This window comes from Necropsobacter massiliensis (assembly GCF_000827595.2).
Lineage (GTDB): Bacteria > Pseudomonadota > Gammaproteobacteria > Enterobacterales > Pasteurellaceae > Necropsobacter > Necropsobacter massiliensis.
This window is the reverse complement of record NZ_LN776186.1, coordinates 57,672-101,977: the sequence shown is the minus strand read 5'-3', so window position 1 is coordinate 101,977 and position 44,306 is coordinate 57,672. Positions and strand designations below refer to the sequence as shown.

Below are 44,306 nucleotides of genomic sequence, written 5' to 3'. Positions count from 1 at the left end.
GTAAGCAGAGTTTTTGAAATGTAAGGCCTTTGAATAAGACAAAAGGCTGCCTCATCGCTAACTTTGCAACAGTGCCAAAAAACATCGCCTGTCAATATTTTGATTGGTTCGCGTAAGTTTACCGAAGGTTGGTCTAGCTGGCGTGTTTGTACAATGGGTTTACTGAATATGGGCAAAGGCGAAGGCAGCCAAATTATCCAGCTGTTTGGGCGTGGCGTGCGGCTCAAAGGCAGAGATTGGTCGCTTAAACGTTCGCTGCCGAATGAACGCCCCAAAAATCTGTTTTTAGACAAATTAGAAACACTCAATATTTTCGGTATTAACGCCGACTATATGGAAACTTTCCGTAATTATTTGGCAGCGGAAGATATTGTTACGCCAGATGAAATGCTGACGCTGGATTTTCCTGTACAAAAACGGCTGCCTGCAATAAAACTGAAAACCTTGAAACTAAAAGATGAAGTAAAAGGCAATCGCAAAATGTCGTTTAAACGCCAAGAAAAAGGCATTTATTTATTTGAAGTGCCAGAAAAATGGCAAGGTAAGCTAAAAGAAATTCATATTGCCTTAGATCGCTATCCAAAAGTGCAAAGTGTGGCTTCAAAAGGCACAGCAATCGCCAAAAGCCAGTTTGAGCAACGCCAAGAAGTCAAGCTCAATATGGCTTTGTTTGATTTTTTTGATTGGGATAAGATTTATCTTGCTGTTCAAGCAGTTAAACACGAAAAAACGTGGTACAACTTGCGTTTAGACAAAACAAAACTTCGCCAATTTGCCGAGCAAAATCATTGGTACACGCTGTATATGCCGAAAGCTGCGTTAAAAGTGGACAGCTTTTCGCACATTGCCTTGCAACAAGAAATTTTGATTGATTTGTTAAAAGAATACAGTAAACAGTTTTATGAGCGGCTAAAAGCGGCGTATGAAGGCGAGCATTATGAAGTGGTGGAAGTTACCGAAGAAAACGGTTCAATGCTGGAAAAATATCAGTTTGAGCTGCCTGATAATGACGATGGCAATGCGATTAAAACGAAGTTAGAACAGCTGGCAAAGGGTTTAAATTTATTGCAAAACGGTGTAGAGCCTGTGTTTGGTGGCGATAATGGCTTGCAAATGCTTTGTTTTGATGGACATTTGTTTGCGCCGATTTTTGCTTGTTTGGAACGCCAAGACTTGCCGTTTAATATTCAGCCATTGGCTGTAAACGCCGAAAGCGAATGGACGCTGCTTCATCATTTAATTGAAGCCAAAGACAACGGCAATTTGCATAAATGGACGCAAAGCAAAGATGTGTATTTATTGAGAAATGCCGCAAACAAAACCAAAGGTTTGGGCTTTGCATTGGCAGGCAATTTTTATCCTGATTTCTTGCTTTGGCTGGTGGATGGTAAAACGGGCGAACAGTGGCTATCTTTGATTGATCCGAAAGGCATTCGTAATATGGAACAATCTGATCCAAAATTTGGCTTGCACGAAGAGTTGCAACGTTTTGCCCAAAACTTGAACATCAGGCAGCCTGAATTATCCGCTTTTATTTTATCGGCAACGGCACAACGAGATTTACACAATTTCAGTGGCTGGACAGACGAAATGTTTAAAAACAAACATATTTTGTTTATGGACGAAAGTAAGGTTTATTTAAAACTGATGTTTGACATGATGTTAGGGGACAAATAATGCACATCACACCACATCAAGCAAAATATTTTGCAACTGAAATTCTCTGCCAAAGCGATTTGGGCGTGGAGCGTATTTCGCAAGGTTTATTTAATGCGAAAGTGGATTTAAATCCGCATCAAATTGACGCCGCACTCTTTGCCTTAAAAAATCCGCTTAATCGTGGCGTATTGTTGGCGGACGAAGTGGGTTTGGGGAAAACCGTAGAAGCAGGGCTTGTATTGTGTCAGCTTTGGGCGGAACGCAAACGTAAGCTGTTGGTAATTTGCCCTGCCATTTTGCGTAAGCAATGGGCGAATGAATTGGCGGATAAGTTTGGGCTGCCTTGCGTGATTTTGGAGAAATCGTTGCTCAAACGGGAATATGGCGATAATCTACCTGATTTTTTGCGTGAAAATTTGGGCAAGCGAATTGTGGTGATTTCTTATCAATATGCGACAAAACTGGCGGATAATTTTGCGGGTGAATTGTGGGATTGTGTGGTGATTGATGAAGCACACAAATTGCGTAATGCCCACCGCCAAAGCAATAAAATGGGACAAGCGTTAAAAATTGCCTTTAATGAACGCAAAAAATTGCTGCTCACGGCAACGCCGCTACAAAATAGTTTGATGGAACTCTACGGCTTATCGACGCTTTTAGACGAACATCTGTTTGGCGATGAAAAAGTGTTCCGCCGTAAGTTTGTCAGCCAAAGCAATAATTTGGGCGATTTGAAAGACCGCTTAAAAACGGTGGTGAAACGCACCTTGCGAGCGGACGTGTTGGAATATATCCGCTACACCAAGCGGCACACGATCACGCAAAATTTCTATCCAAGCGATGAAGAACAAACGCTTTATCAAGCGATTTCTGATTTTATCGGCAAAGAAGAAAGCATTGCCCTGCCAAAGCGGCAGCGGCATTTGATTGGTTTGATTTTGCGCAAACTGCTGGCTTCCAGCCCTTATGCGGTGGCGGATACGCTAAGCATTATTTTAAAACGGCTTTATGCTTTAAAAGAACAGCAAGCCGAAGCGGATTTGTTGGCAGAGTTAAAACACGTTGAAAGCGATTTTGACGGTGAATTAAGCGAAGATTTAGCCGAAGATGATGGCGAAGCACAAGCGGAACTCGCCTTTAATCACGCGCTTTTAAATGATGAAATTGCTCAAATTGAAGGCTTTCTTGCCCAAACCAACAGGCTAAAAAATGACAGCAAAGCGACCGCACTTTTAACAGCCTTGCAAACAGGTTTTGAAAAAATGACGACATTTGGTGCAGCACAAAAAGCGATTATTTTTACTGAAAGTGTGCGTACGCAAGCCTATTTGTATGATTTTTTGTGTGCCAATGGCTACCAAGACAAAATCGTGAGCTTTTCAGGCAGCAATAACCACGAACACGCCCGTCAAATTTATGCAAATTGGCTAGCGGATAAAAATAATGAAAGCAAAATCACAGGCTCGGCGCAGGTGGATAAACGCACGGCGTTAATTGATTACTTTAAAGACGAAGCGCAAATTATGCTTGCCACCGAAGCCGCCAGCGAAGGGGTAAACTTGCAATTTTGTTCGTTGTTGATCAACTATGATTTGCCGTGGAATCCGCAGCGGGTGGAACAACGCATTGGGCGTTGCCATCGTTACGGACAGCAGTTTGACGTGGTAGTGGTGAATTTCTTAAACCAACGCAACGAAGCGGATCAGCGTGTGTTGGAATTGCTGAGCGAAAAATTCCAACTGTTCGACGGCGTATTTGGCGCATCCGATGAAATTTTGGGGCGAATTGAAACAGGCTTGGATTTTGAAAAACGCATCGCCCATATTTACGACAGCTGCCGTACATCAAGCGAAATCAAGCAAGCCTTTGACCAGCTGCAACAAGAAATGGACGATGAAATCAAAGCGGCAATGGCTCAGGCAAAATCCCAATTATTGGATAATTTTGACGAAGATGTCCACGAACGCTTAAAAGGGCATCTTTTGGAAAGTCAAAAATTGCTTGATAAAACCAGCCGTTACTTTTGGGCTGCCAGCCGCTTTGCCCTGAAAAATTATGCTGATTTTGACGAGCAGCAAAAAGCCTTTTATCTCAGACAATCGCCGATTCGTGGAGTCGAATGCGGACGTTATTGCTTACAGAAAAAAGACGAGCAAACAGGCTTAGATTACCGTCTTAATCACGCTTTGGGCGAATGGTGCTTAACGCAATGTGTGCAAACAGACACACCTGTGGCAAGTTTACAATTTGATTACAGCAACCATCTCACCAAATTATCTGTACTTGCCAACAAGCAAGGTAAATCAGGCTGGCTTTGGTTGGATAAATTAGGTTTTTATGGTGAAAATCAAACACAAGAAATGCTGGTGTTCACCGCCAAAACTGACGATGGCGAATGGCTAGACGATGATTTTTGCCGCAAATTATTAAGCGTCGCTGCGGTTGAAAATGGCTTGAATCAAAAGTTACCCGAAGATTTAAAAGCCAATGCCGAACAAGCGATTAAGGGCAAAATGGGGGAACATAGCGAAATACAAACCGCACTTTTAAAAGCTGAAAGCGAACGGTTGGATAAATGGGCGGAGGACAAAAAGAAAGCTGTGCAAGAAGAAATTAAGGAAATGAAGCAAAAAATTCAGGAAGCAATACGAGATAGGAGAAACGCGACCAATTTGGAGCAACTCGCTGAATGTGAAAAAAATGTTCGTGACTTAGAGCGTAAGCAAAGCCTTTTACGAAAAAATATTGATCAGGTTGAGGACGATATTGAAAAACAGCGTGATGAAAATATAGATAAAATATTTGCTCAGCTAAAACAAAATAGCCGAGTTGAGCATTTGTTTAGGGTGAGATGGGAAATTATTTAGTGCGTTAAAAAACAAGCATTAAGTAACGCTGATAGCTACAACACTAAAATCTACACCTAACTGCACTAAAAAAATGACCGCACTTTTGAGGTACGGTCATCAATTAGGAGGAAAATAAATTAAATATCCAGATTAGCTCTCAGCGCATTGGCTTCGATAAATTCGCGGCGCGGTTCGACTTCATCGCCCATTAGCGTGGTAAACAGCTGGTCGGCAGCAACGGCGTCTTTAATGGTGACTTTCAACATAGTGCGAGCTTCCGGATCCATGGTGGTTTCCCATAGTTGTTCTGGATTCATTTCGCCCAGTCCTTTATAGCGCTGTACCATTAAACCGCGACGCGATTCTTTCACTAGCCAATCCACCGCCTGTTCAAATGAATTTACTGCATACTGGCGTTCACCACGCGCCACATAAGCGCCAGTTTCCAATAATCCATTCAGTTGATTGCCGAGTTTGATAATGCGCGCATATTCGTTGCCGTTGGCAAACTGGAAATTCAGCGCATAATCGGTATCGATACCGTGAGTGCGCACGGTCAATACCACTTCGTGCAAATGCCGTTCGCTGTTAAACAGGAGCTGATAACGGTAATGATTGCCGCCGCTTTCTTTTTCGGTCAGTTTTTCAACCAGAGATTTCGCCCAAAAATCCACCGCACTTTGCTGCTGCATAAGTTCGGTGCTAAGCAGCGGATGATAAATCAGTTCTTTCAGTACATTTTCCGGATAATGACGGGATAAACGGCTGATCATGCGCAATACTGCATTGTATTCCGCTACCAGTTTTTCCAACGCCGCGCCGTTCATCGCTGGTGCATTTTGGTTAATATGCAAAGAGGCGCCGTCCAGCGCAAGGTTCAGCTCATATTGCGCCATGGCTTCGTCGTCTTTGATATATTCTTCGTTTTTACCTTTTTTCACTTTATACAGCGGCGGTTGTGCGATATACACATGACCGCGTTCAATCAGTTCCGGCATTTGACGATAGAAGAAAGTGAGCAGCAAAGTACTGATATGCGCGCCGTCCACATCCGCATCGGTCATAATGACAATGCTGTGATAACGCAATTTATCCGGATTATATTCGTCACGCCCGATCCCGCAGCCCAGCGCAGTAATCAGCGTGCCCACTTCTTGCGAAGACAGCATTTTGTCAAAACGCGCCTTTTCTACGTTAAGAATTTTACCTTTTAACGGTAAAATCGCCTGATTTTTACGGTTGCGCCCTTGTTTTGCTGAACCGCCAGCAGAGTCCCCCTCCACCAGATACAGCTCAGACAGCGCCGGATCCCGTTCCTGACAGTCCGCCAATTTACCCGGCAGACCGGCAATATCCAATGCGCCTTTGCGGCGGGTCATTTCTCGCGCTTTACGTGCCGCTTCACGGGCGCGGGCGGCATCAACGATTTTACCGGCAATGATTTTTGCATCATTCGGATTTTCTTCCAAATATTCTTGTAAGCGCTCGTTCATTGCCGATTCCACCGCACCTTTCACTTCGGAAGAAACCAGTTTATCTTTGGTTTGCGAGGAAAATTTCGGATCCGGCACTTTTACTGAGATAATCGCCACCAAGCCTTCGCGCGCATCGTCACCGGAGGTTTCCACTTTGTCTTTATCGCTTTTGCCTTTTTTATTCAACCCGGCTTTATCCATATAAGCGTTCAGCGTGCGGGTCAGCGCACTGCGGAACCCCGCCAGATGCGTACCGCCGTCGCGCTGCGGAATATTGTTAGTAAAGCAATGAATGTTCTCCGCTTGATAACCTTCGTTCCATTGCAGCGCCACTTCCACGCCGACGCCGTCTTTTTCGGTGGAAAAATAAAACGGTTTTTGGTGAATCGGATTTTTGTTTTTATTCAGATATTCAACAAACGCTTGAATGCCGCCTTCATAGTGGAAATGATCTTGCTTGTCGCTACGCTTATCAAATAATTTGATAGAAACGCCGGAATTGAGGAAAGACAGTTCACGCAGACGTTTTGCCAAAATATCGTATTCAAATTCAATATTATTGAAAATTGTCGGACTTGGCCAGAAACGCACCGAGGTTCCGGTTTGTTGTGTCTCGCCGATAATCGCCAACGGCGCCTGCGGTTCGCCTAAATGATAGAACTGTTCATGTACATGTCCTTGACGGCGAATGGTCAGCTGCAATTTATCCGACAGCGCATTAACCACCGATACCCCGACACCATGCAAACCGCCGGACACTTTATAAGAATTATCGTCAAATTTACCGCCAGCATGCAGCACGGTCATAATTACCTGCGCCGCCGACACACCTTCCTCCGGATGAATATCCACCGGAATTCCGCGCCCGTCATCTTGCACCGAGACGGAATTATCGCCGTGAATGGTCACGATAATATCTTTACAGTAGCCTGCCAGCGCTTCATCAATGGCGTTATCCACCACTTCGAATACCATGTGATGTAAGCCTGTACCGTCGTCGGTATCGCCAATATACATACCGGGACGTTTACGTACCGCATCCAGCCCTTTCAGCACTTTAATGCTGTTGGCGCCGTAGTTTTCAGGAGTATTATCTGACATACAATTTCTCTGTTTTTATTAATAAAAATTGTGCGGATTATAGCAAATTTTTGTGTCATTGGCTAAGGTTAAAGTGCGGTTAAAATTTCGCTAGTTTTTAATAAGTATTCGGTGTGCAACTTAGGCTTTTCGCTTGTTTGCCCGCATCGCACAAAATGCCACAAAAATTAACCGCACTTTTTAATAAAAAAACAGCCGGCAATGGGCGCGGCTGTGTAAGATAAGGATTAATCGGTCGTCAGGCACCGATTAAGCGGTAAAGTGCGGTGTCTTTTCTGTCTAAATAATGGGTGGATTGAATCCGTCGAATCGTGCGTGAGCGACCGCGAATCAGCAAGGTTTCTGTGGTCGCCAGATTACCACGACGGTGAATGCCGCGTAATAAATCGCCGTTGGTAATTCCGGTGGCGGAAAATACTAAGTTGTCATCACGTACCAAATCTTCCAGCTTAAGCACTAGGTTAACTTCAATCCCCATTTCTTTACAGCGACGGATTTCATCGGCGGCAATCGCCTGATTGTCCGGTGAGCTGCCTTTGACCTGATGACGTGGAATCAAGCGTGCCTGCATTTCCCCGCCCAATGCGCGGATCGCCGCTGCCGCCACCACGCCTTCCGGTGCACCGCCGATACCGTACAGCATATCCGCCCCGCCGTCTGGTAAACAGCATAAAATTGACGCCGCCACATCGCCGTCGGGAATCGCCAACACTTTAACCCCAAGCCGTTGCATTTGTTTAATTATCTCGGCATGACGGGGTTTATCCAGCGTAATTACGGTCAACTGGGAAAGTAATTTGCCCATTTTGGAGGCAACGCGGCGCAGATTTTGTTCCAGCGGCAAATTTAAATCGATCATACCTTTGGCTTCCGGTCCGACAACCAGTTTTTCCATATACATATCCGGCGCGCGCAAAAAGGTATCCTTGCCGCCAGCCGCCAACACCGATAAGGCATTTGCCTGACCCATTGCGGTCATTCGGGTGCCTTCAATCGGATCAACCGCGATAGAAACCTCCGCGCCTTTTCCGCTGCCGATTTTTTCGCCGATATACAGCATCGGGGCTTCGTCGATTTCGCCTTCACCGATGACGATTTCGCCCGCCATTTCAATCTGATTCAGCATTAATCGCATTGCCTGCACGGCGGCATCATCCGCCGCGTTCTTATCACCGCGCCCCAGCCAAGCAAAGCCCGCTAATGCCGCCGCTTCTGTTACTCTTGAAAATTCAATGGCTAATGCTCTGTTCATTCTCTTATCCTTTTAAATGGTTAACCGACAAAAAATCCCGCCTATTCTAGCACCGCGCAAACGGTTGCTCTATCAAAAATAAAAAATTTCCGCGAATTTTTAAATCCGTTATAAAAAATATGTTATGGTAAGCAGAAATTTAATCCAAGGCTTTAACAATCATCCTGAACTAAGGTAAAATAGCGCCACATTCACAGAGACACTCAGAGGAAATTTACTATGTCACTAGAAATTTTAGATCAACTGGAAGAGAAAATTAAACAAGCAGTTGAAACCATTCAATTACTCCAGCTGGAAGTAGAAGAATTAAAAGAAAAAAACACTCAGGCGCAACAAGAATGCCACAATCTGCGCAATGAAAACGAACAGCTTAAAAGCGAACATAATAACTGGCAGGAACGTTTACGTTCTTTGTTAGGTCGTATCGATAACGTATAAAAACAATTTTACCCATTACAAATGCAAGGCTTAGGTGATAATCTAAGCCTTATTTTTTAGGAGTAAGTATGACAACGAAAATCTGTATTATCAGCGGCAGCACACTTGGCGGCGCGGAATATGTGGCAGAACGTCTACACGATGTGCTACAACAACAGGGTTTTTTTACTCAATTGATCCATGGTGCGCATCTCGACGACATCAGCGAGCGCGATATTTGGCTGATCGTTACCTCAACCCACGGCGCAGGCGAATTGCCCGATAACCTAAAACCATTGTTTAATCAAATAGCCGCTCAACGTCCGGATTTATCCGGTTTGCGTTTTGCCGTAGTCGGGCTAGGCAATTCCGATTACGATACCTTCTGTTATGCCGTAGATACGGTAGAGCGAAGTCTGAAACAACAAAGTGCGGTGCAAATTTGCTCTTCTTTAAAAATTGATGTTCTGCAAGTCGATGATCAGGAACAATATGCCGAAGACTGGCTGCCGAATTTTACCTCTCAACTGTAATAAAAAATCGGCGGCGGTGTAATTATGCGTTGCCGATTCAACACAAATTTCTTGTTTGCATAGTTCCGATCCCATTGTGGATAAGATTCGATAAAGCTGTAAAAAAACCTGTCATTATGCGCTTAATAAAAAGAATATGATCTGCGATTGTGGATAACTAGGGCTTTTATTCACAACAAATACGCCTGTACGAGAGCTGGATCTTCACATCTTAAAAAACGATCTAACTTTTTCATTTTACGGTAAAATTTTGCCTTACTCACAAGGATCGGCGATCCTAATTATAATCATAATAAGATCTTTATATATAAAAAAAGATCTTATATTAATAAGCGTTGGATCAAAATTGATCGTAGTGTGAGATCGTCACTGGTTTTAATTAAAAAGGATCCGAAATGTTATTTTATGCCCACGTGAATTTGGGGTAGAATAGCGCGCAGTTTAAAAAACAATGAGATTAATTACACAAAGGTGATTATGTTTTATACGGAAAGCTACGATGTGATCGTTATCGGCGGCGGTCATGCGGGAACGGAAGCGGCGTTAGCGCCGGCTAGAATGGGATTAAAAACGCTGTTGCTTACTCATAATGTTGATACTTTAGGGCAAATGTCTTGCAATCCGGCAATTGGCGGGATCGGCAAAGGACATTTAGTCAGAGAAATTGATGCCATGGGCGGCTTAATGGCAACAGCGGCGGATCAAGCGGGAATTCAGTTTCGTACCCTCAATGCCAGTAAAGGACCAGCAGTACGCGCCACACGGGCACAGGCGGATCGGGTATTGTATCGTCAAGCTGTAAGAATGGCGCTGGAAAACCAACAAAATCTGGATATTTTTCAGCAGGAAGTGACGGATATTCTCCTTGAGCAGGATCGTATCGCCGGGGTTGAAACCAAAATGGGACTGAAATTTCGATCCAAAGCGGTGATCCTCACTGCTGGCACATTTTTGGCCGGTAAGATCCATATCGGATTGGAAAATTATGCGGGCGGACGGGCGGGTGATCCTGCATCAGTGAATTTAGCCCATCGCCTGCGCGATCTGAATTTGCGCGTGGATCGTCTAAAAACCGGTACGCCGCCGCGTATTGATGCGCGCACCATCAACTTTGAAGTGTTGGCAAAACAATATGGTGATGAACAATTGCCGGTATTTTCCTTTATGGGATCGGTAGCGCAACATCCGCGTCAAATTCCTTGTTTTATCACCCACACAAATGAGCGCACTCATGATCTGATCCGCACTAATTTGGATCGCAGCCCGATGTATGCCGGGGTGATCGAAGGGATCGGTCCACGTTATTGTCCGTCTATCGAAGATAAAGTAATGCGTTTTTCCGATCGAAATTCTCATCAGATCTATCTGGAACCGGAAGGGCTTACCAGTCAGGAAATTTATCCGAACGGCATTTCCACCAGCTTACCTTTTGATGTACAAATGGGCATTGTCAATTCTATGAAAGGGCTAGAAAAAGCACGTATCGTGAAACCGGGCTACGCCATCGAATATGATTATTTTGATCCGCGTGATTTAAAACCGAGTTTAGAAACCAAAGCCATTAACGGCTTGTTTTTTGCTGGTCAGATTAACGGTACCACAGGCTATGAAGAAGCGGCGGCGCAAGGGCTGTTGGCGGGGATTAACGCCGGCTTGTGGGTGCAGGACAAAGACAGCTGGTTTCCGCGTCGCGATCAGGCTTATGTGGGCGTGCTGGTTGATGATCTTTGTACGCTGGGGACTAAAGAACCTTATCGTGTATTTACTTCTCGTGCCGAATATCGCTTATTACTGCGCGAGGATAACGCAGATATTCGCCTCACGCCGATTGCTCATGAACTCGGTTTAATTGATGAACGTCGCTGGGCACGTTTTAATCAAAAAATGGAAAATATTGAAAAGGAAACTCAGCGTTTGCGTCAGATTTGGTTGCATCCGCGTTCAGAGCATATACAAGAAGCCAATAATGTGTTGGGTAGCCCGTTAGTACGCGAGGCTAACGGCGAGGATTTGCTGCGTCGTCCGGAAATTAATTACCGTATTTTAACCGCACTTACTCCTTTCGCACCGCCTATGCAGGATAAGGAAGCGGTGGAACAGGTTGAAATTGCAATTAAATACCAAGGCTATATTGAGCATCAGCAGGAAGAAATCGAACGTCAGAAGCGTCACGAAAATACCGCTATTCCGTCCGATTTTGATTATGCTTCGGTCGCCGGTTTATCCAACGAGGTACGCATCAAACTACAGCAGCACCGTCCGGTATCTATCGGACAGGCAAGCCGTATTTCCGGAATTACCCCTGCCGCCATTTCAATTTTACTGGTTAACTTGAAAAAACAGGGAATGTTGAAACGAGGTGAATAATGACTGATTTGCAGCGACAATTAACCGACAGACTGAATTCTTTGCTAAAACAGACCGCACTTTGTATAACCGATCAGCAAAAAGCGCAGCTGGTGACATTGGTTTTGTTGCTGCACAAATGGAATAGAGCCTATAACCTCACCTCGGTGCGCGATCCGTCGGAAATGCTGGTTAAACATATTCTTGACAGTATTGTAGTTAGTCCTTATTTACAAGGACAGCGTTTTATTGATGTCGGCACCGGTCCGGGACTGCCCGGTTTGCCGCTGGCGATTATTAATCCGGATAAGCGATTTGTGTTGCTCGACAGTCTGGGTAAGCGCATCAGTTTTATCCGTAATGCGGTGCGCGAATTAGGCTTGAGCAATGTGGAACCGGTGTTAAGCCGGGTGGAACAATATCAGCCCGAGCAATTATTCGACGGCGTATTGAGCCGCGCCTTTGCGTCTTTAAAAGATATGACTGACTGGTGTCGGCATCTGCCAGCTGAAAACGGCATGTTTTATGCCTTGAAAGGTATTTATCAGCCTGATGAAGTACAACAGCTGGCGCCTTCATTGCATGTAAACAATGTAATAAAATTGAATATTCCTGATTTAATTGGGGAAAGAAATTTAATTTTGTTAAGTTTCGGTTAAGTTTTTGTTTTGTTTGTTTTTATTTTTTTATAAAAATGTGATGAATTTAACGCTTTTTGCGTAGTTTTAAGTTGAATACAGCTAAAACTCGCGTATAATTAATGGGATTTTTTTGATTAAATTAAGTCTATTTTCAGGCAAAGACAATAATAGTAATGTCGGCAATTATTAAACAGGCGAAAAGACAATATCAATTTGCTTTAGGCACAGAGTTACTGGTTTTACTGGTGATTTTTTCCGTTTTAATTGCACTGCAATGGAATATAGCGGTTTCTTTTGTATTAGGAGCAATATCAGTTTTTATTCCTCATTGTTTTTTTGTAGCATTGGTGTTTTTTAGCAAACAGCAATATAGCAATAAACTGAGCGCGTTTTATCGCGGTGAATTGATTAAATTCGTATTCACGATCATCTTAATTATCATTGCTTTTAAACTGTTTTTATTAATGAATTTTATCGCTTTTTTTGCGGGCTATTTGTTGGGGCTTGTCCTCAATAATTTGCTTCCGTTTTTGATAAGTAAATACGTTAGAATTTAGTTTTAAATATCAAAGGATTAACTATGGCTGAGCTCACTACTTCAGGGTATATCCAGCACCACTTGGAATTTCTTAAAACCGGGGATTCGTTCTGGAATATTCATATTGATACGCTTTTCTTTTCCGTTTTATCCGGTGTTATTTTCCTTTTCCTGTTTTATAAAGTTGCGACCAAGGCGACTTCCGGCGTACCGGGTAAGTTGCAATGTTTGGTTGAAATTTTAGTGGAATGGGTTGACGGTATTGTGAAAGAAAATTTTCATGGACCGCGCAATGTGATAGCACCTTTAGGCTTAACCATTTTCTGTTGGGTATTTATAATGAATACCATCGACCTTATTCCGGTAGATTTTCTGCCGCAAATCGGTAATTTATTCGGTATTCATTATTTAAGAGCGGTGCCGACGGCAGATATTAGCGCCACACTGGGTATGTCAATCTGTGTCTTTTTCTTAATTCTTTTTTATACCGTCAAGTCAAAAGGCGTAGGCGGCTTGGTTAAGGAATATACACTTCATCCGTTTAATCATTGGTTATTTATTCCGGTTAACTTTATTCTTGAGTCCGTTACCTTGCTTGCCAAACCGATTTCTCTGGCATTCCGTTTATTCGGTAATATGTATGCGGGTGAACTTATTTTTATTTTAATTGCGGTGATGTATAGCGCCAATATGGCAATTGCCGCACTGGGTATTCCGCTGCAACTGGCATGGGCGATTTTCCATATTCTGATCGTTACTTTACAGGCATTTATTTTTATGATGTTGACGATTGTTTATTTGAGTATCGCGTATAACAAGGCGGATCACTAACGGTCATTTAACGGTTTGTCGGTTTAAACGGCGACGGATTGTTGATGAAACTATTTACTAACTAACCCGGTCATCAGACCGAATTTTAAAAATCTAACGGAGAAAACTATGGAAACTGTAATTACAGCTACTATTATCGGTGCATCAATCCTACTTGCTTTCGCTGCATTAGGTACTGCGATTGGTTTTGCTATTTTAGGCGGCAAATTCTTAGAATCATCCGCGCGTCAGCCTGAATTGGCAAGTAGCTTGCAAACCAAGATGTTTATCGTTGCTGGTCTGCTTGATGCTATCGCGATGATTGCAGTAGGTATTTCGTTACTTTTCATTTTCGCAAACCCGTTTATCGGATTATTACAATAATTGTCGGCTTTGCTGATTACGGCAAGGATTACTCGTATAGAGTAAGGGTTAGACATTATTGAGGAGGGCGTTGTGAACTTAAATGCAACATTAATCGGCCAACTGATTGCGTTCGCACTATTTGTGTGGTTCTGCATGAAATTCGTATGGCCGCCGATTATTAAAGCGATCGAGGAGCGTCAAAGCTCGATTGCCAATGCCTTGGCATCGGCTGAAGCGGCTCGTAAAGAGCAAGCTGACAGCAAAGTCTTGGTGGAGCAGGAAATTAATCAGGCAAAACTTCAGGCGCAGGAAATTGTGGATTTGGCCAATAAACGCCGCAATGAAATTTTAGATGAAGTGAAAACCGAAGCTGAGGCGTTGAAAGCGAAAATCATTGCACAAGGGCATGCAGAAATTGAATCCGAACGTAAACGCGTACAGGAAGAATTGCGTGTCAAAGTGGCTTCGCTTGCTATTGCTGGCGCAGAGAAAATTGTGGGTCGTACGGTTGACGAAGCGGCAAACAATGACATTATTGATAAATTAGTTGCGGAACTATAAGAAGGTTGGGCTTATGTCAGAATTAACTACGATAGCTCGCCCTTATGCAAAAGCGGCATTTGATTTTGCGGCGGAACAATCCGCCACTGATAAAAGTGCGGTTGAAAAATGGACTGAAATGTTAAATTTTGCTGCGCAGGTATCAGAAGATGATGCCATGCAGGATTTACTCAGCAGTTCATTATCGGCAAAAAAACTGGCCGATATTGTCATTTCGATTTGCGGCGACCAACTTGATCAATATGGGCAAAATCTTATTCGGTTAATGGCTGAAAATAAGCGTTTAACGACACTTCCAGCGGTGTTTGAAGAATTTCAGCGTTATGCGAAGGAACATCAAGCCGAAGCGGAAGTGGATGTGGTTTCGGCGCAGCCGTTGAGTGCGGCGCAGCAACAGAAAATCACCGACGCAATGGAAAAAAGACTTGCCCGTAAAGTTAAATTAAATTGCAGCGTAGATAGCACGTTAATTGCAGGTGCTGTTATCCGTACAGATGATTTTGTAATTGACGGCAGTAGTCGCGGACAACTTGCCCGTCTTGCAAATGAGTTGCAATTATAAGAGGAATAAAAGATGCAACTAAATTCGACTGAAATTAGTGAATTGATTAAAAAACGTATTGCTCAGTTTGACGTGGTTAGCGAAGCGCGCAATACGGGAACCATTGTTTCCGTAAGCGACGGTATTATTCGTATCCATGGTTTAAGCGATGTAATGCAAGGTGAAATGATCGCTTTGCCGGGCAATAATCGTTATGCGATGGCGCTCAATCTGGAAAGAGATTCAGTGGGTGCGGTAGTCATGGGACCTTACGCGGATTTAGCGGAGGGTATGGAAGTTCAGTGTACCGGTCGTATTCTTGAAGTACCGGTCGGTCGCGGTTTGTTGGGCCGTGTGGTGAATACTTTAGGTCAACCGATCGACGGTAAAGGCGAAATTGAACATGACGGTTTTTCACCGGTTGAAGTGATTGCGCCGGGCGTTATTGATCGTAAATCCGTTGATCAACCGGTGCAAACCGGTTATAAAGCGGTTGACTCCATGGTGCCGATTGGTCGTGGTCAGCGTGAGTTGATTATCGGCGACCGTCAGACCGGTAAAACCGCACTGGCTATTGATGCGATTATCAACCAGCGTGATTCTGGGATTAAATGTATTTATGTGGCTATCGGTCAGAAAGCCTCAACTATCGCCAATGTGGTGCGTAAATTAGAAGAACATGGTGCATTAGCCAATACTATCGTAGTGGTAGCATCGGCTTCCGAATCTGCCGCATTGCAATATTTGGCACCGTATTCTGGTTGTGCTATGGGTGAATATTTCCGTGATCGCGGTGAAGATGCGTTAATCGTTTATGATGACTTGTCCAAACAAGCCGTGGCTTATCGTCAGATTTCATTATTATTACGTCGTCCGCCGGGTCGTGAGGCTTATCCGGGTGATGTATTCTATTTGCATTCCCGTTTGCTGGAACGTGCATCTCGGGTAAATGAAGAATATGTCGAACGCTTTACCGAAGGCAAAGTAAAAGGACAGACCGGTTCATTAACCGCATTGCCGATTATTGAAACACAAGCCGGTGACGTTTCTGCGTTCGTACCGACTAACGTAATTTCTATTACTGATGGTCAGATTTTCTTAGAAACCAGCTATTTTAACTCCGGTATTCGCCCGGCGGTTAACCCGGGGATTTCCGTTTCTCGTGTAGGTGGTGCGGCACAAACTAAAGTGGTGAAAAAATTAGCCGGCGGTATTCGTACCGCACTTGCGCAATATCGTGAGTTGGCGGCGTTTGCTCAGTTTGCCTCCGATCTGGATGATGCGACCCGTAAACAGTTGTCGCATGGTCAGAAGGTCACCGAATTGCTGAAGCAGAAACAATATGCACCGTTAAGCGTTGCGCAGCAGGCTTTGGTATTGTTCGCGGTGGAATTCGGTTACTTGGATGACGTAGAGCTGGATCGTATCGCGTCGTTCGAATCCGCATTATTGGAATATGCGAAAAACAACCACGCCGAATTTTTGGCGGAATTAACCAAAACCGGTAATTACAATGATGAAATCAAAGACACATTGAAAGGTATTTTGGATAAATTCAAAGCCAACAGTACGTGGTAGTCAAGGATTAACGGAGAAACGAAATGGCAGGTGCAAAAGAGATAAGAACCAAAATTTCCAGTGTGCAAAGTACACAAAAAATTACTAAGGCAATGGAAATGGTTGCTGCTTCGAAAATGCGTAAAACGCAGGATCGAATGTCTTCTTCACGTCCGTATTCTAATGCAATACGCAGCGTAATCAGCCATGTGTCAAAGGCCAATGTCGGTTATAAACATCCGTTTTTAGTGGAACGAGAAATTAAACGCGTCGGTATTCTGGTGGTCTCCACAGACCGGGGATTATGCGGCGGTTTAAACGTTAATTTATTTAAGACCGTGTTAAACGGAATGAAAGACTGGAAAGAACAGCGCATTGAAGCTGTTCTCGGTTTAATCGGTGCGAAAGGTATCGGTTATTTTCATTCTCTCGGTCTGGAAATTAAAGCGCAGCTTTCCGGAATGGGCGACAGCCCGTCCGTTGAAGAGCTGATCGGTATTGCGAACCGTATGTTTGAGGATTATAAAGCAGGCGAATTGGATGCTATCTATATTGCCTACAATAAATTCGTCAATACGATGTCGCAGAAATCGACGCTGCAAAAACTCGTTCCGTTGCCGGAATTAGATAACGATAATTTAGGCGAAGTAAAACAAACTTGGGATTATTTATATGAACCAGATCCGAAAGAACTGTTAGACAGTTTGCTGGTTCGTTATTTGGAATCTCAGGTTTATCAGGCGGTAGTTGAAAATCTGGCCTCTGAGCAAGCGGCTCGAATGGTGGCGATGAAAGCGGCGACTGACAATGCGGGTAATCTGATTAAAGAATTGCAGTTGGTGTATAACAAAGCTCGTCAAACAAGTATCACAAATGAATTAAATGAAATTGTAGCCGGTGCGGCGGCAATTTAATCAATATTAGAGGATCGGTAATGGCAACTGGAAAAATTGTACAAATCATCGGTGCGGTTATTGACGTTGAATTTCCACAAGATGCAGTACCAAAAGTATATGAAGCCCTTAAAGTTGAAACGGGCTTAGTCCTTGAAGTTCAACAACAATTAGGCGGTGGTGTCGTTCGTTGTATCGCAATGGGTTCATCGGACGGTTTAAAACGTGGATTAACGGTGGAAAATACCGGTAATCCGATTTCGGTTCCGGTCGGTGTGAAAACACTGGGCCGTATTATGAACGTACTCGGCGAACCGATTGATGAACAAGGCCCTATCGGTGCTGAAGAAAACTGGTCTATTCACCGTGCGGCGCCGGATTATGAAGATCAGTCCAACAGTACAGAATTATTGGAAACCGGAATTAAAGTTATTGACTTGATTTGCCCGTTTGCAAAAGGGGGTAAAGTCGGTCTGTTCGGTGGTGCCGGTGTAGGTAAAACCGTTAACATGATGGAATTAATTCGTAATATTGCGATTGAACACTCCGGTTATTCTGTATTTGCTGGTGTGGGTGAACGTACCCGTGAAGGTAACGACTTCTATCATGAAATGACGGAATCCAACGTATTGGATAAAGTATCGCTGGTTTACGGTCAAATGAATGAGCCGCCGGGCAACCGTCTGCGTGTAGCCTTAACCGGGTTGACTATGGCGGAAAAATTCCGTGATGAAGGTCGTGACGTATTATTCTTCGTGGATAATATTTATCGTTATACCCTTGCCGGTACCGAAGTTTCGGCATTGTTAGGTCGTATGCCGTCCGCAGTAGGTTATCAGCCAACATTGGCGGAAGAAATGGGGGTGCTGCAAGAGCGTATTACTTCCACTAAAACCGGATCCATCACTTCCGTCCAAGCGGTTTACGTACCGGCGGATGACTTAACCGACCCGTCTCCGGCAACAACCTTTGCTCACTTGGATTCTACCGTGGTATTGAGCCGTCAAATTGCATCGTTGGGTATTTATCCGGCTGTTGACCCGTTGGATTCCACCTCTCGCCAGTTGGACCCATTAGTCGTCGGTCAGGAACATTACGACGTAGCACGCGGTGTACAGGGTATTTTGCAGCGTTATAAAGAGTTGAAAGATATCATTGCTATTTTAGGTATGGATGAGCTTTCCGAAGAAGATAAACTGGTGGTGGCACGTGCGCGTAAAATCGAACGTTTCTTATCACAGCCGTTCTTCGTTGCCGAAGTATTTACCGGTTCGCCGGGCAAATATGTTTCACTGAAAGATACTATCCGCGGTTTCAAAGGTATTTTAGACGGCGAGTACGATCATATTCCGGAACAAGCGTTCTACATGGTCGGTTCAATTGAAGAAGTGCTAGAAAAAGCCAAAAATATGTAATCACTTCAAGACCTGATTAACAGAAAACTTGAAGGAGAATAACATGGCAACATTTAAATTAACAGTCGTAAGTGCGGAAGAGAATATTTTCAGCGGTGACGTGCAAAGTATTCAGGCAACCGGGAGTGAAGGCGAACTGGGTATTTTACCGGGTCATACGCCGTTGCTTACCGCGATTAAACCGGGTATTGTCAAGCTCACGCTGGAAAACGGCAGTCAAGATGTAATCTACGTTTCGGGCGGTTTTTTAGAAGTACAGCCGAATGTGGTAACCGTGCTTGCCGATGTGGCGATTCGCGGTAAAGAACTGGACGGCGATCGTATTCTGGAAGCCAAACGTCGGGCGGAACAAAATATTGTATCTGGCGCGAAAGACGCAAATTATGAATTACTGGCGTCCAAACTTTCCAAAGAATTGGCGAAATTACGCGCTTATGAATTAACGGAAAAATTAGTAAAAAACAAACGCTGATTTGACCGCACTTTTAAACAAAACCACCTTCGGGTGGTTTTTTATTTGCCGTTATGATTTAATTTCTTGCGAAAGTAATAGATTGTCAGCGAGGTATTTATGACGACATACAAAGCGGTATTCAGTGATATGGACGGGACGCTTTTAAACAGCCGGCATCAAATCGGCGCCGCGACGCTTGCTGCGATTCGGCGCATTATTGGTCAAGGTATTCCATTTATCCCCGTCTCTGCGCGCCCGCCTTATGCGATCACGCCGTATACTCAACAGCTGCAAACCGCTCAGCCAATTATTTGTTACAGCGGCGCGTTAATTCTGGATCAGGATTTGAACCCTTTGTACTCAGTAACTTTAGCCCCTCAGGACGTATTCGCATTGCAGCAGGCTTTAGCGAATGTTACTCATTTGTCAGTCAGTTATTATGCCGGTTTGGATTGGTTTACTGATAATCCCGCAAGTGATTGGATTAAGCAAGAAGCGAAAATTACCGGACTGTCGGCGAAGAGCAAACCGCATAATCTGCCTGCGGTACACAAAATACTCATAATGGGCGAGGCTGCCGAGATTGAGCCGCTGGAAAAACAACTACAATACCAGTTTCCGCAGTTGGCGGTTCATCGTTCTAAAGCTGAATATTTGGAAATTATGAATAAAGCCGCGACAAAAGCGAAAGCCGTTCAGTTTATGGAAGATTACCTTAATGTTTCAGCACAGGAAACGGTTGCTTTCGGGGATAATTTTAATGATCTGGATATGCTGCAATATGTCGGATTAAGCGTAGCAATGGGCAACGCACCGGAGGAAATTAAACGCGCAGCCAAGCAAACTACTGCAAGTAACGATGATGATGGCATTGCCATGGTGCTAAACCAAATTTTTACCTGAAAATGATTAAAAGTGCGGTGAAAATTTCAGATGTTTTGATGCTTATATCACAACGCTATAAAAACCAAAAATGACATGGGTGTATTAGCCTAAAATTTACTTTTTTGTGCTGCAATAATCCCTGTGGCTAACACCTTGTAGTAAAAATTAACAGCTTACTGTTTCCACCTATAACTATATTTAGCTATAAAAATCAGCACCTTAACGGTTAGTAAATTCGTCCGATATAAGGTGCTGAGCTACGGTTTTTTATCAGGTTTAATAATAAGAATGTTCGCCGCGTTGGTGTTCAGTTACGTCTTTAGCGCCTTTCAGCTCGCCCGGGAAGAGGCTGATTAATTGTTTTTCAACGCCGTCTTTTAGCGTGACGTCTACCATTGAGCAGCCGTTACAGCCGCCACCGAATTGCAAAATGGCGTTGCCATCTTCGGTAATTTCAATCAAGGTGATATGACCGCCGTGTCCCGCCAGTTGCGGATTAATTTGAGTCTGGATCACATATTCCACCCGTTCGATCAGCGGTGCATCGTCTGCCACTTTGCGCATTTTCGCATTCGGTGCTTTCAGTGTTAACTGAGCGCCAAGTTCTTCCGTAACATAGTCAATTTCCGCATCTTCCAGAAACGGCAGACTGATTTCATCCACAAAGGCGGAAAAGGTATCATATTTCATTTCAGTATCGCTAGCTTCCACCGAATTTGGTGGGCAATAAGACACACCGCATTCTGCACCTGGCGTTCCTGGGTTCACCACAAAAATACGAATGTTGGTGCCCTCTTCCTGCTGATCAAGCAGCTTGCGGAAATGGCTTTGCGCCGCCTCTGAAATAATAATCTGTTGCATAAGTCGTTCCTATCAATACTTGAGCTATATTGTCGGAAATGATACTCCCAGACGGACTTTTTTTCCACCTTTTCTTTTTTAGGCTCTGGCTAATCCCCATACCTGAATATGTTGCACTCCCGCCTGGCGCAAACATTTGGCGATTTCATTCAGTGTCGCGCCGGTTGTGATAACATCATCCACCAGTGCCACTGAGTGATAACCGAGCAGAGTAATATTGTCTTTTACCTGAAAGGCATTATTCAGATTTTTACGCCGCGCTTTGGCACTTAACCCGCGCTGGGTTGGGGTATGAATTATGCGGCGCAGAAGATCGTTGCGTTTTGGAATATTCAACCAACGTGCCAGATAATGCGCCAGCAGATCCGCCTGATTATATCCTCGCTGCCATTGGCGTAAATGGTGCAATGGCACAGGCAAAATCACATCCGGCCATGTAAGTTGGTGGTAACGCCTTGCCTCATACAAGGCGAGCAGCAGTAACTGCGCCAAGCTGCGATCTAGCCAAAACTGACGGTTAAACTTAAAGCGATGAATCAATGTCGATAACGGTTCTGCGTAGCGTCCGACAATGACCATGCGCTGCCAAGCCGGCTCATCACGCAGGCAATTACCGCAGCGCAGCGGATAATTGACGACCGCCGATCCGCAACAGCCGCAATAAGAAAAGCGACTGATCTGTTGATTACACCGACTGCACAAACCCTGTGTCGCAATAGCCAGCTTTCTGTGGCATTGCACGCAACAAAAACCAAACCAATTCATTGTTATTTTTCACCGCACTTTTTCGTTTTATACTGCAACAGTCTAAAACAAGCCGCCCAACGCTGCGGTTTTTTTATTTAATTTCACGATCTGGATCGTAATAATGCTAAAATCAGCGCTAAATTAATGAGATAAGGATATGACATGACGATTCCGAATTACCGCGACCAAATCAAACTGGTTTTTTTTGATATTGACGAAACCCTGTTCGTTAAAAATAAAGATCACCTGCCCGCCAGCATCATTCCCGCCATTGAAAAACTGCATGCCAACGGCGTTCAGGTCGGTATTGCGACCGGACGGGCGCGCTGCTGTTTTCCGGAGAAACTGAACCGCGTGATTGAGGCGCAAGGCATTGATATATTCGTCACCATGAACGGGCAATCCGCCGTTTATAAAGGTCAGGTGATTGAAAATCATCCGATTGCAACGGATAAAATTCAGCGGTTGGTCGATTTTTTTGAGCAACAGCAGGTGGATTATGCCTTTGTCAGCAATGAACAGGTTCGGGTTTCCGCAGTGACGCCGAAACTGCGTTCTGCGCTTGATGCCGTAACTTTGAATTATCGCGTGGATAAAGCGTATTTTAAGCACCATGATGTCTATCAAATGTTACCGTTTTATGACGAAAGCATGGATCAAACGGTTGCTGAGGCACAGATTTTAAACGGCTTGAAAACCGTACGCTGGCATGAAAATTCTGTCGATATTTTTGATGCGCAAGGTTCAAAGGCGCGCGGAATTGCAGCGGTAGTGCGGCATTTAGGTTTAAATATGAACAATGTGATGGCATTCGGTGATGGGCTGAATGATATCGAAATGCTCAGCGCCGTGGGCGTTGGCATTGCCATGGGGAATGCACACGAGCAATTGAAGCAGGTGGCTACGCATGTTACCGATCACATTGAGCAGGACGGCGTGTACAATTTTCTACAACGGGCGGGTTTAATTGCCTAAAATGGCGCAGCTGTGCGGTTTTTCCGTTCAATATTAATATTTTAAGTAGAAATCCTGGATCAAACGAATAAACTCGGGCTGATAGTGATGATTCTCATCATAAATTGTCAAACGCTCGTGTACCGTCGGCTGCGGCTGTTTAGCGAATGTCAGCAGCAAACGCTGCGGCATTTTGCCGGTTTTGGTTACCACTTCGCAGCGATGAAGGCAAAAAAGTGCGGTCTGTTTTTGTAACGTTTCGCCGGCTTCAAAGGGCAAAATAAAATGAATACGACCGTTGTCGTTCAGGCAGGCTGCCGCCAGATTTAGCCAGTCTGCATGACATTGATCCAGCATATAACGCGCTCGGCTGCGCTGTCCCGAACGACAATCGGAACCGGGTTGGAAATAGGGCGGATTTGCCGTAATAATGTCAAATTTTTCACCGCACTTAGCGGCAAAGTCGGCAATATCCTGATGATAGATGCTAATTCTGTCTGCCCAAGGCGAATGCCGCACATTCTCTTTTGCCTGTAAAAATGCCGCATCATCAATTTCCACTGCACTGATACGACAATGTGCAGCGGTTCGTTGTGCCAGCATCAGAGCGATTAATCCTGTTCCAGTGCCGAGATCCAACAGCGTTTTCGCATCCGACACATCAGCCCAAGCACCCAGCAATACGCCGTCGGTACCGACTTTCATCGCACAGCGATCATGATTGATATGAAACTGTTTAAAGGTAAAACCGTGATTTTTCGCCGTCATAAACTTCCTAAAAATTGACCGCACATTAGCCGACAAAGTGCGGTATAATCTGCCGCAATTTTAGCGTAATAGTAACAAGAAACATGACAATAGCACAATTTGAAGATTTTGATCTCGCGCCTGAATTATTAAAGGCCGTCCAGCAAAAAGGTTACACGCGCCCGACGGCTATTCAGGCACAAACCATTCCGGCGGCAATGGAAGCGCGCGATGTGTTGGGTTGCGCCCCTACCGGCACCGGCAAAACTGCCGCTTTTTTGCTGCCGGCGCTACAGCACTTACTGGATTATCCGCGCCGCAAGCCCGGCGCACCGCGAATTTTGGTTTTAACGCCGACTCGTGAACTGGCGGTGCAAGTCGCCGAACAGGCGCAAGCACTGGCGCAGTTTACGCATTTAGCTATTGCTACCATCACCGGCGGTGTGGCATATCATAATCACGGTGAAATTTTTAACAAAAATCAGGACATCGTAGTCGCCACACCGGGGCGTTTGTTGCAATATATTAAAGAAGAAAATTTCGACTGCCGCGCGGTGGAAATACTGATTTTTGATGAAGCGGATCGCATGCTGCAAATGGGATTTGGGCAGGATGCGGAAAAAATCGCCGCTGAAACGCGCTGGCGTAAACAAACTCTGCTGTTTTCCGCCACCTTAGAAGGCGAGTTGTTAACGGATTTTGCCGCCCGCCTGTTAAACGAACCGATACAAATTGATGCCGAACCAAGCCGTCGTGAACGTAAAAAAATTCAGCAATGGTATTATCATGCGGACAGCAATGAACACAAAATTAAATTGCTCGCCCGTTTTATCGAACAGGAACAAGTTAGCCGCGGCATCGTGTTTGTGCGTCGGCGCGAAACTGTGCGCGAACTTTCCGACACCCTGCGTAAACGCGGTATCCGCAGCACCTATCTGGAAGGTGAAATGGCGCAAACCCAGCGCACTAACGCCATTGATAAACTTAAAAGCGGTCTTGTCACCGTATTGATCGCAACCGATGTCGCCGCGCGAGGTATTGATATTGACGACATCAGCCATGTAATGAATTTCGATTTACCCTACAGCGCGGACACCTATTTGCACCGCATAGGACGTACCGCCCGCGCCGGCAAAAAAGGCACCGCGGTATCTTTTGTGGAAGCGCATGATTATAAATTGCTGGGCAAAATCAAGCGTTATACGGAAGAATTGCTGAAACCGCGCGTTATCGAAGGTTTACAACCGCGCACTAAAGCGCCGAAAGACGGCGAAATAAAAACCGTTAGCAAAAAACAAAAAGCGCGCCTCAAAGCCAAACAGGAAGAAAAGAAAAAAACCGAACAAAAGAAAAAAATCAAACTGCGCCATAAAGACCGTAAAAATATCGGCAAACGCCGAAAAAGCAATGCTGGTGATAATGGCTAGACGGAGAATTTGACCGTATAAACTTTAATTTTCATATCATCATGGGAAAGCATGTTGCAATAATATGATGTATTTATTAACTAAATTGAATAATATGTCATATTTTCATATCAGCTTTCCCGCTTTTTATATATAAAATAAAAATTTCATTTTCTATACCTTTTGAAGAACCCAATCTTTTTCTATAAAACGAAAAAATCTGCTCAATAACTAATCTACGTATGTTCTATATAAATAAAAGTTTGATCTCCGTAACAAAATAGAATAAAAATATTTGCGTGAGCATAAAATGAAATATATATTCTAATTGTAAGCCTTGTTATGGTTTTGAAGGTGTTATATTCGACATGAATAACTATCAGTTCATATAAGGAATTTCTATGCTTGCTTTTATTTCATTTGTAGGATTTACCGCGCTGGTTGCGATTCTCGCATGGTGGTATACCAGACGCGATGATTTAACGAACTCCGAGGGCTATTATTTGGCTGGACGTTCATTAACTGCGGTATTTATCGCTGGTTCCATGATGTTAACGAATCTTTCTACCGAACATTTAGTCGGATTGAATGGTTTGGCTTATCGTCAGGGTTTTATTGTTATGGCATGGGAAGTGATTGCCGCCATTACCATTGCGGTTTTTGCACTGTATTTTTTACCCAAATATTTAAAGCTCGGTATTGCGACTATTCCGGAGTTTCTGGAAAAACGTTTTGATAAAGGTACATTACTTATTACGTCTTTACTATTTCTCGGTTGCTATGTGATTTCTTTATTACCGATTGTGCTTTATACCGGTGCGTTAGCGCTGGAAAGTCTGTTTCAGGTTTCACATGTTTTTGGTGTGGATAAAACCACCGCACTTTGGATTATGGTGTGGGGAGTGGGTATTCTGGGCTCTATTTATGCAATTTTCGGCGGTTTGAAAGCTGTTGCCGTATCCGATACGATCAATGGTGTTGGATTATTAATCGGTGGTATTCTGGTGACGGTGCTGGGTTTGGCTTATGTTGGCGACGGTAATGCTTGGGTCGGTTTAACAGAGATCTACCATGCAAATCCGGATCATTTCAATTCTATTGGGGATGAAAATTCTGTCGTGCCGTTTTCTACCTTATTCACCGGTATGATAATTTCCAATTTGTTCTTCTGGTGTACTAACCAGTCCATTATTCAACGCGCTCTGGGTGCAAAAAATCTAAAAGAAGGACAGAAAGGCGTATTATTATGTGCATTTCTGAAGTTGTTGGGACCGCTATTGATTATTTTACCGGGAATTATTGCTTTCCATATTTTTCAGGGAAAATTGGATATTCCCGATCAGGCTTATCCGGATCTGGTACATTTAGTCTTACCTGATGCACTGGTTGGTTTCTTTGCCGCAGTTGTGGTTGGTGCCGTACTATCCACATTTAACAGTGCGTTAAATTCTTCCGTTACTTTGTTTTCGCGCAATGTATATAAAACTCAAATTAATCCTAATGCCAGCGATATTCGTTTAGTAAATGTCGGTAAAGTAGTAGGCATTATCCTTGCTGTCGTTTCAATGATTGTTGCACCGTTAGTTGCAAATGCACCGGATGGCTTGTATTTCTTAATTCAGGAATTACAAGGTATTTTCAATGCACCGATTTTAAGTGTTGTTGTAGTTGGTCTGTTAACCAAGCGTGTGCCGCCGATCGCTGCGAAATTCGGGCTGATTTTCGGTATGCTTGCCTACATCGTATGTTCGTTTATCATTAAAGTAGACATTCACTTCTTCCATTTAATTGCAATTTTATTCGTTATTAATGTGGTGGTCATGCTGATTATCGGTCGTATTAAACCAATGGAAACGGCGTACAGAGAAGAATACACAAAACAAGTAGATATTCATCCTTGGGCTTATGCTAAAGCAGTATCGCTAGTCGTAACCTTTTTGTCTGTTTCAATGTATATCTTTATGGCACACTACGTGCCGTCAGTGGTGTGGATTGGCTACTATTGCTTTGGGGCGGCAACGCTGCTTTATTTTCTGTATGTCTTTATTCGCCAACGAACCCAACAAATTCAATAAAAACCAAATGGTAAGGCAACACTCGCCTTACCATTTCACTTTTCTATTGTTGTTTTATAAAATTTTTTATAGCGATCGCTTATATACTTCACCCAGCAACTTACGTTGTTTACCGAACAATCTTTCCAACTGTGCTAAAAACAGCTCACCGGCAGCGATTGCGTCAATCAGTGCATTATGACAGATATACTCGGGCAGATTATAAGCCTGACGTATCGTAGATAAGCGATAATCGGTTTGAGTGCTATCGTTAAGCAATGAACGTTCAATTTTCAGCGTATCCAACCACAGCAACGGAAAACTTCGTAACCCATATCGGCTTGCCAGATAATGATACATAAAACGTTTTTCAATGGTACTGCCATGCGCAATAATAATTCGCCCTTGCATGCGGTAAAACAATTCATTCATCACATCATCCAGATTTTCAACACCATTTAACATCTGCGGTACGATATGATTGACTACCGCAGTATCCCCTTTTACTTGTTGGCGGGCAACAAACTGGTGCCATGAGCGGGAGAGATCCAGTTTGAGGTTATCAATCGGAACGGCTGCAACGCTGAGTATATTGTCCAGCATGGAATTCAGCCCCGTCGTTTCAAAATCGATCACTAAATAAGAAAGTGCGGTCAGATTTGTCTCTGTTTTCGGATAAGGCTGTTGAAACCATTCACGCCATTGCTCAGGATAATCAGTATTTGCTAACCTAGCGTAAAAAGCGCGACGTTGCTGTTCCAGTCGACTTAACGGGTGAAAGCGCTGACGGAGGCGGTTTATTACTTTAAAATTCATCTGATGATGCCTCGTTGAGAAAAACGCATTTCTGCGGCATCTTGAAACTGTGCGATTAAACGAAAGGCATCTTTTAGGTGATTACGTTCAAACACGTTCAACGCATGCGGATCGATGTGATTGTGTATCGCTTGTCCGCCGTGTAGCGCAGTTAGCTGATACTTAAAGCGCATATCACAGACAAATTGATAGGCACCTAGCACATTATCCATTGTCTGTTGATTAATCAGTCCTCGTTTATGACAGTTGGCGAAGCGCTGTTCCGTACTTAGCGTTTCGGTAATTCCCGCTGCCAGCGCATAAATTCGACCTAAATCCACCAGCAGACTGATCGCCCGTTTCTTTAGGTTTAGTTTATTTTTATGCTTGCCTTCTTTGGTTAATACAAAATTTCTGAAAATACTGAGCGGTGGTCGAACACGGATACTGTTTGCCACTAAGTAAGCTAAAAATCGCTTATTATCGGCAACTAAAGCGGTAAAGTGTTGTTGCAGTTCATTCACCAGTGCGATGTCTCCGTAAATTCCCCGCATATCCATCAAGACAGAAGCATTTAACAGGCTTTCCGATTCAGGTTCAATTACCCATTGTGAAAAGTAATTTTTCCATGTCGCTAATGATTGACACCAAACAGGATTTGATGCCATATAGTGACCGGAACAACGGGCGTAACCGCACTGGTTTAATCCATCGTTAACAAAACTGGCAAGACATGTGAAATAATGCCGTTCGTCTGTGCTGAGTTCGCGCTCGACAATTAGGGCATTATCTTGATCGGATAAAAGATGCATTTCATAACGCGCCTGTGATCCGGCTACGACCCAAGCATAACCGCAAGGAGCCGGACCCAGTTGGTGTTCCGCCATCATTAATAATTTGCGGGTAAATGCATCGGCAATCAGCGTCATTACTTTCATAATATCATTGTAAGCCGTCCCGTTTTCTACCAACGCACTAAATAGCCCTTTTTGCTGCGCGGCAACCTCCTCAAGCAGCGGTAACGTGTTGGCCTGAAAAATATGATTAATAATAAAGACCGATTGAATACTGTTATATTTAACCAAATCCGTGGCGGTTAAAATACCGCGAATTTGTCCGTCAATCATTACCGGCAGGCTGCGGATATTATGCTGCATCATCATAGAAACTGCATTGAGTACCAGTTCATTACCATTAATCACCGGTGGTTGCAACGTCATGATATGCGTTACCGGCGTATTAATATCGATGTGTTGGGCAACTACTTTTTTTGTCATATCTCGATCAGTAATAATGCCGATCAGCTGATTTTGTCGCATAATTAATGCTGAAGAACGGCGCTGCTCACACATTTTTAATGCAGCTTGTCGTATTGTTGCGTTATGCTCGACTAATGCGACTTTCGGATTTGCTACATCAATAACCCGTTTTATAAAAATATCGTTCTGATTTTTAATTAAATTATTTTTTGCAAAACTGTGTAAACGCGTTCCCGGATTAGTGGAAAAATAAGCGGCGTATTCGGGATATGCTTTTAATATGTCATTCAGCAAACGAAAAGGCACTTGATAAATCAGGCTGTTTTCCAGCGCGTAGGCTTGATATTTATCCTGCGCTTGATGATCAAAAATCCCGAATCCAAAACTATCGCCATTTTCCAGTCTTGCTCTCAATTGCCCCGATAACTGTCCGCACAGGTGGATTTGCTCTACTGCGCCAATACGTACAATGTATAAATATTCATTTTCGGACCGCACTTCGCCGACAATCGTTTCTCCCTTAGGCACATAACGTATTTCAATATTGTGAGCGATTTGCTTAATCAAGTTATCTGGCAGATGATTAAACGGTGGCACCTGAGCAATAAACAGTTCAATATTTGGAATTAAAGAGTTATCCATTATCACACCTAAGTTTTTTGATTGGATAGGATGTAAAGTATAATCGATAGCAGAAAGCCACCAAAGTGGTAACTTAGGTGGCTTTCGGTATCCTGTGCATTACATTAAATTAGTTTTTGCGATTTTTCCATAACCGGATTAACCGGGCATAACGTTCGGACACTGCGTCAATCAATTGTTGATCATTCAGTTTTCCTGCCAGCCAATCAATTGAAGGTTGCCCAAAAATAGTGCGACCGACGGCGAATCCTTTCACCAGCGGTGCATGTGCGGAAGCCTTGAATACGGCATCAAAGTGTTCTTCCGGCGCATCCAATCCGAGAATCAGAATACCGCGGCAATATTTATCGTTTTGTTCAATCACTGTGCTGATCTGAGTCCAAGCATGGCTGCTTACTCCCGGTAATTTCCACCAATCCGGTTTAATACCGATTGCATAGAAATGCGCGATCATTTCGGCATAATAGCTTTCCAGCTGAGTCATATCCGGCGGTAAAATAATTTCCAGCAGTAATTCATGACCGGTACGGCAGCAAGTCTGATATACCTCTTGCAGTTTTGCATCCTGTCGGGCTTTAAGTTCAGCGTTATCCTCCGGATGATAAAATGCCAGACATTTAACCACATGTTCTGCTGGCCAACTGATCAGCTGGCTGCCAAGATCACCGTGTTCCAGTTGCAGTGGGCGGGAGGAGGGCTGTTCGATCGGACGACCAATCCACCATTTTTTGCCGGTAATCGCATTCAGCGCAGCTTGTCCAAAAGTGGTATCCGCCAGAATACCGGCATGACCGTTGTTTATGCCTTCTTGTTGAGCAGTCTGTTCTGCCGCCTGTAACAATAAGGTTTTCAGTTTTGGAATTCGTTTCGGATCTGCACCGCACTTCTCGGCCATATTCACGAGTTGTTTGCGGTGGTCAAAGGCAAAAATACATAAATCATCCCATTGAGTTTTACGAGTAGTAACTCGATGTAAATGATTAAGCTTGTCGTCTAAATCAGGGCGAGGTACGGATTCCGCACGGGATAAATAATCATCCAGCTCTTCTTTGGTCGGCATTGCCGGCGCACAGCCATGGCGGGAAACGACTAACGCACCGCAGGCATTGGCATAACGACAGCATTGTTCCCAGCTTTCACCGTTAATATAGCCGCGCAGTAAACCGGACATAAAAGCATCGCCGGCGCCTAACACATTCAGCACCTCAACCCGAACACCGTAAACATTAATACCACCGTCAATATGATCTGGGATTTCCCCCTCAAATACGGAACAGCCCAATGCACCGCGCTTACATACCAATGTTGCTGCGCTGACTTTGCGCACATTTTTAAGTGCGGTTAACGTATCGGTTGAACCGCCAGCAATATGAAATTCTTCCTCAGTACCAACCAGAACATCAAAATGATGCAGTACTTCCTGCAAGGATGCGGTAACCGCCGCAGAGTCAATAAAACGGGTTTCACCGTCGCCTAAAGAGGTCAGTCCCCACAACACAGGGCGATAATCAATATCTAATAAACGTTTTGTGCCGTTGCGTCCGGCATATTCAAGCGCGGTCAAAACGGCACGGCGGGTTTTCGGGTGTGATAAATGGGTGCCTGTAATTGACAGCGCTTTTGCCGAAGCAATGTATTCTTCACTGAAATCCTCCGCCGTAATCGCCATATCGGCACAATTGTCGCGATAAAAAATCAATGGGAAAGTCTCCTGATCTTTAATTCCTAAAATGACTAATGCGGTCAGACGTTCTTTATCTGTAATTAAATGGCTGGTATCGACACCAACGCGCTGTAATTCTTCACGCAGAAAACGCCCCATATGCTCATCTCCCACGCGCGCCAACATGGATGACTTCACGCCTTGTACGGCGGTTCCGTAAGCAACGTTACCGGAAGAACCGCCAAGATATTTAGCAAAAGAACTCACATCTTCCAAACGGGAACCAATTTGTTGCGCATATAAGTCCACTGCAACCCGTCCAAGGCAAATTAAATCTAATGTTTTCTCAGTAGTTTTCATTCTGTTTTCCTTAGTGACAAATTAATCACGTGTAACTGATATTGATAAATTATAGATAAATTGAAACATACATTCCAAAAAAGTCAATAAGTAAAATTTACATTTAAGAGGTAGATCACAAAGGTCAGCTTCCTTTGCATAAAGTAGCACCTTTATGCAAGATTATGTACAATAAATATGAAATTTATGTTTCATAAAATTTCAATGTAAAGGGAAGAAGAAAATTGCTTATTTTTTATAAAATAACTATCCAAAAAGTCTTTTTTCTATCATAATTTAGGAGATAAAAATCGTTAAATGTGATCGAATAAGGTAAAAAATGCAAGAAAATTCACAATTGGTTAATTTGCAGAATGAAATTCGCTCCCGCTATGACAACCTAAGTAAGCGTTTAAAACAGGTTGCACAATATGTATTGGATAATAATAACAGCGTTGTTTTTGATACGGTTGCCACTATTTCCGAACGCGCGGGCGTGCCGCCTTCAACATTAATTCGTTTTGCCAATGCTTTTGGCTTTAGCGGATTTAATGAAATGAAACAAATATTTCGTGAAAATCTGATGGAAGAAACCGTTAGTTATACGGAAAGATTACAGGTATTTCGTCAGCTCGAGCCGGAACAGGGCGGTCAGGAGGGCCCGAGCGATATTCTTAATATTTTCGCACAAGCTAACAGCCATGCTTTACAGCAGCTTGCCAATCAAACCTCGTCGGAACAGCTACAAAGTGCGGTGGAAATTCTGAATGATGCTCACAACATTTTCATTGTCGGATTAAAACGCTCTTTTAGTGTAGCTTGTTATCTTGATTATGCGCTGCATCATCTTGATTGCCGTTCTTTTGTCATTAACGGCTTGGGTGGTATGTTTGACGAACAGCTTAATCAGGTAAAAGAGGGAGATGTGGTGGTCGCCATCAGTTTTTCACCTTATGCTAAGGAAACGCTGGAAATTATGCATACCAGCTCACAGAAAGGAATTAAGCAGATAGCGATTACTGACAGCCAGATCAGCCCGCTTATTACATTCAGCGATGTGTCATTCGTCATTAAAGAAGCGCAAGCCCGCGGATTTCGCTCCCAATGTGCTGCGATGACATTGGTACAAACGCTGGCAATTGCATTGGCATTAAAAAAAGAACAGCAAATCAATTAACAATTCAATGATGACGTTCTTCTAAAACAGCAAAAGTGCGGTCAATTTTACCGCACTTTTAAAGGCTTATATTTTTAATTAGAATTTATCTGCGTACTGCCGGGTGTTAATCCATTGGTGGTCTTCTTCCCAAGTAAAACGCCATTTACGTACCGGTCCAGCCATTACGTTAAGATAATAATTGTCATAACCCGCAATGGTGGCGACTGGATGATAGCCTTTCGGCACTTGTACCACATCGCCGTCATATACCGCCATACATTCGTCCAATGCACGATCATCGGTATAAACCCGCTGTAAGCAGAACCCTTGCGGTGGATCGAACCGATGGTAATAGGTTTCTTCCAGATAGGTTTCTGTTTCACTATTTTTCTGATCATGTTTATGGCTCGGATAGGAACTGGTGTTTCCCTCATTGGTAAAGACTTCCACTACCAATAATGCATCGGCCGTTTCTGTTTCTGGCAGGATATTGTGCACCAGCCGCTTATTGTTACCGAAACCGCGCTGTTCCACGCCAACCTGTTCCGGCGCGATTAATCGTGCCGGTAGATTGCCGTTACTTGGTGCTCGGCATACAGCAAGTTCCAGATAAGTTTCTGCGTTGATTTGCACATTTTGATCGTGCGGTACATAGACAGAATAAGGGGGAATACGTTCAAACGGCGATGTTCGATTACCGATATTTGCAAAAGTTTTTCCACCGGCAGAGATTGTTGCCTGTCCGGCAATCAGCACGAAACATACTTCCGTATTTTCTGTGGCGAAATGTAACATTTGTCCCGCCTGTAAATGAAACATTTCAAAGCCTACATATTCCCATCCCGCACTTTCAGGGGTGATTTTTTGCACTTGTCCGTTTGATGCCGGGTGATTTTTTGCTGATTTAGATAATAAATAACTCACGCTAACCTCCATTCATCATTATTTAAGATAATTCTACAATAAAATCATACCGCACTTAGTCGAACTTAAGCAGAAAAAGATCTCAAATATCCGACCTAGATCACAAAATGAAATATTTATTTCAAAATAATACAAAAACAGAATTGAAAAATTTATTTCATTATTCTAATCTAATCATACTGAAAATTATACGAGTCAATCATTCATCTCAATGACATTATGGAGTAAAAAATGGAAACTGTTTTAAATTTTATTAATGGAAAACAAGTGGAAAGCCGGGGTGAAAAAGTCTGGCCTATCTTTAATCCAGCAACCGGCGAACAAATCCGTCAGGTTAGAATGAGTACCCCGGATGAGGTTTTGGAAGCGACAGATATTGCGCAGAAAGCATTCCCGGCTTGGGCTGCGACCTCACCATTGCGTCGCGCTCGTATCTTATTTAAATTTAAAGAATTATTACAACGAGATTGGGATAGTTTAGCCCAAATTATTACTCAGGAGCATGGTAAAACTTTCTCCGATGCAAAAGGTGAACTGACCCGCGGTTTGGAAGTTGTGGAATTTGCCTGCGGTATTCCGCATTTGCTGAAAGGTGAATTCTCGGAACAAGCTGGTCGCGGTATTGATATTCACTCGGCAATGCAGCCGTTGGGTGTTTGTGTGGGTATTACCCCGTTCAATTTTCCTGCCATGGTACCGATGTGGATGTTTCCTATTGCGCTTGCTTGCGGTAATGCCTTTATTTTAAAACCGGCTAAAGCAGATCCGTCATTATCAATACGATTAGCTGAACTATTAAAAGAAGCAGGATTACCTGACGGCGTCTTTAATGTCGTACATGGTGATCGTCATGATAACGAAATTTTATTACGCGATCCTCGTGTAAAAGCGGTGAGCTTTGTCGGTTCATCCGTTGCAGCAGAATATGTGCATAAAGTCGGTTCTGAATATGGCAAACGAGTTCAAGCATTAGGTGCGGCAAAAAATCACGGTTTAGTCATGCCTGACGCGGATATTGATGCCACAGCTAACGCGTTGCTGGGCGCTGCATTTGGTGCGGCGGGCGAGCGTTGTATGGCATTGCCGATTGCAGTCACCATTGATGATGAAACAGCCGATAAATTGGTGGCGGCACTTAAACCGAAAGTGGAAACGCTGCGTTTCGGACCGGGCATGCCGAAGGATGGTGAGGAAGAAATGGATTTCGGCCCATTAATCAGTCAGCAGCATTTAAACAATGTTACCAATTATGTCAATAAGGGGGTCGAAGAAGGTGCCACTTTAGTGGTTGACGGTCGAGGTAAAAAACCGATCGGCTATGAAAATGGTTTTTATATCGGACCTTGCTTGTTCGATCACGTTACGCCGGACATGGTAATTTATAAGGAAGAAATTTTCGGACCGGTTCTCGGTATTGTGCGGGCGAAAAATTTTGAAGAAGCTATGACATTAATCAATGAACATCCGTTTGGTAACGGTAGTGCGATTTTCACCAATAATGGTGCGGCAGCACGAGAATTCACTTATCAGGTACAAGCCGGTATGGTCGGTGTCAATATACCGATCCCGGTACCAATGGCATTCCATTGTTTTGGCGGTTGGAAACAATCCGCATACGGTGCGTTAAACGTCTATGGTCCGGATGGTGTTCGTTTCTATACCAAAATGAAAACGGTCACAACACGCTGGCCGGATATTGACATGAACACTCAAGCTGCGTTCAGTATGCCTACATTATAAATTTACCGTTAAGTATAAAAAGAGGGCTGCGGCTCTCTTTTCTGTGTGCAAAGACAGGAGGAATTAATGATGAAAAAAATCAGAGTCGGATTAATCGGTACCGGTTATATCGGACGCTGCCACGCTATCGCATATGCTCAGGCGCCGACCGTATTTCCTTTGGACGCAGAATTGAAACTGGAATATCTTGCCGAAGTAACACCGGAGCTTGCCGCACAAAAAGCATTAGAATTCGGTTTCAGTCGTTCCACTGGAAACTGGCAGGATGTTGTTAACGATCCTGATGTCGATGTTGTAGATATTTGTACGCCGAATTTTCTGCACAAAGAAATCGCACTTGCCGCCATTGCCGCAGGTAAGCATGTTTATGCTGAAAAGCCACTGGCATTAACCGCAGCTGATGCCAAAATCATGTACGATGCCGCGCGAGAAGCGGGAGCAAAAACACTGGTTGGTTTTAATTATATTAAAAACCCGACTACACAGCTGGCGCGTGAAATTATCGCTCGTGGCGAAATCGGTGAGATCGTACATTTTTACGGTACTCATAATGAAGATTATCTTGCCGATAAAAACACCGCACTTGACTGGCATTGTATTAAAGCCAAAGCCGGATTGGGTGCATTAGGTGATCTGGCTGCACATATTGTACAAATGTCTCAGTATTTGGTGGGCAGTGACATTGAAAAAGTCATCGGTGATATGGAAACCGTGATCAAAACCCGTCCGAATCCGTATAACCTGAAAGAACGGCTTAATGTAGAAAATGAGGATCAAGCGACCGCACTTATGCGTTTTGCCAATGGTTGCATGGGAACAATTGAAACCTCACGAATCGCTTGTGGACGTAAGATGGGATTAAGTTATGTGATCACCGGCACGAAAGGCACTATCAGTTACACCCAAGAACGAATGGCGGAATTACAGCTTTATTTGCATGATGATGATCCGGCAAGACAGGGATTTAAAACGATTCTGACCGGACCGCTGCACCCAGATTACAAACATTTCTGTGTCAGTGCTGGTCATGGCATTGGTTTTAATGATCAAAAAACCGTTGAAATTCGTGACCTGATTAACGGTCTGGTAAATAATCAGACTCTATACCCTGATTTTGAAGAAGGGTTTAAGGTTTCAAGAGTACTTGACGCAATAGCCTTGTCCTGTAAGCAGAAATGCTGGATCAGGGTTAGTGATATTCTTTAAATGCTTTCCATATGATAGCGCCAGCATTCTGCTTGGCGCTTTTGTAATGATTTTTTTATTCTAAAAAATGCATCAACAGAAAATTATTTCGAAAACAAGATCTATTTCACACTTTCTTAACTTCATAATTGCAGGGTTATCGGCTTAATGCTATACATATTTGCAGACATTTTGTTCTAATTTGTCTTATTTTGAAATTTACATTCACAAAACCTCCTTGTGCATATAGCGGTATCATCAGGATGTTATATTTCAACTTACTCTGACAGGAGCAACATTATGAAAAAAGCATTATTAGCCATGTTATGCGGCGGTCTGTTATTAACCTCTCAGACTGTAACGGCAAAAAATATTGTTATCGGTGCACCGATGGTTTCTTTTGCTGATAAATGGCAAACCTATTTGCAGGATTCTATTCGTGATTTTGATGCCAAACATGATGATGTCGAGATCAAATTATCCGATGCCAATAGCGATCCTGCCCGCCTGTTAAATGATGTAGAAACCTTTATTGATCAGAAAGTCGATGCTTTATTAGTGGTTCCGACCGATCCCAATATTATCAAAGTGATCGGGCGCAAAGCGAAAAAAGCCGGAATACCGTTGGTTATCGTGAACCGTAAGCCGCATGATGACGATATGCAATATGTCACCAGTTATGTCGGTTCTGATGAGATTGAAGGTGGTCGGATTCAGGCCAACTACATTGTTAATGCGTTGAACGGCAAAGATGCGCAGGCAATCATTTTAATGGGCGTGCTGGGGTTGGACGCGACGACAAAACGTACTCAGGGTAACAAGGAGGTTTTTGCTCAGCACAATAACATTAAAGTATTAACCGAGCAGGAAGGAAAATGGGATCGCGCTAAAGGTCTGGAAATTGCGGAGAACCTGTTAGCTGCTCACAAAGGTCTTAATGTGATTGTTAGTAACAATGATGAAATGGCGATTGGTGCCATTCTGGCCAGTCGTAAGCTAGGTATTAAGGATGAGGATATTACTATTGTTGGTTTGGACGCAACGCCGGATGCGCTAGAGTATTTGGGTAAAGGTTTGGACGCTACAGTATTTCAATCTGCTCAGGGACAAGGTGCTACAGGTGCCGAGGTAGCCTATCTGGCGGCTAAAGGCGAAAAGGTGCCGGCAATCAAATGGGTGCCGTTCGAGCTGGTTACACCGGATAAAAAGGAAGAATATCAGGCCAGATATAAATAATATTGTTTGATTCCCAAGGCGATGTGCTGTTTATCTTGCCCATCGCCTGACCAATACTACCCAAAAAACAATCGCACTTTAAAGCCCGGCTCGGAAATGACGCCCCTAAGCCTTTTCCCAGTACGGAATTAAGGAGTTACAGATGAATGATTCGAATCGTTCCCCTTATATTTTAGAAATGCGCAATGTGTCTAAAACATTTCCGGGAGTCAAAGCATTAAATGGCATTAATCTCAAGGTTAAACGCGGCAGTATCCACGCACTAATGGGGGAAAACGGCGCAGGTAAATCCACCTTGATGAAAATTTTGTACGGTATTTACACGCCTGATGATGGTGGTGAATTAATTCTGGATGAAAAGCCATTCAAACCAAATCGCCCGATTGACGCTATCCGCAACGGACTCACTATGGTGCCGCAGGAAATTTCACCGGCGGCGAATCTAACAATTGCCGATAATTTTTATTTAGGTCGGGAACTCACTACCGGTAGATTCTTTTTAAACCAGAAAGAAATGGATCGGAAGGCTGCCGCTATTTTACAGGATCTTGGGGTTCCCATGGATGTTACCGTCAAAATGTCGGATGTTTCCGTCGCAAAAGCGCAACTGGTAGCTATTGCGACGGCGGTATCTAACGATGCCAAAGTGATTATTATGGATGAACCGACGACCGCTCTCACTGAAAATGAAGTAGAGCAATTATATAGAATCATTGATACCGTAAAACAACGCGGTATTGCCATTATCTTTATTTCTCATAAATTGGATGAAGTATTCAAAGTCGCCGACGAAATTACCGTTATTCGCGACGGTCAGTATGTGGGTACAAAACCGGCTAAAGCCGTGACGAAAGACGAACTAATCGCCATGATGGTCGGTCGTGACATGTCCGAAATGTTTCAGCGTGAACGTTTTCCTCTGTCCGATGAAACCGTTATTGAAGTTAAAAATTTTACCCGTGCCGATAAATATCGGAATATCAACTTTAAAGTCCGTAAAGGAGAAATATTCGGTATTGCCGGACTTGTCGGGGCGGGTCGTTCGGAAATTGTGGAAGGGTTATTCGGTTATAAACCTGCCGACAGCGGAGACATTTACATTCACGGGAAAAAAGCGGAAATCCATAATCCATTGGATGCGATGAAATATAAAATCGGTTTTGTTACGGAAGACCGCAAGTTGACGGGGTTGTTTCTCAATCTCAGCATTACCGACAATATGATCATGCCGAAAATGTCTCCTTATCTGGAAAATTTTCTGCTTTCGGTTACTCGTGCCGCTAAAACGGCACATGAACAGAAAAATAAACTCAAAATTAAAGCGCCTAATGTAGATGTTATCACCAATAATTTATCTGGCGGCAATCAGCAGAAAGTATTGCTTGCCCGTTGGTTGTTGCTAGAGCCGGATATTCTTATTCTAGATGAACCGACCAAAGGTATTGATGTTGGCGCAAAAGCCGAGCTTTATAAATTAATGGTTGAACTGTCAAAACAAGGTAAAACCATCATTATGATAACCTCCGATATGCTGGAGCTGCTTTCGATGAGTGACCGTGTCATGGTTATGCATGAAGGCTGTCAGGTAGGTATTATTCCGCATCAGGAATTAACTCAGGAACGGGTGTTGGAATTAGCGTCGGGACTTGCACGTCAATAATTACCCAAACACAAAAATTTGTCTCAGAATAATGAATGAGGTATGTATTATGTCAAACGCCACGTTGAAAAAAATAATTAATGCTTACGGAATGATTTTTATCCTGATAGGCTTATTTCTGCTTTTATCCGTTTCGATCGACGGTTTTTTCTCGGCTCGTACCGTGTGGAGTATTATTGAACAGGTATCGATGTTCGGTATTATTGCAATTGGTGTAACTTTTGCAATTATCACAACCGGTATTGATTTATCTTCCGGTTCAATGGTAGCGCTGACCGCCGTAGTTTCCGCGTCTATTGTTACCGGTGGCGATGCCGTTAGCGCTGCGATTCTTGCCTTTGCCATTTCATTGGCGTTGGGGGCATTGATGGGGGCGATTAATGGCGGTCTAACCGCATTAGGTAATATTCCGCCGTTTATTGCCACGCTTGGTATGATGATCATTGCTCGCGGCGCGGCACAGCTTTATTCCGACGGTCGTCCGATTGATGCCTCGTCAGAAGCGTTTACTTGGATTGCAGATGTCAATGTTTTCGGTTTACCCGGTCTGGTTATTTTGTATATTTTAATCGTTATTGGTTCACACATATTGCTCAGCCGTTCAACCTTTGGTCGTCATGTTTATGCCGTCGGCGGTAATTTAAATGCGGCTAAAATCTGCGGTATCAATACTACCCGAACACTTATTTGGGTTTATACGCTGGCAGGTGCATTATCCGGTCTTGCCGGCGCCTTACTGGCAGCAAGAACTTATGCAGGCAACCCTTCTTACGGTCTTGCGTGGGAGCTGGATGCTATCGCGGCGGCAGTGATCGGTGGCGTATCGTTAAGCGGTGGTTTTGGCACGATTCCGATGTGTGTTATCGGTGCGCTCATTATCGGTACGACCAACAAGGGGTTGAATATGCTGGGCGTTGATCCGTACTGGCAGCAAATTGTCAAAGGTCTGATCATTGTTGTTGCTGTTTTGTTGGATACCCTGAAACGCCGTAAAAAAGGCAGCTGACCATTTTAATTTAAACGGTATTACAGGCTTGATACAACACATACTGTCGTGATGTAATACCGTCTATCAATGGATTATCGCAAAATGCTCCAATATTTCCTCAATGACAACAAAAGTTCGATTTTTGAAAACGGGCGGTTGCCGCAATTATTATATTTATGCAATACGGAAACCATGCAGCAAAATTTTCCGCGTACATTACATAAACATGATGATCGACTGGAAATCGTGTTTATTGTAAAAGGAAAAGGCAGTCATCTCATCGGTGATGTGACTTACCATACCAAAGCCGGCGACATTCTAATTTTCAATCAAGGCGTGATTCATGATGAAATGGCGGAGCTGCATTCCGATATGGTGGTTTATTGCTGTGGAATCAACGGGTTAAATATTAAGGGGGCAGAAAAAAACTGTTTATTTGATATCGCCTCTCCCGCCGTTATTTCCAGTGGCAATCAGCGCCATGTTATTGAACAACTGCTCGCCCTAATGTTCACCCAAATTAAAGAAAGCGCTAATCAGGCAAGTGAAAGCTGTCGTTATCTGCTTTCTGCTTTGCTGAGCATTATCGTACAGTTACCGAGAGAGAATATACAGTCGCTCCCTTTCAGAAAATTACCTTTAGTCGAACAGGTAAAAAATTACCTTGATGCACATTACACCGAAAATCTTTGTTTGCAAACGGTCGCTTTTCGTTTTAAGGTCAGCCCCTTTTATCTGGCACATTTGTTCAAACGGCAAACCGGATTTTCGCTTATTCGTTATTTAATCCGTCGCCGTATCGGCGAAGCGCAATCTTTGCTAATCAATACCAATTACAGCGTAAACCAAATCGCCGGTTTAGTTGGCTATGATAACGCCAATTATTTCAGTACGTTGTTCTCCCGCATGATTGGTATTTCCCCGAGTCAATACCGCACTTCATGGATCGGTAAAAAAGTGCGGTCGATTTTTTAACTGTTTTTAGCTGAGCGCAACATAATGAAGATACCCTATCGAATTTGTGCGCTGTATCGCAAAAAAATCCATTTTAGCGCTATAAAAATAACAAGATCGTTAAGATTCAATTGCCCGCAACTTTATATACTGTCTTCGACAAACAACCAAAAAACGGAGTGAAGTCATGAGCATCAGAATTTCTACTGCACCTTGCTGCTGGGGTGTTGATGATCCCAACAACCCTTATCTACCGCCATGGACGCAGGTATTAAATGAGGCACACCTTGGCGGTTATCAGGGGATTGAACTCGGTCCTTACGGGTATTTACCGCTTGACATCCAAACTGTTTCGACACAATTGAAGCGAAATAAGCTTCATATTGTTGCCGGAACGATTTTTGATGATCTGGTCACTGCGGACAATCAGGCTAAATTAGCGCAGCAAACTCATGATATTTGTCGCCTGATCACTCGTCTCCCACAGGCTCCGTTGGAACCGAAACAAAAATTTCCGACGCCTTATCTGGTAATTATTGATTGGGGGCATGAAGAGCGCGATTATGCTGCCGGTCATCCGGACAAGGCGCCTCGTCTGCCAAAAGTATTATGGCAACAGATGATCGAGCACATTCGGAAATTAGCACAAATCGCTAAAAGCTATGGTGTACGGGCAGTTATTCATCCGCATGCAGGAGGATACATTGAATTTGCCGATGAAATTGAGGCTGTTGTAGGTGATATTCCTTATGCAACGGCAGGATTATGCTTGGATACCGGGCATTTATTTTATTCCAAAATGGATCCGGCAGCGTCACTACGTAACTATGCCGATCGACTAGATTATATCCATTTCAAAGATATCAACCCAATAGTTTATGCACAGATAATGCAACAAAAGATCCGCTTTTTCGACGCCTGCGCTCAAGGTGTCATGTGTCGTATCGGCGAAGGTTGCATTGATTATGCCAAAGTGCGGTCTGTTTTAAGCGAGGAATTGGATTACCACGGTTACATCACGATTGAACAGGAACGCGATCCGCGTAATGTGGGCACGAGCTTGCAAGATGTCAAAAGCAGTCGCGATTATTTAACAAAAATCGGATTTTAAGGAGAGAAATAATGCTTTACGGTGAAAAGACAGTGGAACGTCCAATTCGTTGGGCAATGGTCGGCGGTGGTCACGGTAGTCAGATCGGCTATATTCATCGTTCCGCCGCTTTACGGGATTTCAGTTTCAAACTAGTCGCAGGGGCATTTGATATTGATGCCGAACGCGGTCGAGCATTCGGTCAACATTTACATGTTGAGGCACAACGCTGCTATCCCGATTATAACACGATGTTTATCGAAGAATCGAAACGCCCCGATGGCATTGAGGCGGTTTCTATCGCAACGCCAAACAACACGCATTTTGAAATTTGCAAAGCTGCACTGGAAGCCGGTTTACATGTAATCTGTGAAAAGCCGTTGTGTTTTAGTTATGCTCAAGCAAAAACACTTGAGGCTCTGACCATTGAACATGATCGTATCGTAGGGATCACTTATGGTTATGCCGGACACCAAATGATCGAGGAGGCGCGCTGTTTAATTGCTGCTGGCGCATTAGGTGAAATCCGTATCGTCAATATGCAGTTTGCTCACGGTTTCCATAACTCTGCCGTCGAAAATGCGGCGGCAAGTACAAAATGGCGAGTCGATCCGCACTCTGCCGGTCCAAGTTATGTATTAGGTGATGTAGGCACCCATCCGCTTTATCTTTCAGAAGTCATGCTACCGCAGCTAAAAATTAAACGTTTGCTTTGTTCCCGCCAAAGTTTTGTAAAAAGCCGCGCGCCATTGGAAGACAATGCGACCACACTGATGGAATATAACACGGGCGCAGTGGCGACGGTTTGGTCTTCTTGCGTAAACTGCGGTTCCATGCATGGTCAAAAAGTTCGGGTAATCGGTGAAAAAGCCAGTATTGAGTGGTGGGATGAACAGCCGAATCAATTACGTTTCGAAGTGCAGGGAGAACCGGTTCGTATTTTAGAGCGCGGTATGGGATATTTGCACGATAGCGCCCGGCAAGAAGATCGTATCGGTGGTGGGCATCCGGAGGGACTGTTTGAAGCATGGTCAAATTTGTATGCCCGTTTTGCAAAAGCCATGGTGGCAAAGGAGCAGGGAAAATCCATTGATTTCTGGTATCCCGATATTCATGCTGGTGTAGAAGGCGTACGCTGGGTGGAAAATTGCGTCAAATCTGCCGATTCCGGCGGGATCTGGATTGATTATGAGTAAAGGTAAAAGGAGTAAATAATGAAAATTGCATTTGATGTTGATGTATTAGCCAAACAAATGAGCATTAGCGATATGGTATATCAAGTAGCAGATTGGGGTTATAAATATATTGAACAATCACCGCACCCGCGTATTAATCCGTTTTATAAACATCCATTATTTTCGCGTGAATGCGAACAAGAATATCGCACTGCATTACAGCGTACCGGAGTTGAAATTTCCTCTTTTATCGTAGTCTATCGCTGGTCGGGCCCAAGCGAAGAACAACGCCGGCATGCGGTTGCCAACTGGAAGCGAATGATTGAAATAGCCGATAGTATGGATGTGCGGGTGATTAACACGGAACTGTCAGGCGACCCACACCAGCCGGAACTTTGCAACGGCATGCTGTTTTGTTCGTTGGATGAATTAATG

The 44,306-nt window shown here is 43.8% G+C and carries 38 protein-coding genes (1 of these 38 only partly in view); 29 read left to right on the top strand and 9 right to left on the bottom strand.

Annotated elements, in window-relative coordinates:
- Positions 1-153: 153 nt before the first annotated feature.
- Together BN3349_RS07530 and BN3349_RS07525 are read left to right on the top strand one after the other, a co-directional pair.
- Positions 154-1,677: a hypothetical protein gene (locus BN3349_RS07530; protein WP_245853766.1), complete on the top strand. Its 1,524-nt coding sequence runs from the start codon at positions 154-156 to the stop codon at positions 1,675-1,677.
- Positions 1,677-4,526, top strand: coding sequence for an SNF2-related protein (locus BN3349_RS07525; RefSeq protein WP_040976724.1), 2,850 nt, complete (start codon positions 1,677-1,679; stop codon positions 4,524-4,526). The genes BN3349_RS07530 and BN3349_RS07525 overlap by 1 nt, the downstream gene beginning before the upstream one ends.
- A gap of 119 nt (positions 4,527-4,645) precedes the next feature.
- Here BN3349_RS07525 and gyrB read toward each other — a convergent pair whose 3' ends face one another.
- On the bottom strand, positions 4,646-7,084 hold the full coding sequence (gyrB, locus tag BN3349_RS07520) for a DNA topoisomerase (ATP-hydrolyzing) subunit B (RefSeq protein ID WP_040976723.1): 2,439 nt from the start codon (positions 7,082-7,084) through the stop codon (positions 4,646-4,648).
- A 238-nt stretch (positions 7,085-7,322) separates the two neighbouring features.
- A complete protein-coding gene (glpX, locus tag BN3349_RS07515) occupies positions 7,323-8,336 on the bottom strand; it encodes a class II fructose-bisphosphatase (RefSeq protein ID WP_040976722.1) in 1,014 nt (337 codons plus the stop codon).
- A 219-nt stretch (positions 8,337-8,555) separates the two neighbouring features.
- Between glpX and BN3349_RS07510 the strand changes: the two genes are divergently transcribed.
- The 14 genes from BN3349_RS07510 (at position 8,556) to BN3349_RS07445 (ending at position 20,311) form a co-directional block, all read left to right on the top strand.
- Positions 8,556-8,774 (top strand): cell division protein ZapB, encoded by a 219-nt coding sequence (locus BN3349_RS07510; protein WP_032107875.1) that lies wholly within the window; start codon positions 8,556-8,558, stop codon positions 8,772-8,774.
- Between the two features lie 68 nt (positions 8,775-8,842).
- Positions 8,843-9,286 (top strand): FMN-binding protein MioC, encoded by a 444-nt coding sequence (gene mioC, locus BN3349_RS07505; RefSeq protein WP_040976721.1) that lies wholly within the window; start codon positions 8,843-8,845, stop codon positions 9,284-9,286.
- A gap of 477 nt (positions 9,287-9,763) precedes the next feature.
- Positions 9,764-11,653 carry a tRNA uridine-5-carboxymethylaminomethyl(34) synthesis enzyme MnmG gene (gene mnmG / locus BN3349_RS07500; protein ID WP_040976720.1) on the top strand — a complete coding sequence of 630 codons (1,890 nt, stop codon included), beginning with the start codon at positions 9,764-9,766 and terminating at the stop codon, positions 11,651-11,653.
- The gene (gene rsmG, locus BN3349_RS07495) at positions 11,653-12,291 is read left to right on the top strand and encodes a 16S rRNA (guanine(527)-N(7))-methyltransferase RsmG (RefSeq protein ID WP_040976719.1); all 639 of its coding nucleotides are present in this window, start codon (positions 11,653-11,655) and stop codon (positions 12,289-12,291) included. The genes mnmG and rsmG overlap by 1 nt, the downstream gene beginning before the upstream one ends.
- Before the next feature lie 155 nt (positions 12,292-12,446).
- The gene (locus BN3349_RS07490; RefSeq protein ID WP_040976718.1) at positions 12,447-12,830 is read left to right on the top strand and encodes an ATP synthase subunit I; all 384 of its coding nucleotides are present in this window, start codon (positions 12,447-12,449) and stop codon (positions 12,828-12,830) included.
- A 23-nt stretch (positions 12,831-12,853) separates the two neighbouring features.
- Positions 12,854-13,642: a F0F1 ATP synthase subunit A gene (gene atpB, locus BN3349_RS07485; RefSeq protein WP_040976717.1), complete on the top strand. Its 789-nt coding sequence runs from the start codon at positions 12,854-12,856 to the stop codon at positions 13,640-13,642.
- A gap of 108 nt (positions 13,643-13,750) precedes the next feature.
- Positions 13,751-14,005 carry a F0F1 ATP synthase subunit C gene (gene atpE / locus BN3349_RS07480; protein ID WP_005539567.1) on the top strand — a complete coding sequence of 85 codons (255 nt, stop codon included), beginning with the start codon at positions 13,751-13,753 and terminating at the stop codon, positions 14,003-14,005.
- Positions 14,006-14,077: 72 nt separating this feature from the next.
- On the top strand, positions 14,078-14,548 hold the full coding sequence (gene atpF / locus BN3349_RS07475) for a F0F1 ATP synthase subunit B (protein ID WP_040976716.1): 471 nt from the start codon (positions 14,078-14,080) through the stop codon (positions 14,546-14,548).
- A gap of 13 nt (positions 14,549-14,561) precedes the next feature.
- Positions 14,562-15,110, top strand: coding sequence for a F0F1 ATP synthase subunit delta (gene atpH, locus BN3349_RS07470; protein ID WP_040976715.1), 549 nt, complete (start codon positions 14,562-14,564; stop codon positions 15,108-15,110).
- A 12-nt stretch (positions 15,111-15,122) separates the two neighbouring features.
- Positions 15,123-16,667, top strand: a complete 1,545-nt coding sequence (gene atpA / locus BN3349_RS07465) for a F0F1 ATP synthase subunit alpha (RefSeq protein WP_032107867.1) — start codon at positions 15,123-15,125, stop codon at positions 16,665-16,667.
- Between the two features lie 23 nt (positions 16,668-16,690).
- Complete coding sequence (gene atpG, locus BN3349_RS07460; protein WP_040976714.1) at positions 16,691-17,560, top strand: F0F1 ATP synthase subunit gamma; 870 nt, start codon at positions 16,691-16,693, stop codon at positions 17,558-17,560.
- A gap of 20 nt (positions 17,561-17,580) precedes the next feature.
- Positions 17,581-18,954 carry a F0F1 ATP synthase subunit beta gene (gene atpD, locus BN3349_RS07455; protein WP_040976713.1) on the top strand — a complete coding sequence of 458 codons (1,374 nt, stop codon included), beginning with the start codon at positions 17,581-17,583 and terminating at the stop codon, positions 18,952-18,954.
- Positions 18,955-18,997: 43 nt separating this feature from the next.
- Entirely contained in the window at positions 18,998-19,426 is a 429-nt protein-coding gene (locus BN3349_RS07450; protein WP_040976712.1) for a F0F1 ATP synthase subunit epsilon, read from the top strand.
- Between the two features lie 99 nt (positions 19,427-19,525).
- Positions 19,526-20,311: a Cof-type HAD-IIB family hydrolase gene (locus tag BN3349_RS07445; protein ID WP_040976711.1), complete on the top strand. Its 786-nt coding sequence runs from the start codon at positions 19,526-19,528 to the stop codon at positions 20,309-20,311.
- A 258-nt stretch (positions 20,312-20,569) separates the two neighbouring features.
- Here BN3349_RS07445 and nfuA read toward each other — a convergent pair whose 3' ends face one another.
- Both nfuA and BN3349_RS07435 read right to left on the bottom strand, forming a co-directional pair.
- Positions 20,570-21,154 (bottom strand): Fe-S biogenesis protein NfuA, encoded by a 585-nt coding sequence (gene nfuA / locus BN3349_RS07440; protein ID WP_040976710.1) that lies wholly within the window; start codon positions 21,152-21,154, stop codon positions 20,570-20,572.
- Between the two features lie 78 nt (positions 21,155-21,232).
- Positions 21,233-21,919, bottom strand: coding sequence for a DNA utilization protein GntX (locus BN3349_RS07435; protein ID WP_040976709.1), 687 nt, complete (start codon positions 21,917-21,919; stop codon positions 21,233-21,235).
- 144 nt (positions 21,920-22,063) lie between these two features.
- Here BN3349_RS07435 and BN3349_RS07430 point away from each other — a divergent pair, with 144 nt between their 5' ends.
- A complete protein-coding gene (locus BN3349_RS07430) occupies positions 22,064-22,876 on the top strand; it encodes a Cof-type HAD-IIB family hydrolase (RefSeq protein ID WP_040976708.1) in 813 nt (270 codons plus the stop codon).
- 33 nt (positions 22,877-22,909) lie between these two features.
- On the opposite strand, the gene BN3349_RS07425 is transcribed toward BN3349_RS07430, so the two are convergent.
- Positions 22,910-23,623 (bottom strand): tRNA1(Val) (adenine(37)-N6)-methyltransferase, encoded by a 714-nt coding sequence (locus BN3349_RS07425; protein WP_040976707.1) that lies wholly within the window; start codon positions 23,621-23,623, stop codon positions 22,910-22,912.
- A gap of 83 nt (positions 23,624-23,706) precedes the next feature.
- Between BN3349_RS07425 and srmB the strand changes: the two genes are divergently transcribed.
- Positions 23,707-25,029 (top strand): ATP-dependent RNA helicase SrmB, encoded by a 1,323-nt coding sequence (srmB, locus tag BN3349_RS07420; protein WP_040976706.1) that lies wholly within the window; start codon positions 23,707-23,709, stop codon positions 25,027-25,029.
- Positions 25,030-25,409: 380 nt separating this feature from the next.
- On the top strand, positions 25,410-27,083 hold the full coding sequence (locus tag BN3349_RS07415; RefSeq protein WP_040976705.1) for a solute:sodium symporter family transporter: 1,674 nt from the start codon (positions 25,410-25,412) through the stop codon (positions 27,081-27,083).
- A 66-nt stretch (positions 27,084-27,149) separates the two neighbouring features.
- On the opposite strand, the gene BN3349_RS07410 is transcribed toward BN3349_RS07415, so the two are convergent.
- The 3 genes from BN3349_RS07410 to BN3349_RS07400 all read right to left on the bottom strand — a co-directional run bounded on the left by BN3349_RS07410 (position 27,150) and on the right by BN3349_RS07400 (position 31,781).
- Positions 27,150-27,878, bottom strand: coding sequence for a 3'-5' exonuclease (locus BN3349_RS07410; RefSeq protein WP_040976704.1), 729 nt, complete (start codon positions 27,876-27,878; stop codon positions 27,150-27,152).
- Positions 27,875-29,758, bottom strand: a complete 1,884-nt coding sequence (locus tag BN3349_RS07405) for a DUF294 nucleotidyltransferase-like domain-containing protein (protein ID WP_040976703.1) — start codon at positions 29,756-29,758, stop codon at positions 27,875-27,877. The genes BN3349_RS07410 and BN3349_RS07405 overlap by 4 nt, the downstream gene beginning before the upstream one ends.
- 109 nt (positions 29,759-29,867) lie before the next feature.
- Positions 29,868-31,781, bottom strand: a complete 1,914-nt coding sequence (locus BN3349_RS07400) for a bifunctional 5-dehydro-2-deoxygluconokinase/5-dehydro-2-deoxyphosphogluconate aldolase (RefSeq protein WP_040976702.1) — start codon at positions 31,779-31,781, stop codon at positions 29,868-29,870.
- Positions 31,782-32,100: 319 nt separating this feature from the next.
- Between BN3349_RS07400 and BN3349_RS07395 the strand changes: the two genes are divergently transcribed.
- Positions 32,101-32,937 (top strand): MurR/RpiR family transcriptional regulator, encoded by an 837-nt coding sequence (locus BN3349_RS07395; RefSeq protein WP_040976701.1) that lies wholly within the window; start codon positions 32,101-32,103, stop codon positions 32,935-32,937.
- A 78-nt stretch (positions 32,938-33,015) separates the two neighbouring features.
- Here the strand turns inward: BN3349_RS07395 and iolB are convergent, their stop codons facing one another.
- Positions 33,016-33,843: a 5-deoxy-glucuronate isomerase gene (gene iolB / locus BN3349_RS07390; protein ID WP_040976700.1), complete on the bottom strand. Its 828-nt coding sequence runs from the start codon at positions 33,841-33,843 to the stop codon at positions 33,016-33,018.
- A 231-nt stretch (positions 33,844-34,074) separates the two neighbouring features.
- Between iolB and BN3349_RS07385 the strand changes: the two genes are divergently transcribed.
- The 9 genes from BN3349_RS07385 to BN3349_RS07345 all read left to right on the top strand — a co-directional run.
- Positions 34,075-35,583: a CoA-acylating methylmalonate-semialdehyde dehydrogenase gene (locus tag BN3349_RS07385; protein ID WP_040976699.1), complete on the top strand. Its 1,509-nt coding sequence runs from the start codon at positions 34,075-34,077 to the stop codon at positions 35,581-35,583.
- Positions 35,584-35,652: 69 nt separating this feature from the next.
- On the top strand, positions 35,653-36,789 hold the full coding sequence (locus BN3349_RS07380) for a Gfo/Idh/MocA family protein (RefSeq protein ID WP_040976698.1): 1,137 nt from the start codon (positions 35,653-35,655) through the stop codon (positions 36,787-36,789).
- 279 nt (positions 36,790-37,068) lie between these two features.
- Entirely contained in the window at positions 37,069-38,004 is a 936-nt protein-coding gene (locus BN3349_RS07375) for a sugar ABC transporter substrate-binding protein (RefSeq protein ID WP_040976697.1), read from the top strand.
- A 142-nt stretch (positions 38,005-38,146) separates the two neighbouring features.
- Positions 38,147-39,664, top strand: coding sequence for a sugar ABC transporter ATP-binding protein (locus BN3349_RS07370; protein ID WP_040976696.1), 1,518 nt, complete (start codon positions 38,147-38,149; stop codon positions 39,662-39,664).
- Between the two features lie 49 nt (positions 39,665-39,713).
- The gene (locus tag BN3349_RS07365) at positions 39,714-40,670 is read left to right on the top strand and encodes an ABC transporter permease (RefSeq protein ID WP_040976695.1); all 957 of its coding nucleotides are present in this window, start codon (positions 39,714-39,716) and stop codon (positions 40,668-40,670) included.
- Positions 40,671-40,754: 84 nt separating this feature from the next.
- Positions 40,755-41,627 (top strand): AraC family transcriptional regulator, encoded by an 873-nt coding sequence (locus tag BN3349_RS07360; RefSeq protein WP_180334841.1) that lies wholly within the window; start codon positions 40,755-40,757, stop codon positions 41,625-41,627.
- Between the two features lie 166 nt (positions 41,628-41,793).
- Complete coding sequence (locus tag BN3349_RS07355) at positions 41,794-42,717, top strand: TIM barrel protein (protein ID WP_040976694.1); 924 nt, start codon at positions 41,794-41,796, stop codon at positions 42,715-42,717.
- Positions 42,718-42,728: 11 nt separating this feature from the next.
- Entirely contained in the window at positions 42,729-43,892 is a 1,164-nt protein-coding gene (locus tag BN3349_RS07350) for a Gfo/Idh/MocA family protein (RefSeq protein WP_040976693.1), read from the top strand.
- A gap of 18 nt (positions 43,893-43,910) precedes the next feature.
- On the top strand, positions 43,911-44,306 hold the 5' portion of the coding sequence (locus tag BN3349_RS07345; protein WP_040976692.1) for a sugar phosphate isomerase/epimerase family protein. The gene runs 492 nt beyond the window's last position; only the first 396 of its 888 coding nucleotides appear in the window; its start codon is at positions 43,911-43,913; its stop codon lies beyond the right edge, outside the window.

What these genes read in the sequence shown, in the direction of transcription:
- BN3349_RS07380 (WP_040976698.1), top strand. Translation starts at nt 35,653, where the DNA reads ATGAAAAAAATCAGAGTCGGATTAATCGGTACCGGTTATATCGGACGC.
- BN3349_RS07445 (WP_040976711.1), top strand. Translation starts at nt 19,526, where the DNA reads ATGACGACATACAAAGCGGTATTCAGTGATATGGACGGGACGCTTTTA.
- rsmG (WP_040976719.1), top strand. Translation starts at nt 11,653, where the DNA reads ATGACTGATTTGCAGCGACAATTAACCGACAGACTGAATTCTTTGCTA.
- atpG (WP_040976714.1), top strand. Translation starts at nt 16,691, where the DNA reads ATGGCAGGTGCAAAAGAGATAAGAACCAAAATTTCCAGTGTGCAAAGT.
- BN3349_RS07370 (WP_040976696.1), top strand. Translation starts at nt 38,147, where the DNA reads ATGAATGATTCGAATCGTTCCCCTTATATTTTAGAAATGCGCAATGTG.
- atpH (WP_040976715.1), top strand. Translation starts at nt 14,562, where the DNA reads ATGTCAGAATTAACTACGATAGCTCGCCCTTATGCAAAAGCGGCATTT.
- gyrB (WP_040976723.1), bottom strand. Translation starts at nt 7,084, where the DNA reads ATGTCAGATAATACTCCTGAAAACTACGGCGCCAACAGCATTAAAGTG.
- BN3349_RS07350 (WP_040976693.1), top strand. Translation starts at nt 42,729, where the DNA reads ATGCTTTACGGTGAAAAGACAGTGGAACGTCCAATTCGTTGGGCAATG.
- mioC (WP_040976721.1), top strand. Translation starts at nt 8,843, where the DNA reads ATGACAACGAAAATCTGTATTATCAGCGGCAGCACACTTGGCGGCGCG.
- BN3349_RS07415 (WP_040976705.1), top strand. Translation starts at nt 25,410, where the DNA reads ATGCTTGCTTTTATTTCATTTGTAGGATTTACCGCGCTGGTTGCGATT.
- BN3349_RS07400 (WP_040976702.1), bottom strand. Translation starts at nt 31,781, where the DNA reads ATGAAAACTACTGAGAAAACATTAGATTTAATTTGCCTTGGACGGGTT.
- BN3349_RS07430 (WP_040976708.1), top strand. Translation starts at nt 22,064, where the DNA reads ATGACGATTCCGAATTACCGCGACCAAATCAAACTGGTTTTTTTTGAT.
- BN3349_RS07375 (WP_040976697.1), top strand. Translation starts at nt 37,069, where the DNA reads ATGAAAAAAGCATTATTAGCCATGTTATGCGGCGGTCTGTTATTAACC.
- BN3349_RS07530 (WP_245853766.1), top strand. Translation starts at nt 154, where the DNA reads ATGGGTTTACTGAATATGGGCAAAGGCGAAGGCAGCCAAATTATCCAG.
- glpX (WP_040976722.1), bottom strand. Translation starts at nt 8,336, where the DNA reads ATGAACAGAGCATTAGCCATTGAATTTTCAAGAGTAACAGAAGCGGCG.
- atpA (WP_032107867.1), top strand. Translation starts at nt 15,123, where the DNA reads ATGCAACTAAATTCGACTGAAATTAGTGAATTGATTAAAAAACGTATT.
- BN3349_RS07385 (WP_040976699.1), top strand. Translation starts at nt 34,075, where the DNA reads ATGGAAACTGTTTTAAATTTTATTAATGGAAAACAAGTGGAAAGCCGG.
- mnmG (WP_040976720.1), top strand. Translation starts at nt 9,764, where the DNA reads ATGTTTTATACGGAAAGCTACGATGTGATCGTTATCGGCGGCGGTCAT.
- atpE (WP_005539567.1), top strand. Translation starts at nt 13,751, where the DNA reads ATGGAAACTGTAATTACAGCTACTATTATCGGTGCATCAATCCTACTT.
- BN3349_RS07510 (WP_032107875.1), top strand. Translation starts at nt 8,556, where the DNA reads ATGTCACTAGAAATTTTAGATCAACTGGAAGAGAAAATTAAACAAGCA.
- BN3349_RS07405 (WP_040976703.1), bottom strand. Translation starts at nt 29,758, where the DNA reads ATGGATAACTCTTTAATTCCAAATATTGAACTGTTTATTGCTCAGGTG.
- BN3349_RS07525 (WP_040976724.1), top strand. Translation starts at nt 1,677, where the DNA reads ATGCACATCACACCACATCAAGCAAAATATTTTGCAACTGAAATTCTC.
- srmB (WP_040976706.1), top strand. Translation starts at nt 23,707, where the DNA reads ATGACAATAGCACAATTTGAAGATTTTGATCTCGCGCCTGAATTATTA.
- BN3349_RS07355 (WP_040976694.1), top strand. Translation starts at nt 41,794, where the DNA reads ATGAGCATCAGAATTTCTACTGCACCTTGCTGCTGGGGTGTTGATGAT.
- BN3349_RS07435 (WP_040976709.1), bottom strand. Translation starts at nt 21,919, where the DNA reads ATGAATTGGTTTGGTTTTTGTTGCGTGCAATGCCACAGAAAGCTGGCT.
- atpB (WP_040976717.1), top strand. Translation starts at nt 12,854, where the DNA reads ATGGCTGAGCTCACTACTTCAGGGTATATCCAGCACCACTTGGAATTT.
- nfuA (WP_040976710.1), bottom strand. Translation starts at nt 21,154, where the DNA reads ATGCAACAGATTATTATTTCAGAGGCGGCGCAAAGCCATTTCCGCAAG.
- BN3349_RS07365 (WP_040976695.1), top strand. Translation starts at nt 39,714, where the DNA reads ATGTCAAACGCCACGTTGAAAAAAATAATTAATGCTTACGGAATGATT.
- BN3349_RS07410 (WP_040976704.1), bottom strand. Translation starts at nt 27,878, where the DNA reads ATGAATTTTAAAGTAATAAACCGCCTCCGTCAGCGCTTTCACCCGTTA.
- BN3349_RS07360 (WP_180334841.1), top strand. Translation starts at nt 40,755, where the DNA reads ATGCTCCAATATTTCCTCAATGACAACAAAAGTTCGATTTTTGAAAAC.
- BN3349_RS07425 (WP_040976707.1), bottom strand. Translation starts at nt 23,623, where the DNA reads ATGACGGCGAAAAATCACGGTTTTACCTTTAAACAGTTTCATATCAAT.
- atpD (WP_040976713.1), top strand. Translation starts at nt 17,581, where the DNA reads ATGGCAACTGGAAAAATTGTACAAATCATCGGTGCGGTTATTGACGTT.
- BN3349_RS07450 (WP_040976712.1), top strand. Translation starts at nt 18,998, where the DNA reads ATGGCAACATTTAAATTAACAGTCGTAAGTGCGGAAGAGAATATTTTC.
- BN3349_RS07395 (WP_040976701.1), top strand. Translation starts at nt 32,101, where the DNA reads ATGCAAGAAAATTCACAATTGGTTAATTTGCAGAATGAAATTCGCTCC.
- BN3349_RS07490 (WP_040976718.1), top strand. Translation starts at nt 12,447, where the DNA reads ATGTCGGCAATTATTAAACAGGCGAAAAGACAATATCAATTTGCTTTA.